At 72.3% G+C, this 55,811-nt stretch carries 55 protein-coding genes and 1 pseudogene (1 of these 56 running past the window's edge); 25 read left to right on the forward strand and 31 right to left on the reverse strand.

Annotated elements, in window-relative coordinates; all coding sequences use genetic code 11:
* The coding region (locus ACFYZB_RS10225) for a leucine zipper domain-containing protein (RefSeq protein ID WP_388756544.1) at positions 1-253 on the reverse strand (253 nt) is incomplete at its 3' end.
* A 111-nt stretch (positions 254-364) separates the two neighbouring features.
* On the reverse strand, positions 365-1,471 hold the full coding sequence (locus tag ACFYZB_RS10230) for an ATP-grasp domain-containing protein (RefSeq protein WP_388756547.1): 1,107 nt from the start codon (positions 1,469-1,471) through the stop codon (positions 365-367).
* A gap of 321 nt (positions 1,472-1,792) precedes the next feature.
* Here ACFYZB_RS10230 and ACFYZB_RS10235 point away from each other — a divergent pair, with 321 nt between their 5' ends.
* Both ACFYZB_RS10235 and ACFYZB_RS10240 read left to right on the forward strand, forming a co-directional pair.
* Positions 1,793-2,698: a metallophosphoesterase gene (locus ACFYZB_RS10235; protein WP_351212379.1), complete on the forward strand. Its 906-nt coding sequence runs from the start codon at positions 1,793-1,795 to the stop codon at positions 2,696-2,698.
* Positions 2,646-3,326: a 4'-phosphopantetheinyl transferase gene (locus ACFYZB_RS10240; protein ID WP_388756550.1), complete on the forward strand. Its 681-nt coding sequence runs from the start codon at positions 2,646-2,648 to the stop codon at positions 3,324-3,326. The genes ACFYZB_RS10235 and ACFYZB_RS10240 overlap by 53 nt, the downstream gene beginning before the upstream one ends.
* A gap of 32 nt (positions 3,327-3,358) precedes the next feature.
* Here the strand turns inward: ACFYZB_RS10240 and ACFYZB_RS10245 are convergent, their stop codons facing one another.
* From ACFYZB_RS10245 to ACFYZB_RS10255, 3 genes are all read right to left on the reverse strand, one after another.
* Entirely contained in the window at positions 3,359-3,586 is a 228-nt protein-coding gene (locus ACFYZB_RS10245) for a hypothetical protein (RefSeq protein ID WP_351212375.1), read from the reverse strand.
* A 298-nt stretch (positions 3,587-3,884) separates the two neighbouring features.
* Positions 3,885-4,424 carry a toxin-antitoxin system, toxin component gene (locus ACFYZB_RS10250; RefSeq protein WP_351212413.1) on the reverse strand — a complete coding sequence of 180 codons (540 nt, stop codon included), beginning with the start codon at positions 4,422-4,424 and terminating at the stop codon, positions 3,885-3,887.
* A 32-nt stretch (positions 4,425-4,456) separates the two neighbouring features.
* Complete coding sequence (locus ACFYZB_RS10255; protein ID WP_351212373.1) at positions 4,457-5,113, reverse strand: helix-turn-helix transcriptional regulator; 657 nt, start codon at positions 5,111-5,113, stop codon at positions 4,457-4,459.
* Between the two features lie 240 nt (positions 5,114-5,353).
* On the opposite strand from ACFYZB_RS10255, the gene ACFYZB_RS10260 reads away from it, so the two are divergent.
* The 7 genes from ACFYZB_RS10260 to ACFYZB_RS10290 all read left to right on the forward strand — a co-directional run bounded on the left by ACFYZB_RS10260 (position 5,354) and on the right by ACFYZB_RS10290 (position 14,313).
* Entirely contained in the window at positions 5,354-6,025 is a 672-nt protein-coding gene (locus ACFYZB_RS10260) for a hypothetical protein (protein ID WP_388756554.1), read from the forward strand.
* 104 nt (positions 6,026-6,129) lie between these two features.
* Positions 6,130-7,128, forward strand: a complete 999-nt coding sequence (locus ACFYZB_RS10265) for a LacI family DNA-binding transcriptional regulator (RefSeq protein WP_388756557.1) — start codon at positions 6,130-6,132, stop codon at positions 7,126-7,128.
* 142 nt (positions 7,129-7,270) lie between these two features.
* The gene (locus ACFYZB_RS10270) at positions 7,271-8,623 is read left to right on the forward strand and encodes an ABC transporter substrate-binding protein (RefSeq protein ID WP_388756561.1); all 1,353 of its coding nucleotides are present in this window, start codon (positions 7,271-7,273) and stop codon (positions 8,621-8,623) included.
* A 5-nt stretch (positions 8,624-8,628) separates the two neighbouring features.
* Positions 8,629-9,585: a carbohydrate ABC transporter permease gene (locus tag ACFYZB_RS10275; RefSeq protein WP_388756564.1), complete on the forward strand. Its 957-nt coding sequence runs from the start codon at positions 8,629-8,631 to the stop codon at positions 9,583-9,585.
* Positions 9,582-10,442 (forward strand): carbohydrate ABC transporter permease, encoded by an 861-nt coding sequence (locus ACFYZB_RS10280; RefSeq protein ID WP_388756566.1) that lies wholly within the window; start codon positions 9,582-9,584, stop codon positions 10,440-10,442. The genes ACFYZB_RS10275 and ACFYZB_RS10280 overlap by 4 nt, the downstream gene beginning before the upstream one ends.
* 31 nt (positions 10,443-10,473) lie before the next feature.
* On the forward strand, positions 10,474-12,081 hold the full coding sequence (locus ACFYZB_RS10285) for a glycoside hydrolase family 13 protein (protein WP_388756568.1): 1,608 nt from the start codon (positions 10,474-10,476) through the stop codon (positions 12,079-12,081).
* Between the two features lie 93 nt (positions 12,082-12,174).
* Positions 12,175-14,313 (forward strand): discoidin domain-containing protein, encoded by a 2,139-nt coding sequence (locus tag ACFYZB_RS10290; protein ID WP_388756571.1) that lies wholly within the window; start codon positions 12,175-12,177, stop codon positions 14,311-14,313.
* Positions 14,314-14,325: 12 nt separating this feature from the next.
* Here ACFYZB_RS10290 and ACFYZB_RS10295 read toward each other — a convergent pair whose 3' ends face one another.
* From ACFYZB_RS10295 to ACFYZB_RS10305, 3 genes are read right to left on the reverse strand one after another with little or no spacing between them, the layout of a single operon-like run.
* The gene (locus tag ACFYZB_RS10295; RefSeq protein WP_388756573.1) at positions 14,326-15,255 is read right to left on the reverse strand and encodes a PDR/VanB family oxidoreductase; all 930 of its coding nucleotides are present in this window, start codon (positions 15,253-15,255) and stop codon (positions 14,326-14,328) included.
* Entirely contained in the window at positions 15,252-15,422 is a 171-nt protein-coding gene (locus tag ACFYZB_RS10300) for a hypothetical protein (RefSeq protein WP_388756575.1), read from the reverse strand. The genes ACFYZB_RS10295 and ACFYZB_RS10300 overlap by 4 nt, the downstream gene beginning before the upstream one ends.
* Positions 15,419-16,483 carry a Rieske 2Fe-2S domain-containing protein gene (locus ACFYZB_RS10305; RefSeq protein WP_388756576.1) on the reverse strand — a complete coding sequence of 355 codons (1,065 nt, stop codon included), beginning with the start codon at positions 16,481-16,483 and terminating at the stop codon, positions 15,419-15,421. The genes ACFYZB_RS10300 and ACFYZB_RS10305 overlap by 4 nt, the downstream gene beginning before the upstream one ends.
* Positions 16,484-16,620: 137 nt before the next feature.
* Between ACFYZB_RS10305 and ACFYZB_RS10310 the strand changes: the two genes are divergently transcribed.
* The 4 genes and pseudogenes from ACFYZB_RS10310 to ACFYZB_RS10325 all read left to right on the forward strand — a co-directional run bounded on the left by ACFYZB_RS10310 (position 16,621) and on the right by ACFYZB_RS10325 (position 20,460).
* Entirely contained in the window at positions 16,621-16,836 is a 216-nt protein-coding gene (locus ACFYZB_RS10310) for a hypothetical protein (RefSeq protein ID WP_388756579.1), read from the forward strand.
* 12 nt (positions 16,837-16,848) lie between these two features.
* Positions 16,849-17,205: pseudogene (locus ACFYZB_RS10315) on the forward strand (Crp/Fnr family transcriptional regulator); the annotation flags it as partial.
* Positions 17,206-17,460: 255 nt separating this feature from the next.
* A complete protein-coding gene (locus ACFYZB_RS10320; RefSeq protein WP_388756581.1) occupies positions 17,461-19,509 on the forward strand; it encodes a phosphocholine-specific phospholipase C in 2,049 nt (682 codons plus the stop codon).
* A 66-nt stretch (positions 19,510-19,575) separates the two neighbouring features.
* Positions 19,576-20,460: a phospholipid scramblase-related protein gene (locus tag ACFYZB_RS10325; RefSeq protein WP_388756584.1), complete on the forward strand. Its 885-nt coding sequence runs from the start codon at positions 19,576-19,578 to the stop codon at positions 20,458-20,460.
* A 112-nt stretch (positions 20,461-20,572) separates the two neighbouring features.
* Here ACFYZB_RS10325 and ACFYZB_RS10330 read toward each other — a convergent pair whose 3' ends face one another.
* Complete coding sequence (locus ACFYZB_RS10330; protein WP_388756587.1) at positions 20,573-21,535, reverse strand: SDR family NAD(P)-dependent oxidoreductase; 963 nt, start codon at positions 21,533-21,535, stop codon at positions 20,573-20,575.
* Positions 21,536-21,678: 143 nt separating this feature from the next.
* Between ACFYZB_RS10330 and ACFYZB_RS10335 the strand changes: the two genes are divergently transcribed.
* The gene (locus ACFYZB_RS10335) at positions 21,679-22,014 is read left to right on the forward strand and encodes a hypothetical protein (protein ID WP_388756590.1); all 336 of its coding nucleotides are present in this window, start codon (positions 21,679-21,681) and stop codon (positions 22,012-22,014) included.
* 60 nt (positions 22,015-22,074) lie between these two features.
* Here the strand turns inward: ACFYZB_RS10335 and ACFYZB_RS10340 are convergent, their stop codons facing one another.
* Together ACFYZB_RS10340 and ACFYZB_RS10345 are read right to left on the reverse strand one after the other, a co-directional pair.
* A complete protein-coding gene (locus tag ACFYZB_RS10340) occupies positions 22,075-23,022 on the reverse strand; it encodes a hypothetical protein (protein WP_388756593.1) in 948 nt (315 codons plus the stop codon).
* A complete protein-coding gene (locus ACFYZB_RS10345) occupies positions 23,019-23,822 on the reverse strand; it encodes a phosphatase PAP2 family protein (RefSeq protein ID WP_388756596.1) in 804 nt (267 codons plus the stop codon). Before ACFYZB_RS10345 ends, ACFYZB_RS10340 begins: the two co-directional genes overlap by 4 nt.
* Before the next feature lie 243 nt (positions 23,823-24,065).
* Here ACFYZB_RS10345 and ACFYZB_RS10350 point away from each other — a divergent pair, with 243 nt between their 5' ends.
* A complete protein-coding gene (locus ACFYZB_RS10350) occupies positions 24,066-24,680 on the forward strand; it encodes a TetR/AcrR family transcriptional regulator C-terminal ligand-binding domain-containing protein (RefSeq protein ID WP_388756599.1) in 615 nt (204 codons plus the stop codon).
* A gap of 176 nt (positions 24,681-24,856) precedes the next feature.
* On the opposite strand, the gene ACFYZB_RS10355 is transcribed toward ACFYZB_RS10350, so the two are convergent.
* Positions 24,857-25,915, reverse strand: a complete 1,059-nt coding sequence (locus ACFYZB_RS10355) for a DUF2510 domain-containing protein (protein ID WP_388756601.1) — start codon at positions 25,913-25,915, stop codon at positions 24,857-24,859.
* A 411-nt stretch (positions 25,916-26,326) separates the two neighbouring features.
* Between ACFYZB_RS10355 and ACFYZB_RS10360 the strand changes: the two genes are divergently transcribed.
* Positions 26,327-29,011: an ATP-binding protein gene (locus ACFYZB_RS10360; RefSeq protein WP_388756604.1), complete on the forward strand. Its 2,685-nt coding sequence runs from the start codon at positions 26,327-26,329 to the stop codon at positions 29,009-29,011.
* Positions 29,012-29,027: 16 nt separating this feature from the next.
* Here the strand turns inward: ACFYZB_RS10360 and ACFYZB_RS10365 are convergent, their stop codons facing one another.
* From ACFYZB_RS10365 to ACFYZB_RS10400, 8 genes are all read right to left on the reverse strand, one after another.
* On the reverse strand, positions 29,028-29,819 hold the full coding sequence (locus ACFYZB_RS10365) for an SDR family NAD(P)-dependent oxidoreductase (protein ID WP_388756607.1): 792 nt from the start codon (positions 29,817-29,819) through the stop codon (positions 29,028-29,030).
* Between the two features lie 64 nt (positions 29,820-29,883).
* Positions 29,884-31,011, reverse strand: coding sequence for a 3-oxoadipate enol-lactonase (gene pcaD / locus ACFYZB_RS10370; protein ID WP_388756609.1), 1,128 nt, complete (start codon positions 31,009-31,011; stop codon positions 29,884-29,886).
* Positions 31,008-32,348: a 3-carboxy-cis,cis-muconate cycloisomerase gene (gene pcaB, locus ACFYZB_RS10375; RefSeq protein WP_388756611.1), complete on the reverse strand. Its 1,341-nt coding sequence runs from the start codon at positions 32,346-32,348 to the stop codon at positions 31,008-31,010. The genes pcaD and pcaB overlap by 4 nt, the downstream gene beginning before the upstream one ends.
* On the reverse strand, positions 32,345-32,947 hold the full coding sequence (pcaG, locus tag ACFYZB_RS10380; RefSeq protein WP_351212325.1) for a protocatechuate 3,4-dioxygenase subunit alpha: 603 nt from the start codon (positions 32,945-32,947) through the stop codon (positions 32,345-32,347). The genes pcaB and pcaG overlap by 4 nt, the downstream gene beginning before the upstream one ends.
* A gap of 5 nt (positions 32,948-32,952) precedes the next feature.
* On the reverse strand, positions 32,953-33,726 hold the full coding sequence (gene pcaH / locus ACFYZB_RS10385; RefSeq protein ID WP_388756614.1) for a protocatechuate 3,4-dioxygenase subunit beta: 774 nt from the start codon (positions 33,724-33,726) through the stop codon (positions 32,953-32,955).
* 40 nt (positions 33,727-33,766) lie between these two features.
* A complete protein-coding gene (locus ACFYZB_RS10390) occupies positions 33,767-34,969 on the reverse strand; it encodes a thiolase family protein (RefSeq protein ID WP_388756618.1) in 1,203 nt (400 codons plus the stop codon).
* Positions 34,966-35,610, reverse strand: a complete 645-nt coding sequence (locus tag ACFYZB_RS10395; protein WP_388756621.1) for a CoA transferase subunit B — start codon at positions 35,608-35,610, stop codon at positions 34,966-34,968. Before ACFYZB_RS10395 ends, ACFYZB_RS10390 begins: the two co-directional genes overlap by 4 nt.
* Positions 35,610-36,365, reverse strand: a complete 756-nt coding sequence (locus tag ACFYZB_RS10400; RefSeq protein WP_388756623.1) for a CoA transferase subunit A — start codon at positions 36,363-36,365, stop codon at positions 35,610-35,612. Before ACFYZB_RS10400 ends, ACFYZB_RS10395 begins: the two co-directional genes overlap by 1 nt.
* Before the next feature lie 182 nt (positions 36,366-36,547).
* Between ACFYZB_RS10400 and ACFYZB_RS10405 the strand changes: the two genes are divergently transcribed.
* Positions 36,548-37,012, forward strand: coding sequence for a MarR family winged helix-turn-helix transcriptional regulator (locus tag ACFYZB_RS10405; RefSeq protein ID WP_388756626.1), 465 nt, complete (start codon positions 36,548-36,550; stop codon positions 37,010-37,012).
* Positions 37,013-37,030: 18 nt separating this feature from the next.
* Here ACFYZB_RS10405 and ACFYZB_RS10410 read toward each other — a convergent pair whose 3' ends face one another.
* A complete protein-coding gene (locus tag ACFYZB_RS10410) occupies positions 37,031-38,044 on the reverse strand; it encodes a DUF3048 domain-containing protein (RefSeq protein WP_388756628.1) in 1,014 nt (337 codons plus the stop codon).
* A gap of 344 nt (positions 38,045-38,388) precedes the next feature.
* Here ACFYZB_RS10410 and ACFYZB_RS10415 point away from each other — a divergent pair, with 344 nt between their 5' ends.
* A complete protein-coding gene (locus tag ACFYZB_RS10415; RefSeq protein WP_388756631.1) occupies positions 38,389-39,579 on the forward strand; it encodes a zinc-dependent alcohol dehydrogenase in 1,191 nt (396 codons plus the stop codon).
* A 44-nt stretch (positions 39,580-39,623) separates the two neighbouring features.
* Here ACFYZB_RS10415 and ACFYZB_RS10420 read toward each other — a convergent pair whose 3' ends face one another.
* Positions 39,624-40,700 carry an ATP-dependent DNA ligase gene (locus ACFYZB_RS10420; protein WP_388756634.1) on the reverse strand — a complete coding sequence of 359 codons (1,077 nt, stop codon included), beginning with the start codon at positions 40,698-40,700 and terminating at the stop codon, positions 39,624-39,626.
* Between the two features lie 74 nt (positions 40,701-40,774).
* Here ACFYZB_RS10420 and ligD point away from each other — a divergent pair, with 74 nt between their 5' ends.
* Positions 40,775-41,794: a non-homologous end-joining DNA ligase gene (gene ligD / locus ACFYZB_RS10425; RefSeq protein WP_351212309.1), complete on the forward strand. Its 1,020-nt coding sequence runs from the start codon at positions 40,775-40,777 to the stop codon at positions 41,792-41,794.
* 35 nt (positions 41,795-41,829) lie between these two features.
* On the opposite strand, the gene ACFYZB_RS10430 is transcribed toward ligD, so the two are convergent.
* The gene (locus ACFYZB_RS10430; RefSeq protein ID WP_388756635.1) at positions 41,830-43,977 is read right to left on the reverse strand and encodes a HEAT repeat domain-containing protein; all 2,148 of its coding nucleotides are present in this window, start codon (positions 43,975-43,977) and stop codon (positions 41,830-41,832) included.
* A 95-nt stretch (positions 43,978-44,072) separates the two neighbouring features.
* Here ACFYZB_RS10430 and ACFYZB_RS10435 point away from each other — a divergent pair, with 95 nt between their 5' ends.
* Positions 44,073-45,011, forward strand: a complete 939-nt coding sequence (locus ACFYZB_RS10435) for an ornithine cyclodeaminase family protein (protein ID WP_388756636.1) — start codon at positions 44,073-44,075, stop codon at positions 45,009-45,011.
* 95 nt (positions 45,012-45,106) lie between these two features.
* The gene (locus ACFYZB_RS10440) at positions 45,107-46,291 is read left to right on the forward strand and encodes a LacI family DNA-binding transcriptional regulator (protein ID WP_388756639.1); all 1,185 of its coding nucleotides are present in this window, start codon (positions 45,107-45,109) and stop codon (positions 46,289-46,291) included.
* A gap of 40 nt (positions 46,292-46,331) precedes the next feature.
* On the opposite strand, the gene ACFYZB_RS10445 is transcribed toward ACFYZB_RS10440, so the two are convergent.
* Positions 46,332-47,123, reverse strand: coding sequence for a VOC family protein (locus ACFYZB_RS10445; RefSeq protein WP_388756642.1), 792 nt, complete (start codon positions 47,121-47,123; stop codon positions 46,332-46,334).
* Positions 47,124-47,393: 270 nt separating this feature from the next.
* Between ACFYZB_RS10445 and ACFYZB_RS10450 the strand changes: the two genes are divergently transcribed.
* Entirely contained in the window at positions 47,394-47,639 is a 246-nt protein-coding gene (locus ACFYZB_RS10450; protein WP_153536132.1) for a WhiB family transcriptional regulator, read from the forward strand.
* Between the two features lie 76 nt (positions 47,640-47,715).
* Here ACFYZB_RS10450 and ACFYZB_RS10455 read toward each other — a convergent pair whose 3' ends face one another.
* The 4 genes from ACFYZB_RS10455 to ACFYZB_RS10470 all read right to left on the reverse strand — a co-directional run bounded on the left by ACFYZB_RS10455 (position 47,716) and on the right by ACFYZB_RS10470 (position 52,309).
* Entirely contained in the window at positions 47,716-48,690 is a 975-nt protein-coding gene (locus ACFYZB_RS10455) for an acyl-ACP desaturase (RefSeq protein ID WP_351212298.1), read from the reverse strand.
* Positions 48,691-48,946: 256 nt separating this feature from the next.
* Positions 48,947-49,723 (reverse strand): dimethylargininase, encoded by a 777-nt coding sequence (ddaH, locus tag ACFYZB_RS10460; RefSeq protein ID WP_388756647.1) that lies wholly within the window; start codon positions 49,721-49,723, stop codon positions 48,947-48,949.
* A gap of 122 nt (positions 49,724-49,845) precedes the next feature.
* Complete coding sequence (locus ACFYZB_RS10465; RefSeq protein WP_388756649.1) at positions 49,846-51,477, reverse strand: ABC-F family ATP-binding cassette domain-containing protein; 1,632 nt, start codon at positions 51,475-51,477, stop codon at positions 49,846-49,848.
* Between the two features lie 415 nt (positions 51,478-51,892).
* The gene (locus tag ACFYZB_RS10470) at positions 51,893-52,309 is read right to left on the reverse strand and encodes an SsgA family sporulation/cell division regulator (protein WP_351212292.1); all 417 of its coding nucleotides are present in this window, start codon (positions 52,307-52,309) and stop codon (positions 51,893-51,895) included.
* A gap of 210 nt (positions 52,310-52,519) precedes the next feature.
* On the opposite strand from ACFYZB_RS10470, the gene ACFYZB_RS10475 reads away from it, so the two are divergent.
* Both ACFYZB_RS10475 and ACFYZB_RS10480 read left to right on the forward strand, forming a co-directional pair.
* Positions 52,520-53,623 (forward strand): WD40/YVTN/BNR-like repeat-containing protein, encoded by a 1,104-nt coding sequence (locus ACFYZB_RS10475; RefSeq protein ID WP_388756652.1) that lies wholly within the window; start codon positions 52,520-52,522, stop codon positions 53,621-53,623.
* Positions 53,624-53,683: 60 nt separating this feature from the next.
* Positions 53,684-54,016 carry a plasmid stabilization protein gene (locus ACFYZB_RS10480; RefSeq protein ID WP_351212288.1) on the forward strand — a complete coding sequence of 111 codons (333 nt, stop codon included), beginning with the start codon at positions 53,684-53,686 and terminating at the stop codon, positions 54,014-54,016.
* A gap of 8 nt (positions 54,017-54,024) precedes the next feature.
* Here the strand turns inward: ACFYZB_RS10480 and ACFYZB_RS10485 are convergent, their stop codons facing one another.
* Positions 54,025-54,321: a YciI family protein gene (locus tag ACFYZB_RS10485; RefSeq protein ID WP_388756655.1), complete on the reverse strand. Its 297-nt coding sequence runs from the start codon at positions 54,319-54,321 to the stop codon at positions 54,025-54,027.
* Positions 54,322-54,382: 61 nt separating this feature from the next.
* Here ACFYZB_RS10485 and ACFYZB_RS10490 point away from each other — a divergent pair, with 61 nt between their 5' ends.
* A complete protein-coding gene (locus ACFYZB_RS10490) occupies positions 54,383-55,123 on the forward strand; it encodes an endonuclease V (protein WP_388756658.1) in 741 nt (246 codons plus the stop codon).
* Here ACFYZB_RS10490 and ACFYZB_RS10495 read toward each other — a convergent pair.
* A complete protein-coding gene (locus ACFYZB_RS10495) occupies positions 55,087-55,275 on the reverse strand; it encodes a hypothetical protein (protein ID WP_388756661.1) in 189 nt (62 codons plus the stop codon). The two genes, ACFYZB_RS10490 and ACFYZB_RS10495, sit on opposite strands and share 37 nt — an antisense overlap.
* 112 nt (positions 55,276-55,387) lie before the next feature.
* Positions 55,388-55,811, reverse strand: the end of a protein-coding gene (locus tag ACFYZB_RS10500; protein ID WP_388756663.1) for a saccharopine dehydrogenase family protein. It continues 776 nt past the right edge of the window; only the last 424 of its 1,200 coding nucleotides appear in the window; its start codon lies off the right edge, out of view; it ends in the stop codon at positions 55,388-55,390.

Below are 55,811 nucleotides of genomic sequence, written 5' to 3' on the forward strand. Positions count from 1 at the left end.
GTTCGCGGCGCAGGCCCACCACCTGCGCTTCGATGGCCGGTGACGTGCGCCGTGGCTGGCGGTGCGGGCGGCTGGAGCGGTCGTGCATGCCCTCGGCGCCCCACTGCCGGTAACGGCCGGCCCATCGGGCGGCGGTGGTGTGACTGACCTGGAAGCGTTCCGCGGCCCGCCGCAAAGGCCAGCCGTCGTCCACGACACACCGGGCCAGACGCAGCCTGCCGGTCGGCGTCAGCGGGGCATTACGGTGGGACACGAGGGCCTCCTGCGGTCGGCGTGTAGATGTCGCAATCCACACCGAACCCAGAAGGCCCTCACCCGTTCAAGCACCCAGCACGCGTGTCACCAACGTCCCGGGACAGCACACCTAGAGCGGCAGGGCCTCCACGGCCGAAGGCACCTGGGCGGGGAGAGGCAATACGATCTCCGCCTCCCTCTGCCGGGGGAGCGCCGCGGGCAGAAGCGACCGCGGCCCCGCAACCACCGTGTAGTCCTGGCCCAGGAACGGCGGCTCGACCACCCCCGGATCCTCACCCAGTGCCAACTGCACGGCGGCCCACGGCGCGTTCACCCCGCAGAGCGACAGCTGATGCAGACCCCCGGCGGGTCGCGTGTTGACATCCAGCAGCACCGGCCGGTCGTCGAACATCCGGAACTGGATGTTGGACAGGTGGTGCAGCCCGAAGCCCTCCGCGATCAGCCGGGCCGGCTCCAGCCACCGATCGTCCAGGGTGAAGCCCCGTCGTCGGCCGTTCTTGGTGCGGCCCACCGCGAGCCGCAGACGGTTGTCCGTGCCGGTCAGACAGTCGACCGACACCTCGGGCTGCTCCAGGCGCGGCATCACCAGCCAGTCCACCGGCTGCCCGGACCGCCGCAGCGCCTCGACGACCAGGTCGAGCTGGACGTACGGGCTCGGGAACCCCTCGAGGCCGGCGAGCGAGAACGGCGTGCGGGTGATCACCCGGAAGCCGACCCCGCCGGCTCCGGCGGCCGGCTTGAAACACGCCTTGTGCCCGGCCGCCTCCAACTCCTCGACGGCGCCGAGGAGTTCGTCGGCCGTGCGCACCCGCCACCACGGCGGCACCGGGACGCCCACCGAGCCGACCGCCTCGTACGCGGTCGCCTTGTCCTCGAACACGGCGACCGCCTCGGGGGTGGGCGCCAGCAGGGCCGTACCCACCGCCGCGAACTCCGCGCGGTGCCGCACGATCGCCGCCTGATGCAGCCGGGGCACGAACACGTCGATGCCGCGCCGGGCGCACTGGTCGAGCGCGTACTCGACATAGGCGGCCGGGGACAGGCCCTCCGGTTCCAGGTCGGCGGTGTCGGCGGCGGCCAGCACGGGGGAGTCGGGGTCCCCGTGCGTGGCATGGATCTCCACCGCGCGATCGCTGGGATTTCTGCGCAGCTGATCCATGAAGAACACGTTCTCCGCGTACGTGCGGTTGAGCCAGACGCGTACGCGAGAGAGCATGCAGGCCGCCTTTCACGGTTTTCGGGCAGGGCTCGGCGGCCCGTGCCCGGGCAGGAGGAAGGAAGGGACGCCAAACGACCCCTGGGAAAAAGGGGGGTTGGATGTTGGTGTCGGGGCGATCATACGGCTTTCAAGAGCCCGCGCGTGCAACGCGGATGTTACGGCTTTCCGGGACTCGTCCAGTAGGCTCGCCGGGATCCTTCCGGCCGGCGCCGGCCCGCCGCCGTGACCTCGCGACACGGCGGCCGGTGAGCCTCTTGTCGCGGTGTGTGCCCATGTGTTCTCGTGGTCCCGGCGGAGGATGATCGAAAGGGGTGCAGGGTGGAGTCTGCGGCCGGGGCCGGGCAGCTGCTGGCCATCAGCGACCTGCACATCGGCTATCCGGAGAACCGCGCGCTGGTCGAGGACATGCGGCCCACCAGCGACGAGGACTGGCTGATCGTGGCCGGTGACGTCGCAGAGACGGTGGCCGACATCCGCTGGACCCTGGAGAAGTTCGCGGACCGTTTCCGCAAGGTGCTGTGGGTCCCCGGCAACCACGAGCTGTGGACGCACCCGAAGGATCCGGTCACCCTGCGCGGCGTCGCCCGCTACGAGCACCTGGTCGGGCTCTGCCGCGAGCTGGGCGTCGTCACCCCCGAGGATCCCTACCCGGTGTGGCAGGGCCCCGGCGGCCCGGCCGTCGTCGCCCCGCTGTTCCTGCTGTACGACTACTCGTTCCTGCCGTCCGGCTGCGCCACCAAGGCCGAGGGCCTGGCCTACGCGGAGAGCACCGGCGTGGTCTGCAACGACGAGTACCTGCTGCACCCCGATCCCTATCCGACCCGTGACGCCTGGTGCCGGGCGCGGGTCGCCGAGACCGAGCGCAGGCTCGCCGAACTGCCGCCGGACCTGCCCGTCGTACCGGTCAACCACTATCCGCTGCACCGGCATCCCACCGAGGTGCTGTGGTACCCCGAGTTCGCCATGTGGTGCGGCACCCAGCTCACCGCCGACTGGCACCGCCGGTTCCGCGTCGCGACCATGGTCTACGGCCATCTGCACATCCCGCGCACCACCTGGCACGACGGAGTCCGCTTCGAGGAGGTCTCCGTAGGCTATCCCCGTGAATGGCGCAAGCGCCCGGAGCAGCCGGGAAGGCTGCGCCGCATCCTGCCGATGGAGGTCGAAGCCGGTGATCGAGGAGCTGCTCCCGGAGTCGGTCGTGGCCGTGGAGGCACAGCGTGACGACCCGCTGTGGGACGCTCCGTTCTACCCCGGGGAGGCAGCGCACGTCGAACGTGCCGTGGCCAGGCGCCGGCGCGAGTTCGCCGCCGTACGCGGCTGCGCCCGGCGTGCCATGGAGAAACTCGGCGTGCCGGCGCAGTCCGTCCTCAGCGGTGAGCGGGGCGCGCCGCGCTGGCCGGACGGTCTGATCGGCAGCATGACCCACTGCGACGACTACTGCGCCGCCGCGCTGGCCCGCACCGACGACCTGGCCTCCCTGGGCATCGACGCCGAACCGGACGGGCCGCTCCCGGAGGAGGTCGGCGCCTTCGTCTGCCTGCCTGCCGAGGCCGAGCGGCTCGACCGGCTCGCCGGGCAGCGGCCCGACGTGCACTGGGACCGGATCCTGTTCAGCGCCAAGGAGTCCGTCTACAAGGCGTGGTTCCCGCTGACCCGCACCTGGCTGGAGTTCTCCGAGGCCGACATCACCCTCGCCCCGAGCCCCGGCGACGCGACGCACGGCACCCTGCGTGCCGAACTCCTCGTCCGCGGGCCCCGGGTCGGCGGCCGCCGGCTCCAGGTCTTCGACGGCAGGTGGGCCGTGCGGGACGGAGTGGTCGCCACCGCCGTGGTCGTCCCGCACCCCTGACGCCCGGCAGCCGTGCGCGGCTCCCGGCCCGGTCAGGTCGGCGGACACCAGTCGCGCAGCAGCCGGAAGAACTGCTCCTCGTTGCCCGTGAGGCCCGCGCGCGCCAGGGCCTGTTCCGCCTCGGCCAGTACGGTGGGCGGCACCACGGCGGGCCGGCCGGCGTCCGGCGGCCCGTCGAAGGCGGCGCGCACGGTGTGCAGCAGCCGCAGATAGGCCTGTACGGCGGTGCGCTCGCGGTCGGTCAGTACGGCAGTGGGCATCGGTCGGCTCTCCCCGGGTAGGCGTCACGGTCGCGCGCTGTGCCGCGCACCTCTCCAGCTTGCCGCCCACCACTGACAACGCCCTTCGGCCGCGTCCCGGTTAGCCCGCTCAGCCGAGGCCGAATCCTTTCGGTGAGGCCTGCGGGGGTGACGCGCCGGGACGAGTGGCGTCCGGCGTCCGGCGCACGACAGCGGGTCCACGGGACGACGGCAGGGCCCCACGGCCCTCCGCCGTACGGCCCTCGGACCAGCCCTTCGGCCCGATCACCCGCATGGCTCGATCAGCCCCTCGGCTCGATCAGCCCTGCGGCCCCGGGTACCCCAGGGACACCTCGATGCGCCCGGCCACGTCGTCGCGCTGGACCGGGCCGCGCAGGGCCGAACCGGCCAGCCAGGTACGGCACTTGCTGGCCAGCAGCAGACCGAAGGTCTCGGCCTCCCGCTCCTCGGCGAGATCGAAACGGGTCCGGGCAGCGACCCGGTGCACCGTGGCCTGCAGCGCCTCCTGGTCGGCGCCGTCGTGCAGCAGCCGGGTGGCGACCCCGACGCCGTCGACGTGGTGTCCGCGGTGGTCGGCCTGCATGTGCCACAGCTCGTGGCCGAGGATGACCAACTGGTGGTCGGGCGCGGTGCGTTCCTCCACGACGACGAGGTCGCGGTCGGTCAGGTCCAGCCACAGGCCGCTCGCCGTGCCCGGCGGGAAGGCGGCCGCGCGGAAGGCCACCGGGCGGCCCCGGCGGCGGCTCATCGCCGCGCACAGCGCGCCGTACAGTTCGCCCGGCGGTGCCGGCGCGGGCAGCGTCAGCCCGCCGACCAGCTCGTTGCACAGCCGGCGCATGTCCCTGCCGATGCCCACAGTCCTCCCCAGGCTCACGACTCGGGCCGTTTGACGCTCTCCAGGAGCATGTCGAGCCACTCCGCGACCTTGTCCCGGTGCTGGTCGGTGGGCAACTGCGCGGCCCGCCAGGCTATTCCGCGCACCCCGTGGTCCTGCAGCAGCCGCTGCAGCGGATCCCCGTCGGCCCTCGCGGCGGCCCGCTCCCGGTCGGCGAGCTTGGTCAGGAGCTCCTGCTCGGTACGCTGCAGCGCACCCGCCACCGCCTCGGGGTCCTCCGCGGTGAGGAAGCCCGCGTGCACCCGGAAGAAACGCTGGAGCGCGTCGCAGTGCTCCATGGTCGGCCGCCGGTCGCCGTTGATGAGCGCGCCGGCCTGCTGCCGGGACATGCCCGCGCCGTCGGCGATCTCCTGCTGGGTGTACTTGCGGCCGTTGGGTTTCAGCCGAGTCCGCCGCAGCAGGCCCAGGCGCTGCAGAAACCGTGCCTGCACGTCCGGTTCACCGGCGGGCCGGCCGGCGAGCAGGGCCTTGACCACCGGCTCCGGGACCCCGCAGGCCACGGAGAGCCGCCCGACGTCGAAGACCTCGGCATGCGGCACGCCGAGCCGGTCGGCGAGCGCGGTGACGCGGGCGACGACGGCCGGCAGCTGGGCGGTCGCCGTGGCGCCCGGATCCTCGTAGCCATCCGTCACCGACAGAACTCCTACGTCTCTCGAGGTCTTCAGATGTGTCCGTGCTTCTCACGAGCGGTCGCCGTGAACTTCCCGGAGAGTAGCGGGTGCCTCGAACTCACATCCAGGTGTCGCCACAACTGTGGCGAATTTCAGCCGTCAACGAGCGCGGAATGCCACGATAGTTGACATGGTCTTGTCGCGGGCCGCAGGATCGCAGGGCCGCGTGAAGGCCGCAGAGGCAAGAGGGGTGACCTCCCGATGGCACATCAGGCAGGAGAGCAGTGGCCCGCGCCGCGGCCCGTCCCCGACACCTGCGAGACCCAGGCGTACCTCCAGGACTACGCCGTACTGCTGGAGTCCCTCGCCGTCCCGTCCCTGGTCGTCGACCACCGCTGGGACGTGGTCATGGCCAACGGTGCGTTCGAGACACTTTTCCGCGGGGTACGCCCGCACGCGACGGCCATGCCCGGGGACAACTTCCTGCGGTTCGTCCTGTTCCATCCGGATGCGGCGGACGTCCTCGGCGAGCACGAACAGGGCTGGTGCCTGCCGATGCTGGCCCACCTGAGGACCGCCCTGGAGACGTACGGTCACGACCAGGAACTCCAGGCGATCCGCCGGGACCTCGCACAGGACCCCCTCATGGAGGCCGCCTACCGGCAGGGCCTGGCGCACTGGATCCACGCCGTGGGCGAGAGCGCGACCCGGCTCGACGGGGCCGTGCGGCTGCTGCTCCACCCCGACCCGCGGCGCGGCCCCACCGAGTGCCGCATCGTCGAGGAGACGCCTCAGGTCCTGCGCGACCTCGGCCACCGGCGCCTTTCGATGGTCCTGCGCGAGAACCGCCGGCCCGCCGCGCCGGTACGCCGCCCGCGCCGGCCGCGCGGCCCGGCGGGGCACCTCACGGTCGTCCGCACCCCCGAGGGCTGACCCGGCACCGCCGGCGTTCAGGTCGCCGGCGGCGCCGGGTCCGAACCGCTCATTGCGCAAGCCACTTGCATGGCTTGCGTCGAGCTTGCGCTACGCTTGCGCACATGACACGACGACTTGCGGAAGTGGCGAAGAAGGTCGGCGTCAGCGAAGCGACCGTCAGCCGGGTGCTCAACGGCAAACCCGGCGTCTCCGAAGCCACCCGGCAGGCGGTGCTGACGGCGCTCGACGTCCTCGGTTACGAGCGCCCCACCCAACTGCGCGGCGAACGCGCCCGCCTCGTCGGCCTGGTCCTGCCGGAGCTGCAGAACCCCATCTTCCCGGCGTTCGCCGAGGTCATCGGCGGCGCGCTCGCCCAGCTCGGACTCACCCCGGTGCTGTGCACGCAGACCAAGGGCGGCGTCTCGGAGGCGGACTACGTCGAGCTGCTGCTGCAGCAGCAGGTCTCCGGCGTCGTCTTCGCCGGCGGACTGTACGCACAGGCGGACGCCCCGCACGACCACTACCGGCTGCTCGCCGAGCGCAACATCCCCGTCGTGCTGGTCAACGCGGCCATCGAAGACCTCGGTTTCCCGGGCGTGTCCTGCGACGACGCCGTCGCCGTCGAGCAGGCGTGGCGCCACCTGGCCTCCCTCGGCCACGAGCGCATCGGGCTGGTCCTGGGCCCCGGGGACCATGTGCCCTCGGCGCGCAAACTGGCCGCCGCGCGGGCGATCGCCGGCGACCTGCCGGAGGAGTTCGTCGCCCGGGCGATCTTCTCCGTCGAGGGCGGTCACGCCGCCGCGTCCCGGCTGATCGACCGGGGTGTCACCGGCATCGTCTGCGCCAGCGACCCCCTCGCCCTCGGCGCGGTCCGGGCCGCCCGCCGCAAGGGGTACGGCGTACCCGGCCGCATCTCGGTCGTCGGCTACGACGACTCGGCCTTCATGAACTGCACCGAGCCCCCGCTCACCACCGTCCGCCAGCCCATCGAGGCCATGGGCCGCGCGGCCGTCGAGCTGCTGAACGCGCAGATCGGCGGCACCGCCGTACCCGCCGAGGAGCTGCTGTTCGAGCCCGAGTTGGTGGTGCGCGGATCCACCGCGCGGGCTCCGCGCGACTGAGCGCCTGCCCTGCAATCGAGAAGATCCAACCTGCTGTCAAATAATTTCAGATTGCGCGCGACATCTTGCGGAGAGATGTCGGCGGTGCTTGAGTGTGCGGCGCCCACCGCTCCTGCCATGAGTGCCATCAGGGGGTCCACCGATGAGAAGCACCGGGTTCCGCCGTACCGTCGTCGCGATCGGCGCCTGTTCCTCGCTCGCCCTCGCCGCCACCGCCTGCGGCTCGGGCGGCGACGGCTCGGCCGACGGCCGGACGCGCATCACCGTCAACTGCGAGCCGCCCAGGAGCGCCAAGGTCGACCGGAGGTTCTTCGAGGAGGACCTCGCCTCCTTCGCCGAGCAGAACCCGGGCGTCGACGTCGTCGCGCACGACGCCTTCCCCTGCCAGGACCCGAAGACCTTTGACGCCAAGCTCGCCGGCGGCCAGATGGAGGACGTCTTCTACACGTACTTCACCGACGCCAGGCACGTCGTGGACATGGGACAGGCGGCCGATCTCACGCCGTACCTCAAGGATCTGAAGTCCTACGGCACCCTCCAGAAGCAGTTGCGGGACATCTACACCGTCGACGGAAAGGTCTACGGCATACCGCGTACCGGATACAGCATGGGGTTGATCTACAACCGCAAGCTCTTCCAGAAGGCCGGCCTCGACCCCGACAAGCCCCCGACGACGTGGGACGAGGTCCGCGCCGACGCCAGGAAGATCGCCGCCCTCGGGAACGGCACCGTCGGATACGCCGACTACAGCGCGCAGAACCAGGGCGGCTGGCACTTCACGGCCGAGCTCTACTCGCAGGGCGGCGACGTCGTGAGCCCCGACGGCAAGAAGGCCGCCGTCGACAGCCCCGAGGGCCACGCCGTCCTGCAGAACCTGCACGACATGCGGTGGACCGACGACTCCATGGGCAGCAGGCAGCTCCTCGTCATCAACGACGTGCAGCAGATGATGGGTTCGGGCAGACTCGGGATGTATCTCGCCGCCCCGGACAACATCCCGATCCTGGTCAAGGAGAAGGGCGCGCACTACGACGACATCGCCATCGGTCCCATGCCGGGCGGCAACGGCACGCTCATCGGCGGCGACGGCTACATGTTCGACAAGCACGACACGCCCGCCCAGATCCGGGCCGGCCTGAAGTGGCTGGACCACATGTTCCTCACCCCCGGTGCGGGCTTCCTCGGTGACTACGCCCGTGCCAGGAAGAACGACGCCCCCGTGGGCCTGCCCGAGCCGCGCCTGTTCACCGGCGCCGCCGACGCCAGGGACCAGCAGGCCAAGAAGGCCAACGCCAACGTCCCGCTGGCCAACTACCAGGCCTTCCTCGACGGCAACCGGAAACTCCGGATGAGGATCGAGCCGCCGGACGCCCAGCAGATCTACTCCGTCCTCGACTCCACCGTCTCCGCCGTCCTCACCGAGAAGGACGCCGACATCGACCAGCTCCTCAAGGACGCGTCCGGCAAGATCGACGGCATCCTGGCCCGGAGCTGACCGCCATGACGAAGACGGCCGAACGGCGGCCGGTGACGAAGGCCGCCGTCCACCCGGTACCTGCGCCGCCCCCGGCAGGGGCCCGGAGGCGCCGCCGCCTCGCCGACCAGGCCCGCGCCTATGCCTTCCTCATTGGTGGCCTCGTCTGCTTCGCCCTGTTCTCCTGGTACCCGGCGATCCGCGCGGTCGTCATCGCCTTCCAGAAGTACACACCGGGCTCGAAGCCGCAGTGGGTCGGCACCGCCAACTTCACCCGCGTCCTGCGCGACCCCGAATTCGACGCGGCCTGGCGCAACACGCTCATCTTCACCCTGCTGGCCCTGCTCATCGGCTTCGCGATCCCCTTCCTCCTCGCCCTGGTCCTCAACGAACTCCGGCACGCCAAGGCCTTCTTCCGGGTCGTGGTCTATCTGCCGGTGATGATCCCGCCGGTGGTCAGCGCCCTGCTGTGGAAGTGGTTCTACGACCCCGGAGCAGGCCTCGCCAACGAGGCGCTGCGCTTCGTCCACCTGCCCACCTCGAACTGGTCCAACGGCACCGACACCGCGCTCGTCTCCCTGGTGATCGTGGCGACCTGGGCGAACATGGGCGGCACCGTCCTGATCTACCTCGCCGCCCTGCAGTCCGTCCCGGGCGAGCTGTACGAGGCCGCCGAACTGGACGGGGCGAACCTGCTCCAGCGCGTCCGGCACGTCACGGTCCCGCAGACCCGGTTCGTGATCCTGATGCTGATGCTCCTTCAGATCATCGCCACCATGCAGGTGTTCACCGAACCGTTCGTCATCACCGGCGGCGGACCGGAGAACGCGACGGTGACCGTGCTCTACCTGATCTACAAGTACGCCTTCCTCTACAACGACTTCGGCGGCGCCTGCGCCCTCAGCGTCATGCTCCTGGTGCTGCTCGGCGCCTTCTCCGCCGTCTACCTGCGGCTCACCCGCACCGAGGGGGACGGCGCATGAGCACCCGCACCCTGATCTCCCCGGCCACCCTCGCCCGCCCGCGCGGCAAGGCGGTCTACTGGACCGTGTTCACGGCCGTCGTCGTCCTCTTCGCCCTCGCGTTCCTCTTCCCGGTCTACTGGATGGTGACCGGCGCCATGAAGTCGCCGGACGAGGTGGCCCGGACACCGCCGACGCTCGTCCCGCACCACTGGCACCTCGGCGGCTACACCGATGCCTGGGACCTGATGCAGTTGCCGCAGCACCTGTGGAACACGGTGGTGCAGGCGGCCGGCGCCTGGGCGTTCCAGCTGGTGTTCTGCACGGCCGCCGCCTACGCCCTGTCCAGGCTGAGGCCCGCCTTCGGCGGGGTGGTCCTCGGCGGCATCCTGGCCACCCTGATGGTTCCGGCGCAGGCGCTCGTCGTACCGAAGTACCTCACCGTGGCGGACCTGGGCCTGCTCAACGATCCCGTCGCCATCTGGCTGCCGGCCGTCGCCAACGCCTTCAACCTCTACCTGCTCAAGCGGTTCTTCGACCAGCTCCCGCGCGACGTGCTGGAGGCCGCCGAGATCGACGGTGCGGGGAAGCTGCGCACGCTGTGGTCGATCGTGCTGCCGATGTCGCGGCCCGTGCTCGGCGTGGTCTCGATCTTCGCGCTGGTCGCGGTCTGGCAGGACTTCCTCTGGCCGCTGATGGTCTTCTCCGACACCGACAAACAGCCCATCAGCGTGGCACTCGTCCAGTTGTCGCAGAACATCCGACTAACCGTGCTCATCGCGGCGATGGTGATCGCCAGCATCCCGATGGTCGCCCTGTTCCTGCTCTTCCAGCGGCAGATCATCGCCGGGATCAGCGCGGGCGGCACGAAGGGCTGACGTCGACTCTTCCGAGAGAAGGTAAGCTTTCGTGGGACAGCCCACCCATGCCCCGAAGGACCGCGACTGGTGGCGCTCGGCCGTCATCTACCAGGTGTACGTCCGCAGCTTCGCGGACGGCGACGGCGACGGCACCGGTGACCTCGCGGGCGTCCGTGCCCGGCTGCCGTATCTCGCCGAACTCGGCGTGGACGCCCTGTGGTTCACCCCCTGGTACCTGTCGCCGCTGAAGGACGGCGGCTACGACGTCGCCGACTACCGGACCATCGACCCCGCCTTCGGCACCCTCGCCGAGGCGGAGAAACTCATCGCCGAGGCACGTGAGCTGGGCATCCGGACCATCGTCGACATCGTGCCCAACCACGTCTCCGACCGGCACCCCTGGTTCCGGGCGGCACTCGCCGCCGGACCCGGCGGCCCGGAGCGCGAACTGTTCCACTTCCGGCCCGGGCGCGGCCCGCACGGCGAACTCCCGCCGAACGACTGGCCGTCGCAGTTCGTCGGCTCCGCCGAGCCGGTGTGGACCCGCCTGCCCGACGGCGACTGGTACCTGCACCTGTTCACGCCCGAGCAGCCCGACCTCAACTGGGCCCACCCGGCCGTCCGCCAGGAGCACGAGGACATCCTGCGGTTCTGGTTCGAGCGGGGCGTCGCCGGCGTCCGCATCGACTCCGCCGCCCTGCTCGCCAAGGACCCGGCCCTGCCCGACCTCGCCTCCCGCCCCGAGCCGCATCCCTTCGTCGACCGCGACGAACTCCACGACGTCTACCGCTCCTGGCGGCGGGTCGCGGACGAGTACGACGGCGTCTTCGTCGGCGAGGTCTGGCTCCCCGACCCCGAACGCTTCGCCCGCTACCTGCGCCCCGACGAACTCCACACCGCCTTCAACTTCTCCTTCCTGTCCTGCCCCTGGGACCCCGGCCGGCTGCGCGCCTCGATCGACACCACCCTCGCCGAGCACGCCCCCGCCGGCGCCCCGGCCACCTGGGTGCTGTGCAACCACGACGTCACCCGCACGGTCACCCGCTACGGCCGTGAGGACACCGGGTTCGACTTCGCCGCCAAGGCCTTCGGCACGCCGGCCGACCTCGCGCTCGGGACCCGGCGGGCGCGGGCCGCCGCTCTGCTGTCGCTGGCCCTGCCGGGCGCGGTCTACCTCTACCAGGGGGAGGAGCTGGGGCTGCCGGAGGCCGCGATCCCGGTCGACCGGATACAGGATCCGATGTACTACCGCTCGCGGGGAGCCGACCCCGGCCGGGACGGCTGCCGGGTGCCGCTGCCGTGGGTCGCCGGTATGCCGTATGCGGGCTTCGGTTCAAGGCAGGAGCCCTGGCTCCCGCAGCCGGCCGGCTGGTCGTCGTACGCGGTCGACCGTCAACAACAGGACCCCGACTCCATGCTCTCCCTCTACCGCCGGGCCATCGCGATCCGCCCGCTCTTCGGCGACGGCCCCCTGGCCTGGCTCCCCACCCCCGACGGTGCCCTCGCCTTCACCCGAGCCGAGGGAGTGATGTGCGCCGTCAACTTCGCGCCCGGGCCCGTCGAGCTCCCCCCACACTCCCGACTCCTGCTGAGCAGCGGCCCCCTGGACCACGCGGGCCGGCTGCCCCAGGACACGGCGGCCTGGTTGCGGAGCTGAGCCGCCGAGCACCGCGCTGTCCCCGCACCCCCACCCCGAAGGGATCGGCACATGCAGAGCACCATGATCAGATCTGTCAGGAGCATGCCCGTCATGGCGACCGCTGTGGCTTCTCTCGCCGCCGGCATGCTCGTCGCGGCCGCGCCCGCCGCCCACGCGGCCGCCGGCGCCGGGCTCCCCTTCACCTCGGTGGAGGCGGAGTCGGCGGCCACCACCGGCACCAGGATCGGCCCCGACTACACCCAGGGCACGCTCGCCTCCGAGGCCTCCGGACGGCAGGCCGTGCGCCTCGCGTCCGGACAGCGCGTCGAGTTCACGGCACCCCGGGCCGCCAACGCCGTGAACGTCACCTACAGCGTCCCCGACGGCCAGTCCGGCACGCTCAGCGTGTACGTCAACGGGGTCAAGCTCGCCAGGACCCTGACCGTCACCTCCACGTACTCCTACATCGACACCGGCTGGATCCCCGGCGCCAGGCAGCACCACTTCTTCGACGACGCGCGCCTGATGCTCGGCCAGGACATCCAGGCGGGCGACAAGGTCGCCTTCGAGTCGACCGGCACCCAGGTCACGGTCGACGTCGCCGACTTCGAGCAGGTCGCGGCCCCCGCCTCCCAGCCCGCCGGCTCGGTGTCCGTGGTCTCCGAGGGAGCCGACCCCAGCGGCAACGGCGACTCCACCCAGGCCTTCCGGGACGCCATCGCCGCAGCCCAGGGCGGGACGGTGTGGATCCCGCCGGGCGACTACCGGATCACCTCGTCCCTCAACGGCGTCCAGAACGTGACCCTCCAGGGCGCCGGCAGCTGGTACTCGGTGGTGCACACCTCCCGGTTCGTCGACCAGTCCACCTCCTCCGGAAACGTCCACATCAAGGACTTCGCGGTCATCGGCGAGGTCACCGAGCGCGTCGACTCCAGCCCCGACAACTTCGTCAACGGCTCGCTCGGCCCGAACTCCTCCGTCTCCGGCATGTGGATCCAGCACCTGAAGTGCGGCATGTGGCTGATGGGCGACAACGACAACCTGGTGGTGGAGAACAACCGCTTCCTCGACACCACCGCCGACGGCATCAACCTCAACGGCTCCGCCAAGGGCGTCGTCGTCCGCGACAACTTCCTGCGCAACCAGGGCGACGACGCCCTCGCCATGTGGTCGCTGTACGCGCCGGACACGAACTCCAGCTTCGAGAACAACACGATCTCGCAGCCCAACCTCGCCAACGGCATCGCCATCTACGGCGGCACCGACATCTCCGTGAAGAACAACCTGGTCTCCGACACCAACGCCCTCGGCAGTGGCATCGCGATCTCCAACCAGAAGTTCATGGACCCGTTCTCCCCGCTGTCGGGCACCATCACCGTCGACGGCAACACCCTGGTCCGCACCGGCGCGATGAACCCCAACTGGAACCATCCGATGGGCGCGCTGCGGGTCGACTCCTACGACAGCGCGATCAACGCGACCGTGAACATCACCGACACCACGATCACCGACAGCCCTTACAGCGCCTTCGAGTTCGTCTCCGGCGGCGGACAGGGCTACCCGGTGCGGAACGTCAACGTGACGGGAGCGACGGTGAGGAACACCGGAACGGTCGTCGTCCAGGCCGAGGCCCAGGGCGCGGCCACGTTCAAGAACGTCACCGCCACCCAGGTCGGGGCCGCCGGCATCTACAACTGCCCCTACCCGGCGAACTCCGGCTCCTTCACCCTCACCGACGGCGGCGGCAACTCCGGCTGGTCCAGTACCTGGGCGGACTGCTCCACCTGGCCCCAGCCCGGCCAGGGCAACCCCGACCCCGACCCGAACCGCAACCTCGCCAAGGGCCGGCCGGCCACCGCGACCGGCTCCCAGGACGTCTACACCCCCGGCAAGGCGGTCGACGGCGACGCGAACTCCTACTGGGAGTCGACCAACAACGCCTTCCCGCAGTCCTGGACGGTCGACCTCGGCTCGTCCTACGCGGTACGCCGCCTGGTGCTGAAGCTGCCCCCGTCCTCGGCGTGGGGCGCCCGCACCCAGACCATCACCGTGCTGGGCAGCACGGACGGCTCGACCTACTCGACCGTCGTGGGCTCCCAGGGCTACCGCTTCGACCCGGCCACCGGCAACACGACCACCGTCTCCCTGCCGGGCGGCACGAACCTGCGGTACCTCCGGCTCAGCGTCAGCGCCAACACGGGCTGGCCGGCCGGGCAGTTCGGTGAGGTGGAGGCGTACCTGACGTCCTGAGTCAGGACGGCGTCACAGATCCAGCACCAGACGGGCGCCCCGGCAGCGGGACACGCAGATCATCATCGTGTCACCGGCCGACCGCTCCTCCTCGGTGAGGACCGAGTCCCGGTGGTCCGGGGTGCCCTCCACCACGTCCGTCTCGCAGGTGCCGCACGTCCCCTCCGCGCAGGAGTACAGCACCTCGACCCCGGCGGCGCGCACCGCGTCCAGCACGGACACCTGCGGCGGGACGGTGACCGTGCGACCGCTGCGGGCGAGGACGACCTCGAACTCCTCGTCGCCGCCCGTCCGTTGCTCCTTCGGCTGGAAGCGCTCCACCCGCAGCGCCCCGGCCGGGCAGCGTTCCTCGACGGCGTCCAGCAGCGGCCCCGGCCCGCAGCAGTACACCAGGGTGCCGTCGGGCAGGTCCTCCAGCACCGGGCCCAGGTCGAGCAGGCCCGTCTCGTCCTGCGGGGCGAGGGTGACCCGGTCGCCGTAGCGTGCCAGCTCCCCGGTGAACGCCATCGAGGAGCGGGTGCGTCCGCCGTAGAGCAACGTCCAGTCGGCGCCCGCCCGTTCGGCCGCCGCGAGCATCGGCAGGATCGGGGTGATGCCGATGCCGCCCGCGATGAAGCGGTAGCGGGGCGCGGACTCCTGGCGGAAGTGGTTGCGCGGCCCGCGCACCCGTACCTTGCCTCCCTCGCCCAACTGCTCGTGCACATGGGCCGATCCGCCCCGTCCCGCCGGTTCGCGCAGCACCGCGATCCGCCACGCCGACCGGTCCGCCGGATCCCCGCACAGCGAGTACTGCCGCTCCAGCCCCGGCCCGAGCAGGAGGTCCACATGGGCGCCGGGCTCCCAGAGGGGCAGCTCACGGCCCAGCGGATCGCGCAGCGTCAGGGAGAGCACCCCCTCGGCGGCGAACTCCCTTGTCTCGATGATGAGTTCGCGTTCGGTCACCGTACGGCCTCTTCGCTGTCGTGTCCTTCGGGATGCGCCAGCATCCACTCCCACATCAGGACCGGGTCCTCGGCGGTGTGCTGCGCACCGCAGTGGCAGGTGCCGTGCAGCACGTCCGTGCCCGGCAGCCAGTCGATCCGGTAGACCTGGCCGGTGCCGGGGCTCACCGGACCCCCTCGACCGGCTTGTCGCCCTCCTCGACCAGCCGGGCCAGGATCCGGCGCGCGGCCAGGCCGCCGGTGTCGATGTTGATGCTCAGCTCCTGGTAGCCGGTGCGTTCGGTGCCGAGGGTGCGCTGCAGCAGGTTGAGCGCGTCCACGTCCTGCATGACGACGGTGTGGTTGTTGCCCCGCAGGAACTCGGTGACCTCGGCGTCCTCTGTCGCCCAGTCCCTGGACACCGCCCAGAAGTCGTACACCTTGCCGTCCGCGGACGGGGTGATGGCGTAGGTGATCTCGGTGTGGAACCCGTGCGGGTCGCTGCCGTCCGGCTCCGGTACGACGCCCGCCGGCGCGATCCGGCTGTGCAGCAGATACAGGCAGGGCGCGTGGTACTCGATGTCCTGCCAGCGGGTGATGCGGCCCTCGATGCCGGTCGAACGGGCGTAGAACGGCGGGCACTCGGCGTCGTCCATGTGGCGGCTGACCCGGACCACGCCCGCGCCCTCGTCCACCTCGGTGGTGATGGGTGTCTCGGCGACCTCGGGGGTCCCGATGTAACCGCCGTGCAGATACGTCTCGTGGGACAGGTCGAGGAGATTGTCGACGAGCAGGCCGTAGTCCGCGTCGATCGGCTCCATGCCGCGCACGGTGGTCCAGCCGGGGGAGTCCAGGTGCCGGGCCCGCGGGATCGTCTGCGGGTCGGCGAGCGCCGGGTCGCCGATCCACACCCAGATGAGCGAGTCCTGCTCCACCACCGGGTAGGAGGCGACGCGCGCGGTGCGCGGGACGCGCTTCTGGCCCGGTACGTACACACAGGCGCCGGTGCGGTCGTAGGTGAAACCGTGGTAACCGCAGACGATCCGGTCGCCGTCCAGGCCGCTCGAGGAGAGGGGGAAGCGGCGGTGGACGCACCGGTCGTGCAGGGCGACCGGGGTGCCGTCCTCCTCGGCGCGGTAGAGGACGAGCGGTTCCCCGAGGATCGTCCGGCCGAGCAGTTCGCGCCCGACCTCCTCGCCGTACGCGGCGACGTACCACTGGTTGCGCGCGAAAGCGGTCATGTGCGGCATGGCTGCGGCTCCCGTCTGTGGGTGGTGGCCACATCGTCGGGAGGCGTCGGCCCGGCCGCAATGCCGGCTTCCGCCCCACGGAAGAACGGTTCGCCGGGGGCCTTGGCCGTCCGCCGCCGAGGCCCTGTCGTCGAGAGGTGACGTACGCACCGCCGCACGACGCGGACCACGGGGCCGGCTGGCCGAGGGGCAGTTTCCTCGGCAGGCTCTCCGATACGGCGCTCGAGGACCTGTTGGCGCTCGGGCGTCCGCGGGACTTCCGTGCCAAGGACCTGCTGATCCGTCAGGGGAACACCGACCGCCACACCCTTCTGCTGCTCTCCGGCCTCGCCAAGGTCACGGCGACCGCCTAGAACGGCCGGGAGTCCCTGCTGGCCATCCGGCTCGGCGGGGACATCATCGGGGAGATGGCGGCGGTCGCGGGCATGCCGCGTACGGCCACGGTCGCCGCGTGCGGACCGGTGACCGCACGCGTCGTCTCCCACGAGGCGCTGCGGGCGTTCCAGTTGCGCTGCCCCGATGCCGCGGTGGAGCCGGCGGGCATCGTCTCCGAGCGGCTGCGCTGGGCGGACAACCGAGCCCGCGCCCGCCGTGAGTCGGAGCGCCGGGCCCTGATCGACGACCTCGCCGAGCGGCTGCTGCGCCGGGACGCCAAGGGCCTGACGGTCACCGCTCCCGACCTGGCCGACGACGACCTGGCGTCGTGGAGCGCCCAACGCTGAGAAGCCGGTGAGGAGGCCGGCCGGCCCAGCCGCCCGGCCGCCCGTCGGCGCCGCCCGGCGATCGGCACACCGGTTCCGTGCCGACGCGACACCGGTACGAGCCGTACCCTCCCCACTCCTGCCGTACCCCCGACTTTCACACGGGCGCCACCAGACCCTTCCCTGACGTTTGGTGCTCTTGGAACACTCGCTCCGCGCAGATTCCGTCACTTGGACGGTGTCGCGCTACGTCAGGACGAGAGGACCCGCAGACCCATGCCCGAAGTCAACCGGCGCCGATTCCTCCAACTCGCGGGCGCCACCACGGCGTTCACCGCGCTCTCCAGCAGCATCCAGCGCGCCGCCGCACTGCCCGCGCACCACCGCACCGGAACGGTCAAGGACGTCGAGCACATCGTCGTCCTCATGCAGGAGAACCGATCCTTCGACCACTACTTCGGCACGCTCCGGGGAGTCCGCGGCTTCGGCGACCCCCGCGCCGTCTCGCAGAACGGCCGCTCGGTCTGGCAGCAGTCCGACGGCACCAAGGACATCCTGCCCTTCCACCCGGACGCCGACGACCTGGGCCTCGCCTTCATCCAGGACCTGCCGCACGGCTGGCAGGACACGCACGCCGCCTTCAACGGGGGCAGGTACGACAAGTGGGTGCCGGCCAAGGGCACCACGACCATGGCACACCTGACCCGCGGGGACATACCGTTCCACTACGCGCTCGCCGACGCGTTCACCATCTGCGACGCCTACCACTGCTCGTTCATGGGCTCGACCGACCCGAACCGCTACTACATGTGGACCGGTTACGTCGGCAACGACGGCCAGGGCGGCGGCCCGGTCCTCGGCAACGACGAGAAGGGCTACGGCTGGACGACGTACCCCGAGCGCCTGGAGAAGGCGGGGGTCTCCTGGAAGATCTACCAGGACGTCGGCGACGGCCTGGACGCGAACGGCGGCTGGGGCTGGATCCAGGACGCCTACCGCGGCAACTACGGCGACAACGCCCTGCTCTACTTCAACCAGTACCGCAACGCGGCGCCCGGCGACCCGCTGTACGACAAGGCCCGCACCGGCACCGACGCACGCAAGGGCGAGGGCTTCTTCGACCAGCTGAAGGCCGACGTCAAGGCCGGAAAGCTGCCGCAGGTCTCCTGGATCGTCGCCCCCGAGGCCTTCACCGAGCACCCCAACTGGCCCGCCAACTACGGCGCCTGGTACGTCTCCCAGGTCCTGGACGCGCTCACCTCCGACCCCGAGGTGTGGGGGAAGACCGCGCTGTTCATCACCTACGACGAGAACGACGGCTTCTTCGACCACGTCATCCCGCCCTTCCCGCCGGCCTCCGGCGACCGGGGCAAGTCGACCGTGGACCCCTCCCTCGACCTGTACAAGGGAGACGCGAGTCATGCCGGCGGCCCCTACGGCCTCGGCCAGCGCGTGCCGATGCTGGTCGTGTCCCCGTGGAGCAAGGGCGGTTACGTCTGCTCGGAGACCTTCGACCACACCTCGATCATCCGGTTCATCGAGCGCCGCTTCGGTGTGCACGAGCCGAACGTCTCCCCCTGGCGCCGCGCGATCGTCGGCGACCTGACCAGCGCCTTCGACTTCTCCCGGAAGGACACCAAGCCGGTGGCGCTGCCGTCCACGGCCGCCTACGAGCCGCCGGACCACAAGCGGCACCCGGACTACGTGCCCAAGCCGCCCGCGCACCCCGCCCTGCCCAGGCAGGAGCGCGGCAGCCGGCCCACCCGCCCGCTGAAGTACGCCCCGGTCGTGGACGGTTCCGCGGACAGCGCGGCCGGCACCCTCACGCTCACGTTCGCCTCGGGGGCGCACGCGGGCACCGCCTTCCTGGTGACCTCCGGCAACCGCACCGACGGCCCCTGGACCTACACCACCGCGGCCGGCAAGTCCCTCTCCGACACCTGGAACTCGGCCTACTCCGGCGGCGTGCACGACCTCGCCGTGCACGGCCCCAACGGTTTCCTGCGCGTCTTCAAGGGCAAGGGCGGGGCCGCGGGACCGGAGGCGACCGCGCGGCACGTGGGCGACGACCTGGAACTCACCTTCACCAACAAGGGCTCCGGCACGGTGAGGCTGAAGGTCGTCAGCGGCTACGGCGGTGCCCCGGCGACGGTGACCGTACGGCCCGGCGCGACCGTCCGGCACACCGTGGACCTCACGGCGAGCAAGCGCTGGTACGACGTGACGGTCACCTGCGAGGCCGACCCGGCGTTCCTGCGCGGCTTCGCCGGCCATGTCGAGAACGGTCACCCCGGCGTCAGCGACCCGGCGATCGCCGCGGAGTGAACGGGCGATGAACACCGCTCCGTGCGGACTGGTCAGGTACGGGTCATATCAAGGTAGTGTGCCCCGGTGACCACGCAATCGAACACTCCGGCAGGCTGGTACCCGGATCCGCACGGAGCGCCGCAGACGCTCCGCTACTGGGACGGCACGCAGTGGACCGAGCACACCAACCCGGCGCAGCAGCCCGCCGGTCAGGTTCCGCAGCAGCAGACCGCCCCGCAGCAGTTCGGCGTCCCGCAGCAGCAGGCGCCCGCCCAGCAGTTCGGCGCCCCGCAGGCGCAGGCCGCCGACCCCAAGGTGCAGCGCCAGGTGCAGCAGCAGGCCGGGGTCGCGGCCGGCGGCCCCGGCGGCGGCACCCTCTTCACCGAGCCCGTCCTGGTGGTGAACCAGAAGGCCAAGCTGATCGAGCTCACCAACGAGTACAAGGTCATGGACCAGCACGGCCGGGACATCGGCTCGGTCACCGAGGTCGGGCAGGGCGCGCTGAAGAAGATCCTGCGCTTCGTCTCCAGCCTCGACCAGTTCATGACCCACAAGCTGGAGATCCGTGACGCCTACGGCCAGCCGCAGCTGGTGCTGACCCGGCCCGCGAAGTTCTTCAAGTCCCGGGTCGTCGTGACGCGTCCGGACGGCTCGCCGGTCGGCGAGATCGTCCAGCAGAACATGATCGGGAAGATCAACTTCGCCATGAACGCGAACGGCCAGCAGGTCGGCGCGATCAAGGCGGAGAACTGGCGGGCGTGGAACTTCGCGATCGTCGACCATGCGGACAACGAGGTCGCCCGGATCACCAAGACCTGGGAGGGCCTCGCCAAGACGCTGTTCACGACCGCGGACAACTACGTCCTGCAGATCCACTACCAGCTGCCCGAGCCGCTGCTGAGCCTCGTGGTGGCGACGGCCCTGACCGTCGACACCGCGCTCAAGCAGGACTCGCGGGGCTGGAACTGAGCGGGCCCCGACGGGGGAGGACACGCGGCACCACAGGTGCGGCCATGGCGGCCGGTGCGCGGGATGCACGCGTGCCGGCCGCTGTCGTGCGGTGGGGCCGAACGCCCCGGAGCTAGGCGGCGAACGCGTTCACCCCGGTCAGCTCCGCCGAGAGCTCCCACAGCCGGGCGGCCTGTTCCGGATCGATCGCCCAGTCCTTGACGCCGACGCGCTCGTCGCCCTCCGGCGCGACCTCGGCGATGTCGCAGTCCTCCAGATAGACGCCACCGAGCCCGTCGAGCTGCGGCGAGGTCGCCGCCCACACCTGGGTGGCCGCACCCTGCTGCGGGGACTTGAAGCCCTCGGGGTCGAGCACGTTGCCGTCCTCGTCGATCCAGCCGCGCTGGATCATCTCCTCCTTGGGCAGGTGCCGTTGGAGCGGGGTGATGATGCCGCCGGGGTGCAGGGCGAAGGCACGGACACCGGCGTCGCGGCCGAGCCTGTCGAGCTGGACGGCGAACAGGACATTGGCGGTCTTGGCCTGGCCGTACGCCTCCCACTTGTCGTAGCCCCGCCGCCAGTGGACGTCGTCCCAGCGGATACCGGAGAAGTGGTGGCCGCGGGAGGAGACGGAGACGACCCGGGCACCGCCCGGCGCGATCGCGGGCCACAGACGGTTGACGAGGGCGAAGTGACCGAGGTGGTTGGTGGCGAACTGGGCCTCCCAGCCCGGCCCGACCCTGGTCTCCGGACACGCCATGATCCCGGCGCTGTCGATCACCATGTCGATGGTCCGGCCCGAGGCGAGGAACCGCTCGGCGAAGCCGCGCACGCTCTCCAGGTCGCCGAGGTCCAGTTCGTCCAGCTCGACGCCGGGAAGGCCGGCCAGCGCGCCCTCGGCGGTGGCCGGGCGGCGAGCGGGCACGACCACGTGGGCGCCGGCCCTGACGAGCGAACGGGTGGTCTCGAGGCCGATGCCCGAGTAACCCCCGGTGACGAGGGCGAGCTTGCCCGTCAGGTCGATGCCCTGCAGGACGTCGTCGGCGGTGCTGGTGGCGCCGAAACCCGAGCCGATCTTGTGCTGTGCGGTGCTCATGTCCGGAACGCTACGAGTTCGAGTGCTCTCGAAGTCAAGCGCGGCCCCGGCGGCCGGACCGCTGAGAAGAGCCTCTGAGAGATGCCTCTGAGAAACCTCAAGTGTTTTGCCACGCGGAGGGTGCGGAAGCCACCATGATCCACATGGCAGTTTTCGCAGGACTGAACAAGAGGCACGACGTCGTGCCCGTCATCCGGGACGCGGACCTGGTCGCCGTCGCCCTGCGCACGGCGCTGGCCGAGGCATCGCCCGAGCAGCGCCCGGGCCTGGAACGGGCCGCCGCACTCGTCGAGTCCACCGCGGCCGCCACCGAGGGCCAGGTGCGCGCCCGTTGGGTCCGCTCCCGGCTGGCCGCGGTCGGCTTCGAGGGGGACATCGCCTCGGTCGCGGCGGTGAAGGCACTGCGTCAGGCGGAGCCGAGGCTGAGCCTGCTGGCGGCGGTGCAACTGCAGAAGGAAGCTGTGGCCCACCCGGAGTGATCCGGCCCGTCACCGCTCACACCCCGTGACGGGTTCGGGGTCGTGCCGGCGCATCCGGAGTCAGAGCGCCGTGAGATGTCCGGGCTCTTCCGGCTGCCGCGGCACGAGGGCCGGTTCGGCGGTCGCCGTGCCCGGCTCCAGGGCCAGTACCGCGGCCACGGGGTGGTCGTCGTCCTCGGGCACGGGTTCCGGCGCGACCCGGGTCAGCAGCACCACTCCCCAGGACGCCAGGCCCGCTCCGGCGAGCGCCAGCAGCAGGCCGGCCGGGCCGCCGTGGAGGCCCTGGCCGAGCAGGGTGAGGCCGATGACCGCGGCGGCCAACGGGTTGGCGAGGGTGACCACGGCCAGCGGCGCGCCGAGGCCGCCGCGGTAGGCGGTCTGGGAGAGCAGCAGCCCGCCGACGGCGAACGCGGCGACGAGTACGGCGACCACGACGACCTCGGTGCTCAGGACCGGGCCCGTGCGGTCCGTGGCCGCCACGGTCACCGTCTGGGTCAGCGCCGAGGCGACACCGGAGGCGAAGCCGGACGCCGTGGCGTGCCTGAGGCCCGGCCGGGCGCCGGGCCGGGAGAGCATGCCGATCGCGGCCGCGGTCGTACCGGCGACGGCCAGTGCCTCGGTCAGCGACAGCACCCGTGCGGGCGCCGGACCGGAGGCGGTGACGAGCAGCGCGGCGAGCCCGAGCAGCGTCAGCGCCGTACCGCGCCACTCCACCGCGCTGACCCGGCGCCCCGCCGCCCGCGCGCCGAGCGGTACGGCCGCGACCAGGGTGAGCGCGCCGAGCGGCTGGACGAGGGTGAGCGGGCCGTACTTGAGGGCGATGACGTGCAGAAGGGCGGCGGCCGCGTTCAGGCCGACCGCCGACCACCAGGCGCCGGTGCCGAGCAGCCGGAGCAGGCCGGTGCCGGTGGTGCGGGAGGCGAGGCGTTCCTGGGCGACGGCGGCCAGCGCGTAGGCGATCGCCGAGATCAGGGAGAGGGCGACGGCGATCACGGCGGCGGCGCTCATCGGGCCGCTCCCGCCAGGACGGGCTCGCGCGGCGCGAGCCGGCCGGCGCCGCGGTCCGCCGTGCCGGCGGTCCGGTGCGGCGGACGGATCACGGCGAGGGCGACGCCGAGCATGGCCGTCGCGACGACGGCGTCGAGCCAGTAGTGGTTCGCCGTGCCCACGATCACCAGCAGCGTGATCAGCGGGTGCAGCAGCCACAGCCCGCGGTACCGGGACCGGGTGGCCGCGATCAGGCCGATCGCCACCATCAGCGCCCAGCCGAAGTGCAGCGACGGCATCGCCGCGAACTGGTTGGACAGATGGTCGCTGGACGGCGGGCCGTACACGTCCGGGCCGTAGACCCGTGCGGTGTCCACCAGGCCGGTACCGGCCAGCATCCGCGGCGGGGCCAGCGGGAACGTGAAGGGCAGCACCAGCGCGGCCGTGGTGACGACCGCGAGGACCCGGCGGGCCCACACGTAGTGCGCGGGCCGTCTGAGGTACAGCCAGACCAGGAAGGCGAGCGTCGCCGGGAAGTGGACGGTGGCGTAGTAGGTGTTCGCCAGGTGGACGAGGGTGTCGCCGTGCAGCAGTGCGGACTGTACGGCGTTCTCGCGGGGGAGGTGCAGTGCCCGCTCCAGGTCCCACACGCGGTGGGCGTTGTGCAGGGCGTTCGCGGTGTGCCCGGTGGCCAGTTGCCGGCCGAGCTTGTAGACGAGGAAGAGTCCCGCGACCAGCAGAAGCTCACGTATGAGCGCCGGGCGCGCCAGGGCGTCCGGCGGCTCCGCTGCTGCCTCTGCAGGCTCGGTTCGGGCGTTCATCCCCCGGCCCCTTCGCTGACGGTCGTGCGTGTGGTGGTGCGGACGAGCCCCGGCCCCCTGGACCGAGCTCATCGATACGTCATCGTACCGATACGCCAGTGTACCGATACGGTCGAGTACCGGTACACTTGCGTATCGGTTGAGGTACGACACACTGGAGAAGGGTCGACCGCGCCGCTGGAGAAACGCTTGAGCGGGGCGTGCGCCGACGGCCCACCGGACACGAGTGAGGGGAAGCACCGCATGACGTCGCAGGCCGCGGACGCACCGGAGACGGTCGTCGCCTCGCGCCGCTCCAAGATCACGCCCGAGCGTGAGCGGGAGTTCTTCGACGCCGTGCTCGAGCAGATCCGCGAATGCGGCTACGAGTCCGTGACCATGGAGGGCGTCGCCGCCAGCACCCGGTGCAGCAAGTCCACGCTCTACCGGCAGTGGAAGACCAAGCCCCAGTTCGTCGCGGCCGCGCTGCGCGCCAACCGCCGGGTGAGGTTCGCCGGCATCGACACCGGATCGCTCGCCGAGGACCTGCGCCAGGCCGCACGGACCGTGGGGGACTGGTCCGGCAAGGACACCAAGCTGCTCCAGGCGCTGGGGCCCGCGGTGACCGCGGACCACGAACTGGCCGAGGCACTGCGCGAGGCACTGGTGTATCCGGAGATCGCCGCGCTGCAGGAGATGCTCGCGCGGGGCGTGGCCCGGGGCGAGGTCCGGGCCGGGCATCCGGCGCTGGACTACGTCCCGGCCATGATGTTCGGAGTGCTGCGCGTCCGGCCGGTGCTCTGCGGCCAGTACGCCGACAGCGACTATCTCACCGGGTTCGTGGAGGCCGCCGTACTGCCCGCACTCGGGCTGACCTGAGACCCAGGCCGCCGTTCACGGGATGACTGAACGGCGACCTGCCGGCGCCGCACCGTGGGGACGGGGGCGGCGCGCACCCCCCGGCCGGGTGGGGTTCCTCTTGAGCGGAGGGGCGCCCCACCCGGCCGCATCACGTCCGGGGGCCGCCGGCCGGATCGCGTCCCGGCGGCCACGGATCACACGTCCTGGCCGTTCCCGCCGCCGGACGACACCTTGATCCCCCTGAGGATCTCGTCGATGACCGATGCGTCCTGGCCGACGTCGACGCCGAAGCGCACCACCACGATCTGCTGGGCGTCGTCGGGGGAGGGGAAGGCGACCGACTCGACATAGCCGTCGGCGCCCTTGCTGGTGACCGCCTTCCAGCGCACCATGTACCCCTTCTGCCCGGCCACCGTCACCGCGCCGGAGCCCAGCACCTGGTGCGAGGTGATGCTGCCGTAGGTGGTCCCGCCGTAGGACTCCTTGGCGTTGGCCGCGATGTCCGCCTCGGCGACCTTCTCGGCCGTGTCGCCCGCGATGCGCAGCGCCTGGGCCGGAGCCGTGTAGGCGCCGCCCGCGGTGCAGGTCTGGCTGGAGTCGCCCGGGCACTTGTAGGAGTCGTCGGAGGTCACCTGCGCGCCGACGCTGATCGTCTGCCCGGTCCAGCCCTTCGGCACCGGAAGAGTGATGCCGTTGACCGGGTCCGGTACCGTGCCGCCGCCCTTGACCTTCGGAGCCTCGGACTGGTTCGGCGACGGCGAGGCCCCACCGGACCCACCGGGACCGCCCGAGCCCCCCGAGCCCCCGGACCCTCCCTGACCGCCGAAACCGCCGCCCGCACCACCGTCCTGTCCGCCCGCCGCGCCCTGCCGCGACCCGGCCCGGTCGGCACTGCCGCCGCCGGGATCCTCGGTCAGGGCCCACGCGCCGAGCGCGATGCTCGCCAGTACCGTGGTCGCCACCGCGACGGCCACCCCCGTGCGCACACGGCGCCGGGACCCGCTCGGCGGCGGGGCGGGGTAGCCCGGATACGCCGGGTACCCGGGCTGCGCGCCGTAGGCGGGGGCCGTGGGCGCCGCCGGGTGCGGGCCGCCGGCGGGCGGCGGCTGTGTCGGGGGACCCCACGTGGCGGCCGTCCCGGCGGGGCGGGTCTGGTCCGTCCAGGCCTTGCCGTCCCACCAGCGCTCGGTGGGCGGACCGTCGTTCGTCTGCCCGGGGTCGGGGTACCACCCGGGGGGAGTCACCTGCGTCATGAACCCACCGTATGAGGCGACGGTGAAAGTGTGATGAGAGGATCCGCCGCCAATCGACCGGACCGGACATTTCGGCACCAGGATTTTTCCCACTGCTCGCCTACGGCCCCCCGGTCGCCGACGTCCTGCCCCGGAAGGCCGTGGACACCGGGCTCCTGCACCTCCTGCCACTCGAACCAGGGCGCCCGGCGAAACCGGCCGCCACCACGCCCGCCCGGAACCCGCCCCGCCCCAGGCGAGGTTGACGGTCCGTCCGCTGTGGACCGGCTGTTCGGGCCGGGTGCGCGTCGCCTGCCCGCACCCACTTTCACCCGCCGGGGCAACAGCTGCCCCGACCGGTCACCACGCCTCCCACCGGACGGCTACGCTCATGTTCCGTACATCATTCGGGCGACCTGGGGAGGTAACGGGATGACGGAGGGACGGCCGCCGACGGCCGCCTCGGCTTCCCTGTGGGAGCGGGACGCGGAGATCGCCACCGTCGCACAGGCACTCGACCTCCTGTGCGCCGACCAGTCGTCCGCGGGCAGCCTGCTGGTCTTCCGCGGCGAGGCGGGAGTCGGCAAGACCGCGCTGCTGGCCGAGACACGCCGCATCGCCGAACGCCGCGGCTGCGTCGTGTGGTCCGCGCGCGGCGCCGAGACCCTGAAGTCCGTCCCGTTCAACGTGGTGCGGCAACTGCTCCAGCCCGCCCTGCTGTCGTTACTGCCCGAGGAGGCCCGCGAGTACCTCGGCGACTGGTACGACATCGCCGGACCCGCCCTCGGCATAGCGGATCCGCAGGAGGGCAGCGCCGACCCGCAGTACGTGTGCGACGGACTCGTCGCCGCGGTGCGCCGGCTCGCCCGCCGCGAGTGGCCGCTGGTGCTGCTGATCGACGACGCGCACTGGGCCGACCAGGAGACCCTGCGCTGGCTCGCCGCGTTCGCCGAACGCCTGGACGACCTCTCCGTCCTCGTCGTGGTCGCCCGCCGTCCGGGCGAGGTCAGCGGCGACAGCGCCCGCCACCTCGACGCGGTGACCGCCGCCGCGGGCCGCCCCGTCACCACCCTCAGGGCCCTCACCCCCGACGCCGCGGCGGGCCTCACCCGGGCCGCCCTCGGCCGCCACGCCGACGACGCGTTCTGCCGCGAGGTCTGGGCCGTCACCGGGGGCAACCCCTACGAGACCACCGAACTCCTCGCCAAGGTGCGGGACAGCGAACTGCAGCCGGTCGAGGCGCGGGCCGGCGAACTGCGCGCCCTCAACCGTGCCGCCCGCGGCGGCGGACTGGTCGACCGCCTCAAGGGGCTCGGTCTGGAGGCCACCCAGTTCGCCTGGGCGGCCGCCATCCTGGGCACCGGCATCACCGTCGACATGGTCGCCCGCCTCGCCACCATGGACGAGTCCGTCGCACGGCACAGCGCCGAGCTGCTCCGCACCGCCCGCATCCTCACCGAACCGGAGCCCACGGCCGGCCGTGAACGCGAGGAGGGCGAGCTGGAGTTCGTCCACCCGGTCATCGCCACCACCGTCTACAACTCCATCCCCTCCGGCGTGTGCACGGCCATGCACGGAGTCGCCGCGCAGATCATCACCGAGCTGGGACGCGGCGCCGCCCAGGCCGCCCGGCACCTGCTGAAGGTGCACCCCGACGGCGACGAGGAACTCGTGGAGCAGCTGCGCGAGGCCGCCCGCGAACACCTCGCCGTCGGCGCGCCCGACGCGGCCCGCACCTGCCTCGAACGCGCCCTGCAGGAGCCGCCGCTCCCCGAGGTCCACGCCCACGTCCTGTACGAACTGGGCTGCGCCACCCTGCTCACGGCACCCGCCGTCACCATCGACCACCTGCAGTTCGCGCTCGGCATGCCCGGACTCGACGGCGAGCGGCGGGTCGACGCGGTGGTCCGGCTCTCCCAGGCGCTGCTCCACAACGACCAGCTGGAGGAGGCCGTCCGCACGGTCGAGGCCGAGGCGGCCCGGCACGAACCCGGATCCGTGAAGATGCGGCTGCAGGCCGTGCAGTTCATGTGGGAGGGCATCCACGGCGAGACCGTCTCCCCGGCCCGCTCCCGGCGCCTCGCCGAACTCGCGAGCACCTGCACCGGCCGCGACAACTCCGAACGCGCCCTGCTCATCCTGCGCGGCTTCGACGCCATGACCCACGGCGAGAGTGCCGACGAGGTGCTCGAACAGTGCGACCGCGCCCTCGTCAACGGCCGGCTCGCCCCCGGCCTCGGCTGGACCGACCCCGAATGGGGCATCGAGCTGCTGATGATGCTCGGCAGCGCATACGCCTACGCCGACCGGCTCGACCGCGCCGAGAGTCTCTTCGCCGAGGCCCTGCGCGTCTACACCGGTGCCGGCTGGCGCGGCGGCCACCTCTCCCTCGCCAACGCCTTCCTCGGGCTCGCCTACCGCAGGCAGGGCCGGCTGCGCGACGCCGAGTCCACCCTGCGCGAGGCCCTGGTCCTCGCCGAACGCGTCGGCCGCCGCCTGCCGCTGTACTGGTCGGCGACCTGCGGACTGGTCGACACCCTGCTGGCCCGCGGCCGTATCGACGAGGCCTGGTCCATCGCCGAGCAGTACGGCTTCGCGCCGCCCTACCCCTCCACGATCGTGCTGCCCGACATCCGCTGCGTACGCGGCCGGCTGCTGCTCGCCGTCGGCCGCACCGAGGAGGGCGTCCACGAGCTGGAGGCCGCCGAGAAGATCGCCGCCTCGCGCGGCGGCCACAACCCGGTCCTCTCGCCCTGGTCGGTCGACCTCGCCAGGGCTCTCGCCGACCGTGACCCGGAGCGGGCCGCACAGCTCGCCGCCGACGCCCGCCGGCAGGCCGAACGCTTCGGCACGGACACCGCCATCGGCGAGGCCCTGCGCTGCGCCGCCGCCCTGGAGACCGGCGGGCGCGCCGTCCAGCTCGCCGCCCGGGCCGTCACCTACCTGGAGGCCTCACCCTGCCAGTACGAACACGCGGCGGCCCGCGTCGAGTACGGCATCGCCGCCCGCTCCGTCACGGAGCTGGGCCGCGGTCTGGACCTGGCCCGGGCGTGCGGCGCGGAGGGACTGGCGGACCGGGCGAGGGAGGTGCTGGAGACGGGGCGGGGGCTGCGGTAGCCCGGTTCGGGAGACCTCACACCGCGAGCAGCTGCTCCGTCACCGTCGCCAGGCGCTTGCGGACCTCCGGGTCGTACGTCTCCTCGTGCGCCCGGGCCCGCCGCGTCCCGTCGAAGTAGCCGCCGCTGCCCGACTCCCCGGTGGCCAGGGCCAGTACGCCCGCCGCGCCGTCCGCGACCGAGCTCCACGGGGCGATCCCGCTCTCGCGGACCATCGCCGTGTCCATGAAGGTCGCGGGGTGCAGGACGTTCACCGACACCCCGCTGTCCGCCAGTTCCTCGGCGAGCGTGAAGGTGTGCGCGGCCAGGGCGAACTTGCTGCGGCAGTACGCCGACATCCCGCTGTAGCCGTGCGTGAGTTCCGGGTCGGTGACGTCGAGGGGTTCCTGGCCGGCCGAGCCGACGTTCACGATCCGGGCCGGCGTGTTGGCGCGCAGCACCGGCAGCAGGGACCGGGTGAGGACGACCGGCGCGAGATAGTTCACCGCGAGCCGCAGCTCGTGCCCGTCGGCGCTCAGCTCCCGCCCGGAGCCGGGCGTGCCGCCACCGGCCCCCGCGTTGTTGATCAGCACGTCGAGTTCGGGACGGGCCTCGGCGACCCGGGCGCCCAGTTCGCGCACCTCGGCGAGACGGGCCAGGTCGGCGACGAACCCCTCGGCCTCGCCCTCCGTGCTCAGCTCCGCGACCAGCCGCTCGGTGCGCTGCCGGTCGCGGCCGTGGGCGAGGACGACATGGCCGGCACGGACCAGTTCGAAGGCCACGTACCGGCCCAGTCCCGAGGTGGCGCCGGTGATCAGAATGGTGGACATGGTCCCACCCTAGGCGCGGTCCGCCGCCGTGAGGGAGGTGCTGCTGAAGCTACGACCCGCAGGGTCACCCTCCTTCGCCGTCCTCCTCGTCGAGCACCCGCTGGGCGGTCGCGAACGCGGAGTTGGCGGCCGGCACCCCGCAGTAGACGGCGGTCTGCAGCAGCACCGCGCCGATCTCCCCGGGGGTCAGCCCGTTGCGCCGCGCCGCCCGTACGTGCATCGCCAGCTCGTCGTGGTGGCCGTGGGCGACCAGCGCGGTCAGCGTGATCATGCTGCGCTCGCGCCGGGACAGCGTCGGATCGGTCCAGATCTCGCCCCAGGCGTAGCGGGAGATGAAGTCCTGGAACCGGCCGGTGAACGGGGTCTGCCGGGCCTGCGCCCGGTCCACGTGGGCGTCGCCCAGCACCTCCCGGCGCACCGCCATCCCGCTGGCCGGCGGCCCGTCGAGCTGGGTGCGCAGCGCCGTCAGCACGGCCCGCGGGCACTCGGCGGGCGCCAGATGGGAGGCGCCGGGCAGCTCCACCAGCGCCGAGCCGGGCACCGCGTCGGCGATCTCCCGCAGATGCGCGGGGGGCGTCGCGGGGTCCTGCCGGCCCGCCACCAGCAGGGTCGGTACGGCGATGTCGCCGAGCCGGTCGCGCAGGTCGAACGCGGCGAGCGCGTCGCAACAGGCCGCGTACGCCTCCGGATCGGCCTCCCGGTGGTCCCGGACCAGCCTCGGGACGGTGAACCCCGGCGTGAACCAGCGTGCGTCGGCGCTCTCCACCAGCCACTCCACGCCCTCGCGGCGCACCCGCCCCGCCCGCTCCCGCCAGGCCGTGCCGCCACCGAAGTGGGCGGAGGAACACAGCACGGCCAGGGAGGTCAGCCGCTCGGGGTGGTGCACGGCCAGGTGGAGGCCGACGGCGCCGCCGAGGGAGACGCCCGCGTAGGCGAACCGGTCGATGCCGAGCGCGTCGGCGAGGGCCAGCACCAGCGCGGCGAGGTCGCCGACGGTCGCTCCCGGTCCGATCAGCTCCGGCGCCGAACCGCCGTGACCGGGCAGGTCCCAGCGCACCACGCGGTGGGCGGCCGACAGCTCGGGCGCGACCGCGTCCCACAGGGCGTACGAGGTGCCGAGCGACGGCCCCAGCAGCAGCGGGGGCGCCGAGACCGGGCCTTCCGCCAGGTGGTTGAGGAGTTTCTCGGTCAACGTCGCTCCAGGGCACGGTCGGTGAGGGTTCCGGCGAAGCCGGTGTAGTGGGTGGGGGAGCACAGGTCGTCCACGTCGATGTCCTTCAACTCGACTTGTTCCGCGAGGAGTTCGCGCAGCGGCCGGTCCTCGGCGTGTGCACGGCGGGCCAGTTGGGTCAGCAGCTCCTTGGCACGCGCACGGCCGAGGACGGGGCTGAGGGCGGCGGACAGCCGCTCGGACACGATCAGGCCCCGGGTGATGCCGAGGTTCCGGCGCATCGCGGCGGGATGTACGCGCAGGCCCTCGGCCAGCTCGGCCGCGTGGGCGGCCGCGCCGCCCGCCAGCCGGAGCAGGTCGCGCAGCGGCTCCCACTCGGCGTGCCAGGCGCCGGCCGGCCGCTCGTCCTCGGCCGCGAGGGAGCCGTACAGCGTCGCGGCGAGCTGGGGGGCACGCCGTGCGGTGGCCAGGAGGAGCGTGGCGCGCACCGGGTTGGCCTTGTGCGGCATGGCCGACGAGCCGCCGCCGCTGCCCTCGTTCACCTCGCCGATCTCGGTGCGCGAGAGCGTCAGCACATCCACGGCGAGCTTGCCCAGCGCCCCCGCGGCGAAGGCCAGGCACCCCGCCAGGTCGGCGATCGGCGTGCGCAGCGTGTGCCAGGGCAACGCCGGTGCGGCGAGGCCGACTTCGCGGGCATACGCCGCCGTCAGCGCCGTGGCGTCCTGGGCGCCGTACGCCTGGAAGGCGGCCAAGGTCCCGGCCGCGCCGCCGAGTTGGGCGGGGAGCGTGTCCCGCACCCGGGTGACGCGGTCCCGCGCGTCCAGGACCAGCGAGCGCCAGCCGGCCGCCTTCAGCCCGAACGTGGTCGGTACGGCGTGCTGGGTGAGCGTCCGTCCGGGCATCACCGTCTCCCGGTGCCCGGCGGCGAGTGCGGCCAGCGCCCGCTCGGCGCGGCCCAGGTCGGCGAGCACCAGGCCGAGGGTGCGCGCGGCCACCAGCATCGTCGCCGTGTCCATGATGTCCTGGCTGGTGGCACCCCGGTGGACGTAGGGGCCGTACTCCTCGCCGACCCCTCGCGTCAGGTCGGCGACCAGCGGGATGACCGGGTTGCCGCCGGCCGGGGTCCGCGCGGCCAGACCGCGGAGGTCGAACCGCTCCGGGGCGGCCGCCTCGGTCACCGCCGCGGCGGCCTCGGCCGGGGCGAGCCCGAGTGCGGCCTGCGCCCGGGTCAGCGCGGCCTCGGCGTCGAGCAGCGCCCGCAGATACGCGTGGTCACCGGTCTCGGTCGCGGCGTCCGACAGCGCCCACTCGGGTGCGAGCAGACCGGTGTCGGCGTACGGAGGGGGCGCAGATGTCACTGGAACTCCAGGAAGACCGTCTCGCCTTCGCCCTGAAGGCGGATGTCGAAACGGTAGGTGCCCGGACCCTCCTCGGCGGCGATCAGCGTGTCGCGCCGGTCGCCCACCCGGGTGAGCAGCGGGTCGGCGGCGAGCGCGGCCTCGTCGCCCGGCAGGTAGACGCGGGTGAACAGGTGGACGAGCAGGCCGCGCGCGAAGACGCAGACACTCAGGTACGGCGCGTTCCCGCCGCGTGCGCCGGGACGCAGCGTGCGCGCGTACCAGTGGCCGTCGGCGTCCGTCTGGATACGCCCCCAGCCGGTGAACTCCACGCCGTTGCGGCCGAGATACCCGCCGGTGGCCGGGTCGCGCCGGATGGAGCCGTCGACCTGCGGGACCGTCCCGTCGGGGCGCGGCCCCCACACCTCGACGAGCGCGTCCGGCAGCGGATTGCCCTCGCCGTCGAGGACGTACCCGTGCACGGTGATGGTGTCCGGGTGGCCGAGCGGGGCGATCTCCTCGCCGCCGCGGAAGGGCAGGGCGTAGCCGTAGAAGGGGCCGACCGTGTGGGAGGGGGTGGGCAGCACCTGCTCCGGGCTGCTCGTGTCGGTCTTCGTCATGGCGGTCAGCGTCCTTCCTCGATCCAGGTGGCGACGGGGCCGTCGAGCACGATGTCCCAGTGGTAGCCGAGCGAGAACTCCGGCACCGACAGGCTGTGGTCGTAGGTGGCGACCAGCCGCTGCCGCGCCGCGTCGTCCGTCACCGACTGCAGGATCGGGTCGTACGGGAAGAGCGGGTCGTTGGGGAAGTACATCTGCGTCACCAGCCGCTGCGTGAACGCCGTGCCGAACACCGAGAAGTGGATGTGGGCCGGGCGCCAGGCGTTGACATGGTTGCGCCACGGGTAGGGGCCGGGCTGGATGGTGGTGAAGTGGTAGCGGCCCTCGGCGTCGGTGAGGGTGCGGCCGACGCCGGTGAAGTTCGGGTCGAGCGGGGCGTCGTGCTGCTCGCGCTGGTGGGCGTAGCGGCCGGCCGAGTTGGCCTGCCAGATCTCGACCAGCTGGCCGCGCACCGGGCGCCCGGCACGGTCCAGCAGCCGCCCGGACACGGTGATCCGCTCACCGATCGGCTCGCCTCGGTGGTGCCGGGTGAGGTCGTTGTCGATCCCGGTGATGTCGCGCTCCCCGAAGGCGGGGGAGTGCAGCTCCACCAGTTCCGGGTCCCGGGCGGTGTCGATGGCGACCAGGGGCTGCTTGGGGTGGCGGAGCACGGAGGAACGGTACGGCGCGTAGTCGCGGCGCGGGTGGTGCTCGACGGGTGCGCCGTCGGCGACGCGCTTCTCGTACGCGGCGTGCTCGGCGGCGATCTCCTGGTCGATGTCCTGCTGGGTGAGAGTCATGGGGATACCTGACGCTTCCTTGACGTTCGAGGACGAGTCCTCAGCGTTCCAGTACGAGGGCGAGGCCCTGGCCCACGCCGATGCAGAGGGTGGCCACGCCGGTGCCGGAGCCGCGCCGGGCGAGCTGGTGGGCGACCGTGCCGGCGAGCCGGGCGCCGGAGGCGCCGAGCGGGTGGCCGAGCGCGATGGCGCCGCCCTGGGGGTTGAGGATCGCCGGGTCGAACTCGGGCCACTCGGCCACACAGCCCAGGACCTGGGCGGCGAACGCCTCGTTCAGTTCCAGGACGGACAGGTCGTCGAATCCCTTGCCCGCCTTGGCGAGCGCGCGGTTGACGGCCTCGACGGGGGCGAGGCCGAAGTAGTGCGGGTCGACGGCGTGGACGCCGGTCGAGGAGATCCGGGCGAGGGGTTCGCGGCCGGTGGCCCTCAGGCCCTCCTCGTCGGCCAGGAGCAGGGCGGCGGCGCCGTCGTTGAGCGGGGAGGCGTTGCCCGCGGTGACCGTGCCGCCGTCCTTCCGGAAGGACGGCCTGAGCTTGGCCATCGTGTCCAGGGAGGCGTCCGGTCGTACGCATTCGTCGGCGGCGAAGAGCACCGGGTCGCCCTTGCGCCGGGGGACCGGCACGGGAGCCGACTCGGCGTCGAAGAGGCCCTGTTCCCGGGCGGCGGCCGCCTTGCGGTGCGAGGCGAGGGCGAACTCGTCCTGCTGCGCACGGCTGATCCTGTGCTTGTCGGCGATGAGTTCGGCGGACTCGCCGAGCGGGACGGTCCACTGCGGGTCCATCTCCGGGTTGACCATCCGCCAGCCCAGCGTGGTGGAGTACAGCTCGGCGTGGCCCGCCGGGAAGGCCCTGTCGCTCTTCGGCAGGACGTACGGCGCCCGGGTCATCGACTCCACACCACCGGCCAGGGCGATGTGGGCGTCGCCGACGGCGATGGCGCGGGCCGCCTGGATCACCGCCTCCAGGCCGGAGGCACACAGCCGGTTGACGGTCACGCCCGGCACGGAGGTCGGCAGACCGGCGAGGAGGGCGGCCATGCGGGCCACGTTGCGGTTCTCCTCGCCGGCGCCGTTGGCGTTTCCGAAGCAGACGTCCTCGATCCGGGCCGGGTCCAGACCCGGTGTGCGGGCGAGGAGTTCGCGGATGGTGTGGGCGGCCAGGTCGTCGGGGCGGACGGCGGACAGCCCGCCGTTGTAACGGCCGATCGGAGTGCGGACGGCGTCCACGATGTAGACAGGGTTCACAGCACGTTCTCCCCGATCCTCATTTCGGCGTCGGTCCTGATGACCACGTCCTCGACGGACACCCCCGGCGCGGTCTCCACCAGGACGAGCCCCGCCTCCGTGACGTCCAGCACCGCAAGGTCGGTGATGACCCGGTTCACACAGGCCTTGCCGGTGAGCGGCAGTGTGCACTCCTCGAGGATCTTCGGTGAGCCGTCCTTGGCGGTGTGGGTCATCACCACGATCACCTGACGCGCGCCGTGCACCAGGTCCATCGCGCCGCCGATCCCGGTGACCAGCTTGCCCGGCACGGCCCAGTTGGCCAGGTCGCCGCCGGCGGAGACCTGCATCGCGCCGAGCACGGCCACGTCGATGTGTCCACCACGGATCATCGCGAAGGACAGCGCCGAGTCGAAGAAGGACGCGCCCGGCAGGACCGTCACGGTCTCCTTGCCCGCGTTGATCAGATCCGCGTCGACCTGCTGCTCGGCCGGGTAAGGGCCCGTGCCCAGGATGCCGTTCTCCGACTCCAGGACCACCTCCACACCCGGCGGCAGGTGGTTGGGGATCAGCGTGGGCAGGCCGATGCCGAGGTTGACGTACTGGCCGTCGCGCAGCTCCCGGGCCGCGCGGGCGGCGATCTCCTCGCGTGTCCAGGCCATCAGCTGCTCACCGTCCGCCGCTCGATCCGCTTGTCCGCCGCCTGCTCGGCGGTCAGGGCCACCACCCGCTGCACGAAGACGCCCGGCAGGTGCACCGCGTCCGGGTCGATCTCGCCGGGCTCGACGAGCTCCTCCACCTCGGCGATCGCGACCTTCCCCGCCATGGCGGCCAGGGGGTTGAAGTTGCGGGAGGACTTGTTGAAGACAAGGTTCCCGTGCCGGTCGCCCTTCGCCGCCCTGACCAGCGCGAAGTCGGTGCGGATGGCGCGCTCCAGGACGTACTCGACACCGTCGAACTCCCGCACCTCCTTCGGTGGCGAGGCCAGAGCGACGCCGCCCTCGCCGTCGTAGCGCCACGGCAGCCCGCCCTCGGCGACCTGGGTACCGACTCCGGCCGGGGTGTAGAAGGCGGGGATGCCGGCGCCGCCCGCGCGCAGCCGCTCGGCCAGCGTGCCCTGCGGGATCAGCTCCAGCTCCAGCTCACCGCCCAGGTACTGGCGGGCGAACTCCTTGTTGCCGCCGATGTAGGAGCCGGTCACCCGGCCGATCCGCCCCGCGGCCAGCAGTACCGCGAGACCCGTCTCCATCGCCCCGCAGTTGTTGGAGACGACCGAGAGACCGCCGACCCCGCGCTTGTACAACGCCTGGATCAGCACGTTCGGCACACCGCTCAGTCCGAACCCGCCGACCGCGAGGGACGCGCCGTCCGGCACATCGGCCACCGCCTCCAGGGCCGTGGCGACCACCTTGTCCATCCGTGAAGCCCCATCTCTTCGCTATTAATCAGCGCACTGAGTATTTCAGCGAGGTCTTCCACACGCTGCCACCGGAGGCGATGCCCGTCAAGACATGGACTCTTTGCATTTCGCATGGAAGACAGGCGGCCTGGTCGACGGGTATTGTTCAGTGCACCAACGAACTGATCAGGGGAGCGCACATGGCCGCGGTGGACCTCACCACCCATCCCGGGCACCTGGCCCGGCGGCTGCAGCAGGCGCACTACCTGCTGTGGAACACGATGGTCTCCGAGGAGATCACCTCGCCGCAGTTCGCGGTCATGAACGCGCTCGTCGCCGAACCGGGCCTCGACCAGCGGACCGTGGGGGAGCGGGTGGGCCTGGACCGCTCGACCATCGCGGAGGTCATCAGCCGGCTCGGGCGCCGGGGGCTGCTGACCAAGACGCGCGACCCGGAGGACGGCCGGCGCTTCCTGCTCCGCCTGACCGACGACGGCCTGCGCACCCACCGCAAGCTGACCGTGCGCACCGCCCGGATGAACCAGGTCTTCCTGGCGCCGCTGTCCGCCGAGGAACAGACCGTGTTCCTCGACCTGATCCGCCGGGTCGCGGACGCCGCGGAAGGCCTGCGCAACCCGGCCGAACCGCTGGCCGCACGGGGCTGACCGGGCCGGTACGGGAGCTCACGGCGCCGGTGCGAAGACCACCCACACCTGGCCGTCGGCGAAGTTCACCGGGCTGCCGTCCGCCGCGGTGAACGTCGTACCGCCAGTCGCGGCCGGCCGTGACCAGGCGGCGTCGAAGGACCGGCCGTCGCGCAGCACCTGCGCCTTCCCCGAGCCGACCGTCACGGTGTACGGCGTGTGGTTGCCGAGCACGTCGTGGTAGCGGGAGGACCGGATCCGCACGTACTGCACGACGACCGTCGCCGGCGCCACCCGGGCGCCGTCCGTCGTCACCGTGGGCGTGCCGTCCATCGCGACCAGCCAGCGGTGCCGCTCGGCGGACCAGGTGAAGGTGAAGCGGGCGGCCGGGTAGCGGACGGTGCGCGCGGCCGTGGGGGTGCCGCCGGCCGGGGCCGGGCCGTAGCTGAAGCCGGTCGTCAGGGCCGCCCTGCCCGGGGCGGAGGGCAGCAGCTTGGCGGGGTGCAGATAGAGGTTGTGCGGGGCGGCCTTGGCGGTGCCCCGGTAGTAGGCGGCGGGGGCCCGGTCGGGGGACTCCGGTCGCAGCGGCGCCCTGTGGATCAGCGGGAGCAGCTTGTGCTGGGCGCCGGAGAAGGCGAGCGTCGGCCGCTGGAACTGGCGCAGCAGTTCCAGATCGGACTCGCGGGCGCTGCGCACCGGTCCGACGGTCTGCGGGAGCCTGGTCGCGTACACCGCCATCAGCCGGCTCAGGCCGCCCTCCACCTGCTCGGCGTACACCACATCCGCCGCGTCGAGCCCGGTCTGCGGGCGCGCCGCGGGCACGTTGTCGATCTTCACGGCGAGGGGGGAACCGGCCGCCGTGTCCGAGGGCGCCGGAGCCGACGGCGTCGTGGGGGCCGCGGGCGCCGGGGTGTTCTGTGGCGCGCGGTCGTCGGCACGGCCGTGGTGGGTACAGCCGGCTGTGAGGGAGACGGTCAGCGAGACCGCCAGCGCGGCTGTGCCCAGCGCCCCGCGCCGCGTGCGCGCTCCGTGTCTGATGCCCACCGTGGCCACCCCGTTCGTTTGTCCGATTGTGCGTTCATCGGGTCATCGCTGGCCATACCCGAACGCTTACGGTCATGCGCGGTGCGTGGGCCGTTCGGGCTCCGGAGATGACCCTGACGGGCGCCGGCGAGGCGGGCGAGCCGGGGGCTGTGCAGTGGCGGTGACGCCGGCGGACCGTGGCGGTGGCCATGGCTGGGCCGCGGGGCGTGACGGTGGCGGGCGTGGGAGGTGACGGGCGAAGCAGGGGTTCGGGCAACGGCCGGCCGGGCCTGGCGCGCGGGGTTCGGTGCTGGTGGGCGCGGGTACCCGGGCGCCACCGCGAATCGCCCACGCTACCGAGGGAGGGCGACCTCATGAAGGCAGTCACCTGGCAGGGCAGGCGGGACGTCCGGGTCGAGGACGTGCCCGACCCGCGGATCGAAGAGCCCACCGACGCCGTCATCCGCATCACGTCCACCGGACTGTGCGGCTCGGACCTGCACCTGTACGAGGTGCTCACCCCGTTCATGACGCCCGGCGACATCCTCGGACACGAGCCGATCGGCATCGTCGAGGAGGTCGGCCCCGGGGTGCCGGACCTCAGCGCCGGGGACCGGGTCGTGGTGCCGTTCCAGATCGCCTGCGGCAACTGCTGGATGTGTCTGACCGGCCTGCCGACCCAGTGCGAGACCACCCAGGTCACCGCCGAGGGAATGGGCGCCGCCCTGTTCGGCTACACCCGCCTGTACGGCGCCGTGCCCGGCGCCCAGGCCGAGTACCTGCGCGTGCCGCAGGCGCAGTTCGGGCCGATGAAGGTGCCCGAGGGCCCGCCGGACGACCGCTTCGTCTACCTCTCCGACGTACTGCCCACCGCCTGGCAGGCCGTCGAGTACGCCGCCGTCCCTCCCGGCGGCACCCTCGCCGTCCTCGGCCTCGGCCCGATCGGCGACATGGCCTGCCGGATCGCCAAGGCACGCGGGGCGGAGCGTGTGTTCGGCATCGACCTGGTTCCGGAACGGCTCGCGCGCGCCGACCGGGACGGCGTGGAGACCTACGACCTGAGGGCCTTCGACAACGAGAAGGCGCTGGTCAACGCCATCCACGACGAGACCGGCGGTCGCGGCCCGGACGCCGTGATCGACGCCGTCGGCACCGAGGCCCACGGCAGCGCCGCCGCGAAGCTCGCGCAGACGGCCACCGGGCTGCTGCCCCGCAAGCTCAGCGGGCCCCTCGCGGAACGCTTCAGCATCGACCGGCTCGGCGCCCTGCACATGGCGATCGACCTGGTACGGCGCGGCGGCACCATCTCACTGAGCGGCGTGTACGGCGGCACGGCCGACCCGATGCCGATGCTCACGCTCTTCGACAAGCAGATCCAGCTGCGCATGGGCCAGGCCAACGTCCGCCGCTGGGCCGACCAGATCATGCCGTATCTGACCGACGAGGATCCGCTGGGCGTCGACGACTTCGCCACGCACCGGCTGCCGCTCGCCGAGGCACCGCACGCCTACGACATGTTCCAGCACAAGCAGGACGGCGCGATCAAGGTCCTCATGCAGCCGTAGCGGAGATCCTCAGGCAGCCGTGGAGATCCCGAGCCGGAGCCGGCTCAGCCCCGGTCCTTCTCGCCGAGGATCTCCGCGAGGTCGTAACGCACCGGTTCCTCCAGCTGGGCGTAGGTGCAGCTCTCCGGTGTGCGGTCCGGGCGCCAGCGGCGGAATCGGGCGGTGTGCCGGAAGCGCTGCCCGTTCTCCATGTGGTCGTAGGCCACCTCGGCGACCCGCTCCGGCCGGAGCGGCACCCAGGACAGGTCCTTCTTCCCGGACCAGCGGCTCGGCGCGCCCGGCAGCCGGGCCGTCTCGTGGGCGGCCTCCTCCGACCAGGCCGCCCAGGGGTGCCCGGCCACGTCGTCCATGCGCAGTGGCTCCAGCTCCTCGACCAGTTCGGCCCGCTTCTTCATGGGGAAGGCGGCCGACACCCCCACGTGCTGGAGCCGGCCCCGGCCGTCGTGGAGGCCGAGCAGCAGCGAGCCGACCACCGGCCCGCTCTTGTGGTAGCGGTACCCGGCCACGACGACGTCCGCCGTCCGTTCGTGTTTGATCTTGAACATGGCCCGTTCGTCCTGCCGGTAGCGCAGGTCGAGCGGTTTGGCGACGACTCCGTCGAGCCCGGCGCCCTCGTACTGCTCGAACCACCGCTGTGCCACCTCGATGTCGGTCGTCGCGGGCGCCACGTGCACCGGCGGTGGCGCGTCGGCGAGGGCCCGTTCCAGCAGGACCCTTCGGTCGGTCAGCGGGACGTCGAGCAGGGAGTGGTCGTCCAGGGCGAGCAGGTCGAAGGCGACGAAGGATGCGGGTGTCCTGTCCGCCAGCATCCGCACCCGGGAGTCGGCCGGGTGGATCCGCTCGGTCAGCGCGTCGAAGTCCAGATGGCCCTCCCGCGCGATCACGATCTCCCCGTCCAGCACGCACCGCTCGGGCACGCGTTCCTTCAGCGCCGCCACCAGCTCGGGAAAGTACCTGGTCAACGGCTTCCCGGTACGGCTGCCCAACTCGACGTCGGCGCCGTCCCGGAACACGATCGAACGGAACCCGTCCCACTTCGCCTCGTAGTGCATCCCCGGCGGGATCCTCGCCACCGACTTGGCGAGCATGGGCTTCACGGGCGGCATGACGGGGAGATCCATGCAGCCGATTCTGCTCGCATACCTCCCGTGCCGCCCGGTATGCGCGCTGTGCGGGGTGCGCCTACCGTGGCCGCATGGGCGCTGCGGTGGAACTGGAGGTCGACGGCCGGACCGTACGGCTGTCCAGCCCGGACAAGGTCTTCTTCCCGGAGCGGGGCTTCACCAAGCTGGACCTCGCGCAGTACTACGTCGCCGTCGGTCCCGGCATCCTGCGCGCGCTGCGCAACCGCCCCACCACCCTGGAGCGCTACCCGGACGGCGTGGGCGGCGAGTGGTTCTTCCAGAAGCGCGCCCCGAAGGGCATGCCCGACTGGATCCCGACCGCCCACATCACCTTCCCCAGCGGCCGCAGCGCCGACGAGATGTGCCCCACGGAGCAGGCCGCCGTCGTATGGGCCGCCCAGTACGGCACGCTCACCTTCCACCCCTGGCCCGTGCGCGCCACGGACGTCGACCGTCCCGACGAACTCCGCATCGACCTCGACCCCCAGCCCGGCACCGACTACGACGACGCGGTGCGCGCCGCCCACGAACTGCGCGCCGTCCTGGACGAGTTCGGCGGACTGCGCGGCTGGCCGAAGACCTCGGGCGGCCGGGGCCTGCACGTCTTCGTCCCCATCGAACCGCGCTGGACCTTCACCCAGGTGCGCCGCGCCGCGATCGCAGTCGGCCGGGAGATGGAACGCCGGATGCCCGAGCAGGTGACGATCAAGTGGTGGAAGGAGGAGCGGGGCCGCCGCATCTTCCTGGACTACAACCAGACGGCCCGCGACCGCACCATCGCCTCCGCCTACTCCGTACGTCCCCGCCCGAACGCCACCGTCTCGGCACCCCTGCGCTGGGAGGAGGTCGGCGCGGCCCGGCCGGCCGACTTCGACCTCTCCACCATGCCGGCCCGCTTCGCCGAACTCGGCGACGTGCACGCCGACATGGACGACCACGCCTACTCCCTGGAGGCCCTGCTGGAGCTGGCCCGCCGCGACGAACACGACCACGGTCTGGGCGATCTGCCGTACCCGCCGGAGTACCCGAAGATGCCCGGCGAACCCAAACGCGTCCAGCCCAGCCGGGCCCGGCGGGAGCAGACGTCCTGAGCGCGGCGCTCCGCCACCGGGGGGTGCCGTCGGCATCATACCGGACCGCAACGCCCGGGGCCGCCGCCGTCGCCGGACGGCTGCCCGCCGCACGCGGCCAGGATGCGGCGGCAGTCGGCCAGCAGGGCCTCGTCCGACGCGACGTCGTAGCGGATGTTGCCGCGGCGGGGGCGGTCGTTGGAATGGCGGCGGGGAGAGGACAGTTCCGCGCGTATCAGGGGGAGGGCCGGGGCGGCCGCAGGGCCCATCCCGGCCAGGCAGGCGGCTATGTCGGGGCGCCGCGTCGGGGTGGTCCGCCACTGTTCGAGCAGGACCGGAAGGGCATCCTGTGCCTCACCGGTGACCCGCCACAGGGCGACCGCCGCAGGGACCACGGTGTGGCCCGCGGCGATCAACGCGCGCAGGTCCGGTGCGAGCGCCGCACCGGAGCGACCGAGCTCACCGGCCAGCTCCAGCGCCCGTTGCCTGCTCAGCCACCGGTCCGACCGCAGGTTCTCCCGGACCACCGGCAGCACCGCCTCGGTGTCCCCGGTCAGCGCCCACAGCGCACGGCCGGCGAGGACACGGTCCTCGTCGCGGACCGTGCGGTCCTCCCACAGCCGCCGCACCGTCGGCAGCGCCTCGGCCGCCGCCGGACCGAAGCGGGAGAAGGCACCCAGTACGGCTGCCCGCGTACGGCCGTGCTCCGCGTGGTCGAGAAGCCGGATCAGCACGGGCAGCGACGGAGTGTGCCGCAGCAGTCCCAGGGCGGCGGCGAGCTGGTCCGCGGCCTCGTGCTGCGAGTCGTGGCCCAGTTCGGCGAGCCGGTCGTGGAACACCGGGGCCAGCGGGGCCGCCGTCTCCGGGCCGAGCGCCTCGATCCAGCGGACCAGCTCCTCGGGGATCGCCACCACCGTCAGCAGATGGCCGAGTGCGGGCACGATCCGTGTGTCGCCCTGGAGCGTCAGCACCTCATAGGCCATGCCGAGGGCCATGTGCCGGAAGGGAGTGTCCTCTTCGAGCGGGCGGTCGTCCCAGCTCTGGATGTACGCCACGATCTCCTCGGACGCGCAGCGGGCGGCCGGCCCGAGGTACCGCAGCTCCGACAGCACGCTCTTGTGCAGGCTCAGCTCCTCGTCGCCCAGCAACCGGGCCAGCGCCATGACCGGTTCCTCCTCCGGCACCCGCCAGCCCGTCAGCAGCTTGCCGGCCGTCGTCACCGCGTGGGAGCGCCGGTTGCGGTCGGGGCTGTCCAGCATGCCGACGAGGAGGGGGACGCGGATGTCGATGCGGTCGCCCAGCTCAGTGTGCAACTCCTCCAGCAGCTCGTCGGCCTCGTCCAGGGCCAGGGCACGACGGTGCTGTTCCTTCAGCTCTCGCAAGTAGGAGATCATGGTGTCGGTGCGCGGGGCGGCGACCTCTGCGGGCTGGTCGGCTTCGGCCGCTTCCTGCGAGATGCGCATCACGTCCAGCGCCATACGGGCCGTGTCCTGCGGCAGTTCGCCGGGTGCGCACCGCGCCAGGTGGGCGAGGGCCGTCATCCGCAGCTCCGGGTCCCTGGTCCCGGTGACCACCGACCGCAGCAACTCTGCTGCGATGCCCTGCAGTTGGCTCGGTTCACGGACGGCCGCCGTCGCCACGGCACCGACCAGCGAGCGGGCCGCCGACGGGTCGCTCTCGGCGGGCAGGCGCTCGCGCAGGGCGGAGAACGCCCGCACGGGATCCGGATGCAGCCGGGCCAGGGCCGCCGGTGCCGTCGCCCGTACCCCGGGATCCGGATCGCCGAGCAGGTCCAGGAACTCCCCGGCCCGGGCGCGGATCAGGTCCCGGGCCACGAAGAAGTGCCGCTCCCAGTCCTCGTGCAGTTCCTCGTCGAACGCCGTCCAGTGCTCCGCGTCCTCCGGGTCCCCCGGGTCCTCGTCCGCAAAGGGATCGGCGATGCTGTGCAGCAACCCGACGACGGCACCCCGGCCGGCCACCGCCCGGTTCGCCGCCAGTTCGAAGAGGAACGGCACGCACGCGACCGTGCTGTCGTACACCGTGCCCTGGTGGAGCACCGCGCCGTACATGCCGTCGAGCGCGATCTCCCGGCGCACGGGGTCGTCCGACGCCAGACCCCGCAGCAGGTCCGGCACATCCGTCGCCGACTCCGTGTACGCATGCCCCAACGACGCCCAGTCGACGTCCTCGATCCCCCTGAACACGCTGTCCTCCCCATGGTCCATGGCGCCCGTCCGCCACTGATCACAGCATGCACCACGGCACTGACAACGGCCCCGCGCCAGGGGATCATGCAGTGGTGACCCGCGTCCTGACCCGAAGCGACCTGGAGACCGTGCTCGACCCCGAGGCCTGTCTCGCCGCCCTCCGTGACGGTTTCCGCACGGCCGACGCCACCGCCGTACCCGGCCAACGGGTCCGTACCGACCTGCCGTTCCCCGGCACCGCCACCGCGCTCATGCCCGGCCTGCTGCCCGGCGTCGAGGCGTACACCGTGAAGGTCAACGCCAAGTTCCCCGGAGCCCGGCCCGCCCTGCGCGGCGTGATCTGCCTGCACGGCGGCGCGGACGGCGAACTGCTCGCCCTGCTGGACTCGGCGACCGTCACGGCCTGGCGGACGGAACTGGCCGCGGCCCTCGGCACCGCGCTCCTGGCTCCGGCCGGCCACGCCGTGCTCGGCGTGATCGGAACCGGTGCGCAGGCCGAGCTGACGCTGCGCGGCCTGGCGAGCGCACGCCCGCCCGGCCGACTCGTCGTGCACGACACCGACTCCGGTCGGGCCGCCGCCTTCGCCGCCCGGCACGGCGGACGCGTGCTGGACTCGGCCCGCGCGGTGGCCGAGGCCGCGGACACCGTCCTGCTCGCGACCTGGTCCCGGGCCCCGCTGCTCGCCCTCGCGGACACCCGCGCCGGACAGCACTTCACGAGCCTCGGCACCGACGAGCCCGGCAAGCGGGAACTCGCGCCGGACCTGCTGGACGCCGCCCTCCTCGTCGTCGACGACCTCCGACTCGCCGCGCGCACGGGCGCGTTGTCCGCGCCTGGGCTCTCCCGGACCGGTGCCGACGCCACCCTCACGGACGTCCTGCGCGGCACGCACCCCGGCCGTACCGCCGCCCGGCAGCGCACGGTGTACGCCCCCGTCGGGCTGCCCTGGCAGGACCTCGCCCTCACCTGGCTCGCCTGGCGGGAGGCGGAACGCCGGGGCGTGGGTACGACGATCGACCTGCTGGAGTGAGCAGCGGTACCCGTGAGCCGAGCACCCCTGCGGTACCGACCGGGTCTCGACCGCGCGGCTATCCTGACCGGCAGCCGCCGATGAGGAGTCCCGAAGTGACCGAGGCAGTGTCGCGTCCCACGCTGGAGGCCGTGGCCGCGCGGGCCGGCGTGTCCCGGGCCACCGTGTCCCGGGTGGTCAACGGCGGCGACGGGGTGCGCGCGCCCTTGGCGGAGCGCGTCCGGCAGGCCGTGGCAGAGCTGGGTTACGTCCCCAACCAGGCGGCGCGCAGCCTCGTCACCAAGCGGCACGACGCCGTCGCCGTGGTCATCGCCGAGCCCGAGACCCGGGTCTTCACCGACCCCTTCTTCGCGCTGCAGCTGCGCGGCATCAGCAAGGAACTGACCGCGCACGACAACCAGTTGGTGCTGCTGCTCACCGAGGGCCGTGACGATCACACGCGCGTGGCCCGGTATCTGTCCGGAGGCCATGTCGACGGCGCGCTCGTCTTCTCCCTGCACCTCGACGACCCGCTGCCCGGCCTCATCCGGGACGCCGGTGTGCCCACCGTGTTCGGTGGACGGCCCGGCTGGGGCGACGACGGACATGGGGCGGGGGACGCTCGCCGCACGGCGGAGGACCCGGGCGTGGTCTACGTCGACTGCGACAACCGGGGTGGGGCACGCGCGGCCGTACGGCACCTCGTGGGTCTCGGCCGCAGACGCATCGCGCATCTCACCGGCCCCCTGGACCAGACGTCGGCGGTGGACCGGCTCGACGGCTACCGCGACGTCATGGGCGAGGCGCCGGGCGCGAGTGATCCCCGGCTGGTGGTGGAGAGCGACTTCACCCCGGCCGGCGGTGAACGCGCCATGCGCGTACTCCTCGACCGCTGCCCGGACGTGGACGGCGTCTTCGCCGCCAACGACCTGACCGCGCTCGGTGCTCTTCGCGTGCTGCGTGCGAGGGGCCGGCGGGTGCCCGAGGACGTGGCCGTGATCGGCTTCGACGACATGCTGCCCGTCGCCGAGGAGGCCGACCCGTCGCTCACGACGGTCCGTCAGGACATCGAGGAAATGGGGCGCCTGATGGCCCGCCTGCTGCTGCGCGGTCTGTCCGGCGGCCGCGACCGGCCGGATGCCCGTGACCGGACGGACGGCCATGACCGGACGGACGGCCATGACCGGCAGGAGGCCCGCGGCGCGACGCACGGCCGTGGCCGCACCGGACCTGCGCTCGACGGGCCGCACGCCGGCGGGGTGATTCTCCCGACCACGCTGATACGACGGGCCTCCGCCTAGCCGCCGAGCGAGGCGGCCCCGGCCGGTCGGCCGGCCGGACTCAGCCCTGTGGTGCCTCGCTCCTGATCACCGCGAAGCGGGCGCCGTAGGGGTCGGAGAGCCTGGCCATGCGGCCGACGCCCTCCATGGTCGTCGCGGGCACACGGACCTGTCCGCCGAGCCGCTGAGCCTTCTCGACCACCGCGTCGGTGTCCTCGACCTCGAAGTACGGCAGCCAGTACGGGCTGCCCTGGGCCTCGGACGGGTCGTCGGCCAGGGGCACGATCCCGCCGAACATGGCGTCCTCCCCGCCGTCGGCCGGATTGACGCACGTGTACGTCCCGCCCGGGAAGGGCACGGCGGAGGTCTCGAGGCGCAGTACCTTGTTGTAGAAGGCGGCGGCCGCGGCGATGTCCGGGGTGTGGAGCTCGACCCAGCACAGCGAGCCCGGCTCGCTCGCCACGTCGACGCCCTTGGTCCGGCCCGGCTGCCAGAGCCCGAAGGGCACGCCCGCCTGGTCGGCGAGGACGGCCATGTGCCCCTCGCCCATGACGTCCATCGGCTGGAACAGCACGCTGCCGTGCGCCTGTTCGGCAGCCTTCGAGGTGGCCTGTGCGTCCGCGCTCTGGAAGTACACCGTCCAGGCCGACGGCCCCTGCTCGGGGCCGGACTGCATGCCGCCCGCGACGGTCCTGCCGCCCAGCTGGAAGAAGCCGTAGCCTCCGGCGTCCGGTCCCGCCGACTGGAACTGCCAGCCGAAGAGGCCGCCGTAGAAGGAGACGGCGCCGTCGATGTCGGGGGTGCCGATGTCGATCCAGTTCGGGGCGCCGTCGACGAAACGGGTGGTGAGCATCTTCGCCCTCCTCGAAAGGGGTCCCGTCCTCTGCACTGCCGAGTCTGGCACCCCCCACCGACAATCGCCGCCGGAGCGCCGCGACGCGCCGGACGGATCCCGCCGCGCCCTGGATGGCCGGGCGCGTTCTCCGGGTTTTCGCCGCGTCCCGCGCGCCGCCGTGCGCCGGTGCGGGCCGGCGAAGCATCATCGGAGGCGGCCGGAGGTCCTGCCGACGGCGTTGACCCGGCGTTGATCGAACGTTTTTCGCCGCGCGGCACGATCCTGGCCATGCACTTCGAAACGATCACCCCGGCCGACGACACCTGGCAGGCGCAGGCCCTGTGCGCGCAGACCGGGCCGGACTTCTTCTTCCCCGAGCCCGGCAGCTCGGTGCGCGAGGCGAAGCGCATCTGCGCCATGTGTGAGCTGCGTCCGGCCTGTCTGGATTACGCCCTGGCCAACGACGAGCGCTTCGGCGTCTGGGGCGGACTGTCCGAGAAGGAGCGCCTCGCCCTGCGCCGCACGTCCCACTGACGCCGTCCGCCGACACCCGCCTGCGGCCCGTCCTTCCGTCCGGGCCGGCCCGGCGAGTGTCGGGCGCCGGTGTGCGTCAGGCTCCGGCGCGGGACGCCATCCGGGCCTTGCGGGCGGCCAGCTTCTCGTCGAACTTGGTGGCCTCCGCGTCCAGGCCGCCCATGAACAGGCCGAGTTCCTCCTGCGCCTTGCGCCCCTCGGGGCCGAGGCCGTCGATCTCCATGATCTTCAGGAAGCGCAGCACGGGCTGCAGTACGTCGTCGTGGTGGATGCGCAGGTTGTAGACCTCGCCGATGGCCATCTGCGCGGCCGCCCGCTCGAAGCCGGGGATGCCGTGGCCGGGCATGCGGAAGTTCACCACGACGTCCCGGACCGCCTGCATGGTCGGATCGGGGGCCAGTTCGAAGGCCGCCCTCAGCAGGTTGCGGTAGAACACCATGTGCAGGTTCTCGTCGGTCGCGATGCGGGCCAGCATGCGGTCGCAGACCGGGTCGCCGGACTGGTGGCCGGTGTTGCGGTGCGAGATCCGGGTGGCCAGCTCCTGGAAGGCGACGTAGGCGACCGAGTGCAGCATCGAGTGCCGGTTGTCGGACTCGAAGCCCTCGCTCATGTGGGACATCCGGAACTGTTCCAGTTTGTCCGGGTCCACCGCGCGCGAGGTGAGCAGATAGTCGCGCATCACGATGCCGTGCCGGCCCTCCTCGGCCGTCCAGCGGTGCACCCAGGTGCCCCAGGCGCCGTCGCGGCCGAAGAGTGTGGCGATCTCGTGGTGGTAGCTCGGCAGGTTGTCCTCGGTGAGCAGGTTGACGACGAGGGCGATGCGGCCGATCTCGGTCACCTTCGACTGGCCCTTGTCCCAGGCCTCCCCGTCCTCGAACTGGCCGGGGAAGTTGCGGCCGTCGCTCCAGGGCACGTACTCGTGCGGCATCCAGTCCTTGGCGACCTTCAGATGCCGGTTCAGTTCGTTCTCGACCACTTCCTCCAGTGCGAACAGCAGCCGAGCGTCGGTCCATGCGGACGGGCTGCCGAGGTGAGGGGAGGTGATCGTCACGGGAACTCCAGGGGGACGCCGAACAAGGGGGAGAAACGGGGGACGGTCCGGCGAGCGGTGCCGGGAACCTACGAGATCGTAGGCTACGAAGCCGTAGGTTACGAAGCCGTAGGTTAAGGGCGTCGTAAAGATCGCTGATCAGTAAGGCCGGACGGACACTCCCGACGTGTCGGCCCGTGGCTCCGTCGTCCCTTCCGGACATGCCGACGGCCCCGGGGCCCTGGTCCCGGGGCCGTCGGAGTGAGGGGACCGCCCGTCAGGCGTACAACTCCCGCAGCCGCACCGAGAGGCATGTCACACAGCCCTCGAGCTTCTCGAACTCGCCGATGTCGACCGTGACCACCTCGTGGCCGAGATCGGTCAGCAGTTCCGCGGTCTTCGGTGCGCTCGCCGCCATCAGCAGCTTGTGCCCGCCGAGCAGCACCACGTGCGAGCCGGACTCCTCCGGCACCGACAGGAAGCCGGGGAACAGCGACGGCCGGTCGACCTTCGGTATGTGCCCGATCACCGTGCCGTCGGGCAACGCGGTCACGGCGGACTTCAGGTGCAGCACCTTGCTCACGGGAACGGCGACCACGCGCGCGCCCAGCGGCTCGAAGGCGGCCCGCACCTGCTGCACGCCGGCGGCGTTGGTGCGTCCGCCGCGGCCGACGTACACCGTGTCGCCGACCTTCAGGACGTCACCGCCGTCCAGCGTGCCCGGCTCCCATATCCAGTTGACCGAGCAGCCGAGGCGGGCCACCGCCTCCTCCACGCCGACGGTCTCCATGCGCCGGGACTCCGCGCCGGGCCGGGTGATCAACGCCACGTTCTTGTACATGACGACGGTGTCCTCGACGAACACCGAGTCCGGGCAGCCGTCCTCCGGATCGACCTCGATCGTCTCCCAGCCGTGCGTGCGCAGGGCCGCGACATAGGCCTCCCACTGCTCGACGGCGAGCCCGACATCGACCTTCTCCCGCTCGATGTGCGTCACCAGGCCTTCGGCGAGACGGGGGCTGGGGCGGCGGACGAGGGCCTTCTTGCTGGGCACGACGGGCCTTTCGAATCGATGGTGCGGTTCCGGTGCCGGTGAGACGGCACCGGTCCGCCATCATGCAGGGCGCTCCGGCCCGCACAAAACCCCCGTTGTCAGGCTGTGGCCCTCCTGAGACGTCAGCTCCGGGCCGAGGCCCCGATGTCGTCCGGCGAGATCTCCTTCAGCACCCCCTCCTCCATCAGCAGCCAGCGGGTGATGCCGATCGACTCGAGGAACGGCAGGTCGTGGCCGGCCACGAGCAGCGCGCCCTCGTACGACTCCAGGGCCGAGGCCAGCTGCCGCACGCTCGCCATGTCGAGGTTGTTGGTCGGCTCGTCGAGCAGCAGCAGCTGGGGTGCCGGCTCGGCGAGCATCAGCGCGGCCAGGGCCGCCCGGAACCGCTCGCCGCCCGACAGGGTGGCCGCCATCTGGTCGGCCCGCGCGCCCCGGAACAGGAAGCGGGCGAGCCGCGCCCGGATCCGGTTGTTCGTGGCGCCCGGTGCGAACCGGGCCACGTTCTCGGCCACCGTCAGCGCGCCGTCCAGCACGTCCAGCCGCTGGGGCAGAAAGCGGAGCGGGACATGCGCCAACGCCTCCCCGGCCACCGGTGCCAGCTCCCCGGCGACGGTCCGCAGCAGCGTCGTCTTGCCGGCGCCGTTGCGGCCGACCAGCGCGATGCGCTCCGGGCCGCGCAGATCGAGAATGCCCTCCACGCGCGCGTGGCAGGCCGTTTCCAGGTTCTCCAGGGTGAGCACCTGCCGGCCGGGCGGTACGGCCGTGGACGGCAGGTCGATGCGGATCTCGTCGTCGTCCCGTACCGCCTCCACCGCCTCGTCCAGGCGCTCCCGGGCCTCGGCGAGCCGCGCCTCGTGCATGATGCGGTGTTTGCCCGCCGATTCCTGGGCGGCACGTTTGCGGGCACCCATGACGATCTTCGGCTCGCGCTTGGAGTCCCACATCTTCTGCCCGTACCGCTTGCGGCGGGCCAGCTTGACCTGGGCGTCTGCCAGTTCGCGCTTCTGCCTGCGCACATCGGCCTCGGCGACGCGCAGCATCCGCTCGGCCGCCTCCTGTTCGACGGCCAGCGCCTCCTCGTACGCCGAGAAGTTGCCCCCGAACCAGGTGACCTCCCCGGAGCGCAGGTCCGCGATCTGGTCGACCAGGTCGAGCAGTTCCCGGTCGTGGCTGACCACGACCAGCACACCCGGCCAGGCGGAGACGGCCTGGTACAGCCGTCGGCGCGCGTACAGGTCGAGGTTGTTGGTGGGTTCGTCCAGCAGCAGTACGTCGGGTCGGCGCAGCAGCAGCGCGGCCAGCCGCAGCAGCACCGACTCGCCGCCGGAGACCTCGCCGACCGTGCGGTCCAGGCCGATGTGGCCGAGACCGAGCTCGCCGAGCGTGACGAGGGCGCGTTCCTCGACGTCCCAGTCGTCGCCGAGCGTCTCGAAGTGCTCCTCGGCGGCGTCGCCCGCCTCGATGGCGTGCAGCGCGGCCCGCCGTTCGGCGATGCCGAGGGCCTCGTCGACGCGCAGCGCGGTGTCGAGGGTGACGTTCTGCGGGAGGTGGCCGACCTCACCGGACACCTTGACGGTGCCGTCGGCCGGGGTGAGTTCCCCGGCCAGCAGCTTCAACAGGGTTGTCTTCCCTGACCCGTTGACGCCGACGAGACCGGTACGGCCGGGCCCGAAGGCGATGTCGAGGCCGTCGAAGACGGTGGTGCCGTCGGCCCAGGTGAAGGACAGGGACGTACAGGTGAGGGAAGGTGACATGAGGGCCTCGCAAGGACTTCGTGCGGTCGGTGGGCGCATGTCGAGACACCGCGAGGCGGGAACCGAAAGGTCGTGGGGCACGAAGAGCCCATGAGAAAGGGCCTGTGCCGGAGGACGGCTCGGACGCCGAGGTCGTACGCCGCGCACACCTCAACCGGTGCGACGCGATGCCTCAGGACCTCAGACGAGCAACGTCCTTCTCCAATCGACGACAACAGGACCGATGTACACGGTAGGAGGGGGCCAGATGGCTGTCAACGCAATTAAATGCGCCCTTCCACAGCCCTCCCCGGGGTCGGCCGACGCATACGACTACGGGGAGCTGAACACCCTGCTCACGCGCACCGCGGGCGGAACGCGCCGGCCGGTACGCGGAGCCTGGGCACGCGGCGTCACGTCCACGCGCGCGGAGCGCTCAGCAGGCGTCCCGCATCAGTTCGGCCAGGTCGTGGTCCAGGTCGAACTGGAGGTGTTCGAGGCCGACGGGCACGAGCGCGTTGGTCGCCTCCAGGAAGCGCCGGATCTCACCCGAACGCACATGCACGATCGCGGTGCCCTCCGGGGCGTGGAACTCCAGCACGGTGCGGTCGTAGCCGTACGGCCGGACCCGGACGTCCCCGTGGCCCTCCGGCTCCTGCAGTCCGGCCGTGAGGAGCTCGCGGGAGAAGGTCCAGCACACCTCGACCCCTTCGAGGGTGGCCGGGGCCGGGAAGGTCATGACGACGGCGAACGGATCGCGTCGGTCGTAGCGCAGCGTCGCGGGAATGCTCGGCATGCGCGGTGCGGCGGCGACGAGACGGGCCTCTACGGGCTGCTCGATGACGGTGGACAACGCCTTGCTCCCTCGTGACGTCTGGACTGCGCCCGGGTGTGCGGCACCCGGCACCGGAAGAGACGACGGATCCGGCCGATCCGTGCACAGGAATCACGAGTGACCTCGGTCACCGCGTTCATGCACGGCGTGGGCGCGCTCGTCTCACCGTGCGGCAGAGGGCAGTTGGCCTCTGGACGGCGCCGGACCGGTGGGCTAGCTTCGCCCGCCATGAGGCGTTTGGGGAGCACGCGACGCAGAGGACGCAACGGCAGACTGGTGGCGACGGGGGTGGCGTGCGGGGCGGCGCTGGCCGCGCTGACCGTGCCCGCCGCCGAGGCAGGGCCCCTCGGGCGGGGGACTGTGCACTGGGCGCCGAAGAACCCGGGCACACCGCAGGTCCGCTTCCGGGGCCTCGCGGCCGTCGACCGGCGCACCGCCTGGCTGGCCGGCACCGGCGGCACGGTGCTGCGCACCACCGACGGCGGAGCGAGCTGGCGGAACGTCTCTCCGCCGGGCGCGGCCGATCTGCAGTTCCGGGATGTCGAGGCCTTCGACGCGCGGCGCGCCGTGGTGCTGGCCATCGGCGAGGGCGAGGCCTCCCGCGTGTACCGCACCGAGGACGGCGGGGCGACCTGGACGGAGTCCTTCCGCAACACCGACCCGAAGGCGTTCTACGACTGCCTGGCCTTCTTCGACCGCCGGCACGGCCTGGCGATGAGCGATCCGGTGGACGGGAGGTTCCGCATCCTGTCCACGAGCGACGGCGGCCGCTCCTGGCGGGTGCTGCCCTCGGCGGGCATGCCGCCCGCCCTGGACGGTGAGGCGGGCTTCGCCGCGAGCGGCCAGTGCCTGGTCACCTCGGGTCCGAAGGACGTCTGGCTGGCCACCGGGGGCGGCGTCCACGCGCGCGTGCTGCACTCCGCCGACCGCGGACTGACCTGGACGGCCGCCGACACACCGGTGCCGGCCGGCGATCCCGCCAAGGGCGTCTTCGCGCTCGCCTTCCGCGACCGCGCCCACGGCCTGGCCGTCGGCGGCGACTACCGCCCGGACCAGGCCTCGCCGCAGGCCGCCGCGGTCACCGCCGACGGCGGCCGCACCTGGACCCCGGCCGCAACGCCCCCGCCCGTCTACCGCTCCGGGGCCGCCTGGCTGCCGCACAGCCGCACCGCCGCGCTGGCCGTCGGCCCCACGGGGACCGACCTGACCACCGACGCGGGGCGCACCTGGCGCACGATCGACCCCGGCTCCTACGACACCGTGGACTGCACCCCGGACCTCAGTTGCTGGGCGGCCGGTGAGCAGGGGAGGGTCGCGCGGCTGGAAAGCTGAGGTGAGCGCCGGGAACCCGGGTACTCGTTGCGCGAGGGAAGCGAGAGAAAAGGAGCGATCATGCCCGCCGGTTCCAGCTCCAAGCGCGAGCGTCAGTACGAGCACATCAAGGAGAGCGCGCAGGACCGGGGCGAAAGCACCAAGCGCGCCAAGGAGATCGCCGCGCGGACCGTGAACAAGGAACGCGCCCGCTCCGGCGAGTCCAGGACCGCGAGCCGCAGCTCGACGCAGGACATGTCGTCCGGCAAGCGCGGCGGCCAGCGGTCGGGGGCCGGCTCCCAGGGCCCGACCCGCGACCAGCTGTACAACGAGGCGAAGCAGCGCGGCATCGAGGGCCGTTCACACATGAACAAGGGCCAGCTGCAGCGCGCGCTGAACGCCAAGAAGGGATGACCGGAGGATCAGTCCAGCGTCTGCCGGTGGCGGGCCAGCTCCGGCGCCGTCTTGGTGGCGATGAACTCCGTGATGCGATAGGCACACACGCCGCCGACGGCGAAGGGATCGCCCGCCACGATCTCCTCGATCCGGGCCCGGTCCTCGGCGACGGCGAGGATCACCCCGCCCTCCCGGGGGTTCTTGCGTCCGGAGGCGAGGAAGAAGCCCTTCTCGTACTGCTCCTCGAGCCACGCCACGTGGTCCGGCAGCAGCGCGTCGACGGCGTCGAGAGGTGCGGTGTAGGTCAGCTCCAGCACGAACATGATCGCGAGCGTACCCCCCGGCTCCGACAACGGGCCCCGGGACCGTACAGTTCAGGTCACCATGACGACCGTAGGCGTACCCGCGGGCTGGCCCGCGACCGAGGAAGAGGCCCGCGCGGTGCAGGACGAACTGCGCGGGCGGGTGGTGCTCGACGAGCGCGGACCCGAGGCCGGCACGGGCCGTGTCACCGGGGTCGACGTCGCCTACGACGACGAGCTCGACCTCGTCGCCGCGGCGGCCGTGGTGCTGGACGCCGCCACTCTGGACGTGGTGGCCGAGGCGACGGCCGTCGGCCGGGTCTCCTTCCCGTACGTGCCCGGCCTCCTCGCCTTCCGTGAGATACCGACCGTCCGGGCCGCCCTGGACCGGCTGCCCTGCCCGCCCGGCCTGGTCGTGTGCGACGGCTACGGTCTGGCCCATCCGCGCCGCTTCGGCCTCGCGAGCCACCTCGGCGTGCTCACCGGCCTGCCGGTCATCGGCGTCGCCAAGAACCCGTTCACCTTCACGTACGACGATCCGGACCCGGCGCGGGGGGCCTGCGCTCCGCTGCTCGCCGGGGACGAGGAGGTCGGGCGCGCGCTGCGCACCAGGGACGCCGTCAAACCGGTCTTCGTCTCCGTCGGCCACCGGGTGAGCCTGGACAACGCCGTGGCCCACACGCTGGCCCTGACCCCGCGCTACCGGCTGCCGGAGACCACGCGCCGGGCGGACGCCCTGTGCCGCCGGGCGCTGCGGGAGGCGGCACAGAGCGCCGGAGGCGGGGCTCAGGAGGCGACGACGCGCCAGGCGCCGACCTCCTGATACGCCGAGTCGTGGACGGCCGCCCCGTCTCCGGGCTCGAGGGCGTAGTGGTGGAGATTCCCGCCCCAGTAGCGCAGGATGCGCCCCAGCTCGCCGGCGCGGTCCTGCGCCGGCGAGTCCTCGTCCACGGTCACTTCGAGCACGAACTTCATGTCTCTTCCGCCTCCTTCGGCTCTGTCCCGGGCTTCTATCGTTTCATTGAACGACCTTGTGAGACTTTTCCGATGGGACCGCAGGTGGCCTGGGGTGTCGGCGGTGAAAGTCTCAAACGCGGGAGGAGGCGCCCGGGCCGGTGGCCGCGATCCGGAAGGTGATCCCCGCGGCGCGCAGCCGTCCGGTCAGGGCGTCCCCCATCGCCTGCGCCGTGGTGACCTGCCCGGCCGTCGGCGGGAGGTCGTCGAAGACCAGGCTGAGGGCCGCCTCGGCGAACATCTTCGCCGTCTCGTCGTAGCCGGGATCGCCGCCCGAGACCTCCGTGAACACCCGCCGCCCGCCTCCCTCGCCGACGAAGCGCACCGCGAACCGGCTCCGCGCCCGCTTCTCCGCGCTCGGGCCGTCCCCCGGCTGCAGCCGTCCCGACAACCAGCGCCGCGCGGGCGGCAGTTGGGCGGCCGCCAGCACCGCACCCACGGCGGCGACCCCGCCGACGGCCACCGGCAGGTGCCGTACCGCCGCGTAGTGGCGGTAG

The organism is Streptomyces sp. NPDC001852 (assembly GCF_042891825.1).
Lineage (GTDB): Bacteria > Actinomycetota > Actinomycetes > Streptomycetales > Streptomycetaceae > Streptomyces.

Coding starts and splice junctions, on each gene's coding strand:
- ACFYZB_RS10320 (WP_388756581.1), top strand. CDS start 17,461: ATGCCCGAAGTCAACCGGCGCCGATTCCTCCAACTCGCGGGCGCCACC.
- ACFYZB_RS10330 (WP_388756587.1), bottom strand. CDS start 21,535: ATGAGCACCGCACAGCACAAGATCGGCTCGGGTTTCGGCGCCACCAGC.
- ACFYZB_RS10465 (WP_388756649.1), bottom strand. CDS start 51,477: ATGTCACCTTCCCTCACCTGTACGTCCCTGTCCTTCACCTGGGCCGAC.
- ACFYZB_RS10250 (WP_351212413.1), bottom strand. CDS start 4,424: ATGCGCCGGCTGTGCAACGAGCTGGTCGGCGGGCTGACGCTGCCCGCG.
- ACFYZB_RS10360 (WP_388756604.1), top strand. CDS start 26,327: ATGACGGAGGGACGGCCGCCGACGGCCGCCTCGGCTTCCCTGTGGGAG.
- ACFYZB_RS10305 (WP_388756576.1), bottom strand. CDS start 16,483: ATGCCGCACATGACCGCTTTCGCGCGCAACCAGTGGTACGTCGCCGCG.
- ACFYZB_RS10400 (WP_388756623.1), bottom strand. CDS start 36,365: ATGGACAAGGTGGTCGCCACGGCCCTGGAGGCGGTGGCCGATGTGCCG.
- ACFYZB_RS10485 (WP_388756655.1), bottom strand. CDS start 54,321: ATGTTCGTGCTGGAGCTGACCTACACCGCACCTCTCGACGCCGTCGAC.
- ACFYZB_RS10290 (WP_388756571.1), top strand. CDS start 12,175: ATGGCGACCGCTGTGGCTTCTCTCGCCGCCGGCATGCTCGTCGCGGCC.
- ACFYZB_RS10480 (WP_351212288.1), top strand. CDS start 53,684: ATGCCCGCCGGTTCCAGCTCCAAGCGCGAGCGTCAGTACGAGCACATC.
- ACFYZB_RS10355 (WP_388756601.1), bottom strand. CDS start 25,915: ATGACGCAGGTGACTCCCCCCGGGTGGTACCCCGACCCCGGGCAGACG.
- ACFYZB_RS10345 (WP_388756596.1), bottom strand. CDS start 23,822: ATGAACGCCCGAACCGAGCCTGCAGAGGCAGCAGCGGAGCCGCCGGAC.
- ACFYZB_RS10405 (WP_388756626.1), top strand. CDS start 36,548: ATGGCCGCGGTGGACCTCACCACCCATCCCGGGCACCTGGCCCGGCGG.
- ACFYZB_RS10350 (WP_388756599.1), top strand. CDS start 24,066: ATGACGTCGCAGGCCGCGGACGCACCGGAGACGGTCGTCGCCTCGCGC.
- ACFYZB_RS10230 (WP_388756547.1), bottom strand. CDS start 1,471: ATGCTCTCTCGCGTACGCGTCTGGCTCAACCGCACGTACGCGGAGAAC.
- ACFYZB_RS10490 (WP_388756658.1), top strand. CDS start 54,383: ATGACGACCGTAGGCGTACCCGCGGGCTGGCCCGCGACCGAGGAAGAG.
- ACFYZB_RS10475 (WP_388756652.1), top strand. CDS start 52,520: ATGAGGCGTTTGGGGAGCACGCGACGCAGAGGACGCAACGGCAGACTG.
- pcaH (WP_388756614.1), bottom strand. CDS start 33,726: ATGACTCTCACCCAGCAGGACATCGACCAGGAGATCGCCGCCGAGCAC.
- ACFYZB_RS10265 (WP_388756557.1), top strand. CDS start 6,130: ATGACACGACGACTTGCGGAAGTGGCGAAGAAGGTCGGCGTCAGCGAA.
- ACFYZB_RS10280 (WP_388756566.1), top strand. CDS start 9,582: ATGAGCACCCGCACCCTGATCTCCCCGGCCACCCTCGCCCGCCCGCGC.
- ACFYZB_RS10395 (WP_388756621.1), bottom strand. CDS start 35,610: ATGGCCTGGACACGCGAGGAGATCGCCGCCCGCGCGGCCCGGGAGCTG.
- ACFYZB_RS10445 (WP_388756642.1), bottom strand. CDS start 47,123: ATGCTCACCACCCGTTTCGTCGACGGCGCCCCGAACTGGATCGACATC.
- ACFYZB_RS10340 (WP_388756593.1), bottom strand. CDS start 23,022: ATGAGCGCCGCCGCCGTGATCGCCGTCGCCCTCTCCCTGATCTCGGCG.
- ACFYZB_RS10415 (WP_388756631.1), top strand. CDS start 38,389: ATGAAGGCAGTCACCTGGCAGGGCAGGCGGGACGTCCGGGTCGAGGAC.
- ACFYZB_RS10275 (WP_388756564.1), top strand. CDS start 8,629: ATGACGAAGACGGCCGAACGGCGGCCGGTGACGAAGGCCGCCGTCCAC.
- ACFYZB_RS10365 (WP_388756607.1), bottom strand. CDS start 29,819: ATGTCCACCATTCTGATCACCGGCGCCACCTCGGGACTGGGCCGGTAC.
- ACFYZB_RS10260 (WP_388756554.1), top strand. CDS start 5,354: ATGGCACATCAGGCAGGAGAGCAGTGGCCCGCGCCGCGGCCCGTCCCC.
- ACFYZB_RS10335 (WP_388756590.1), top strand. CDS start 21,679: ATGGCAGTTTTCGCAGGACTGAACAAGAGGCACGACGTCGTGCCCGTC.
- ACFYZB_RS10420 (WP_388756634.1), bottom strand. CDS start 40,700: ATGGATCTCCCCGTCATGCCGCCCGTGAAGCCCATGCTCGCCAAGTCG.
- ACFYZB_RS10450 (WP_153536132.1), top strand. CDS start 47,394: ATGCACTTCGAAACGATCACCCCGGCCGACGACACCTGGCAGGCGCAG.
- ACFYZB_RS10495 (WP_388756661.1), bottom strand. CDS start 55,275: ATGAAGTTCGTGCTCGAAGTGACCGTGGACGAGGACTCGCCGGCGCAG.
- pcaG (WP_351212325.1), bottom strand. CDS start 32,947: ATGACGAAGACCGACACGAGCAGCCCGGAGCAGGTGCTGCCCACCCCC.
- ACFYZB_RS10245 (WP_351212375.1), bottom strand. CDS start 3,586: ATGCCCACTGCCGTACTGACCGACCGCGAGCGCACCGCCGTACAGGCC.
- ACFYZB_RS10270 (WP_388756561.1), top strand. CDS start 7,271: ATGAGAAGCACCGGGTTCCGCCGTACCGTCGTCGCGATCGGCGCCTGT.
- ligD (WP_351212309.1), top strand. CDS start 40,775: ATGGGCGCTGCGGTGGAACTGGAGGTCGACGGCCGGACCGTACGGCTG.